Consider the following 48330-nt stretch of genomic DNA (forward strand, 5'->3'; position numbering starts at 1 on the left):
CCGAACGCGCCTTCCATGCAGATCAGAGCAGACTTGATATCGCAGCCTGAGCGCTGAACAAATCGCTCTCCGGTAAAACCGGGGCAGTTCACCCCGGTCTGCCCATGCGTGTCATGGTCAAGACTGACCTTGTGCTCAGACCCTATGGGGAGACAGAAGGATGACGAAGCTCAGGCTGGCGACGATCGAGGACGAAAAACCCGTACGGCTGACGGTGGACCTGCCCGCAGCCCTGTTTCGGGATCTGGTGGCTTATGCCGAAATCATGGCCCGCCAGGACAATCTGGCCGAGCCTTATCAGCCTGCACGACTGGTTGCTCCCATGCTGGCCCGGTTCATGCAGGCGGATCGGGGTTTCCGGCGTCTGCGGAACGGCCAGACGAGGGAGGGAGGCCGGTCCGGGACACCGTCTGCATGAACCGGACAAACCGGCCCAGCAGGGCATCCTCGGCGTCCGCGCGCCAGGCCAGGTGCATCTCGAATTCAGCCTGAATGTCTGCAATATTGCGGAAAGCGAGCCCCGGTGGCTGCAGGTCGCGAATGGCGGTGCTGCACAGGGCAAGTCCTGCGCCAGAGCGTACCTGTGACAGTAGGGTAAGCATGCCACCACGATGCATCGCAATATGCGCCTGTGGTCCGAGTAGCCCAAGCTGGAAACGGGCACAGCGGTCATCCTGCGTCGTGACCGGCACCAGCAGGCGTTCCGCTCTCAGATCCATCAGAAGCACCGTCTGGCGCTTCGTAAGGTGATGGCGCTCGGGCATGACGGCGACAATATTTTCACGGTACAATGCGAAGGAGGCGAGGCCGGCACTGAGTGCATCCGGGTGGAGGATCGCAGCATCGATACCCCGGTTCAGCAGCAGGGCCGTCATGCTTTCCTCCAGCGGTGCATATAACCCGATCCGTGTCCGGGGATGGGCTTCATTCCATAGCCGCAGCCACGTCTCGACCATCGGGTGCAGCGGCGGGCAGGCCAGACCAAGGCGGATTTCGCCTTCGAGGCTGTCTACGGTGCCGCTTCCGAGAGCAAGGAGATGATGGGCTTCGGCAATCATGCGGCGCGCATGTTGCAGGACGCGACGTCCCGGAGCGGTAATCATCGTGCCATTCACGCCGCGTTCGAACAGGGTCATCCCGAGCAGGTTTTCGATCCGGGTGAGGCGGCGGCTCAGCGCCGCGACGGAGGTGCCCAGTTCGGTCGCCGCCCGGCCAAGGCTGCGCGTCATGTCGAGCACCTGCAGGATGTGCAGGTCGCGTATGCTCAACGAATGGAGGCGTTCCATCGCGAAATCGTCCTGTCCATTAACCTCTATAGGGTAGAGACGCCTGACGACCGTCATTTCAGTAACGCAAAGAGATGTATTATTTGCGAATGGTTCTTAGTTGTGTTAGGGGAAAGTCTGTATCATGGCAATCAGGCGACCCGCAGGGTGGACAGAATACGAATCAGCCGGCTGTTTTCGAGCCATCAACGTGAACTGGCCGACTATGTCGGCAGGCAACTGAATGACCGCGACCTGGCCGCTGACTTCGTGCAGGAAACCTTTGTCCGGTTCATGGAACATGGCGACGCCCTTCCGGCTGAAGCCTGCCGTGCCTTTCTTTACAGCACGGTGCGTAATCTGGTGATCGACCATGTCCGGTCACTGCGCCGCCGTAAGACGTCCAGTGTTCCTGTCGAGGATCTCGCCCATATTGCCGATGATCGCCCCCGCGCGGAGGATGTGGCAGCCGCAAGGGAGAAAATCAGACAGATCGCGGCCCTTCTCGATGAACTGCCCCAGCTGACGCGGCGCATCTTTGTGCTCAATCGGGTAACGGGGCTGAGTTACCGCACCGTTGCCACCCGGCTGGACGTGTCGGAAAGCACGGTGCAGAAGCATCTTGCTACGGCCCTGCGTCATCTTCTGTTACGCCTGCCGCGCTGATCCGTATGTTTTTCTTTTACTGGTTTCGTGATGTCCGGACGTCTTATCTGTAGCCGCCCCGTGGCAGTCAGCAAGCAGGGCCAATGACAGATAGTACTGACGATCAGCAGGACAGGATTGATACGGAAGCTGCAGAGTGGGTCATCCGTCTGGGCGGCGGGAAACTGAATCCTGAAGAAAAGCAGGCTTTCGCTACGTGGCGATCGGCATCGCCCCTTCATGAAGCCGCGTTCCAGCGTGCGTCCAGCCTGTGGTCGGATCTGGATGTTGGTAGCCGGGAAAAGAAGGCCCGTCATCGTCGGACCGCGACGCATGTCACGACCGCTGGTATCGCGGGCCTGTTTGTCCTCGGGCTTGGCATTGGCACAGGCTGGGTTGAACCGGGCCGCTGGCTGGCTGATTACACGACACCTGTTGGCGAAATCCATACCGTCCATCTTGCCGATGGCAGCACCGCCGTCATGGACAGCCATACGGCCCTGAGTGTTCGCTATACTGCCAGTGAACGCCGGATCGTGCTGATCGATGGCGACGCCTGGTTCAGGGTCGCACCATTGGGCGCTACGGAGCATCGGCCTTTTGTCATCGAAGCGGTTCGTGGCACTTCGACCGCTCTTGGCACCCAGTTTATGGTCGAACGTGATCCTGATGGGGTGCGCACGACCGTGACCGAGCATAGCGTCAGGGTCGTAACGCGGCCCCCTGATGGCCTGACACATTCGGTCGTCGTCGCGGAGGGGCAGAGCGTCCGATATGGCCGTGATGGTTCACTGGACACGCCGCAGGCCGCTCCCATTGCCGCAATAACGGCCTGGCGCAGTGGACAGCTTGTATTCGACAATGAGCCGCTCTCGGAGGTGATCGCACGTCTGAACCGCTATCGGCAGGCGCGCATCATGCTGATGGGCGCGCGTCTCAGGGATCGCCGGGTGAGTGGCGTTTTCTCCTGTTCCGATATTGACGGTGCGGTGTCCTCGATCACCCGGCAGCTTGCCCTGCGATCGGTATCGGTCGCCGGTCTTGCGACGATCATTTATTGAGGGTCGGTTATCCTCACTGTTCGCCCGCGCAGAAATGCGCCGTCTAATGCATTGATCCAGAAGAAAAAATAAAAAAAGTCGTTTGGATTTCGCAGAATTCCTTACTGAGTTCTGAAGCCTCAGGCGTCTTACTCATTGACGCAAATGCAATGCATTCTCGTTTTGGGAGTGCCGTGGCGATGGATGAAATGAGGCGATGATGGAACGTGGGGATGCACCGCGCAGGACAAAAAATCGGACCAGATGTGGAGTATTGATTCGTCAGCTAATGGCGGGGAGCGCCTTGACCTGGTGCGCCGTTGAGCTTTGTCCATCTCCTGCCATGGCGCAGGGGACGGTGGTTCCGGCGGCAGCGCAGACCCTATCAGTGAATATCCCGGCCGGCGAACTCAACCACGCGCTGCTGACACTCAGTCAGACCGCTCATCTCCAGATTTTCTATGATATGGATAAAGTGAAGGGGCTGCATGCCAACGCCGTTTCGGGAACGATGACTGCAGATCAGGCTCTGTCTCGTATGTTGTCTGGCAGTGGCTACAGTTTTTCGAGAACTGGCAATAAAATCTCGCTCGTTAAGGCCTCAGCCAATATCACGCTTGGTCCGGTGCGCGTCGGTGGAACTGTTGCACATCAGGATCCGACAGGTCCGGGTATTGGATATGTTGCCACAACGACGATGGCCGGCACCAAAACAGACACTCCGATCACAGAAATACCGAACTCGATATACGTTGTTACGAAGCAGCTAATGCAAGATCAGCAACCGCAAAATGTGGTTGAGGCGCTCCGCTACACACCCGGGGTATATTCAGAAAGTTTAGGAAATTACTCTAATGGAAGTGGATTGGATGGAACCAACAGTGGAATAAAACAGAGAGGATTCAGCACAACATCGTTTATCGATGGTTTGGCTCTAAATAGTGGAAGCTCTGGAGAAACAGCTTTTATCGACCGGATCGAAGCGGTGAATGGCCCAGCGTCTGTCATGTATGGACAGACTAACCCCGGGGGGATGATTGGTATCACTCTCAAAAAACCCACGGATGTACCTTTACATCAGGTCTCCCTTGGTTTTGGCAGTTGGGGGCGTTATGAAGCAACAGCCGATGTTAGTGATAAAATCACAAAAAGTGGCAATATACGCTATCGTGTGGCAGCAATTGGCGTAACCTCCGGAACGCAGGTTGACCACATTGACTACCATCGTGTGGGAGTTCTGCCATCAATTACGTGGGATATTGATCCTAAGACTTCACTGACTTTACTCGGCATGTATATGTACACACCAGGAAATGGTACGAATTATTTACAGTACCCTACCTGTGGGACATTAATTCAAGATGCAAACTGTCGCCGCATTCCACGAAACACGTTTACTGGCTATAAGAGTTGGAATGAAGAAGGCTCAAAGGAAGCGATGTTTGAATATATGTTTAAACACGACTTCAATAAGTATATTTCCTTTTCACAAACTTTCCGATACGAAAACTCTTATAGTGAACAAAATGACGTTTATAGTCGAATTGGCATCACCAACTCCGAAGTTGGTGTTCGTCCATGGTCCATTAATTCACGATCAACAACGATAGGGCTAGATTCACGTCTTTATGGAAAATTTTCTACCGGCCCTTTGAAGCACACATGGATTGTTGGTTCTGACTTTAGGCAATTAGAATATATGCAAAATGCATTTTACGATTATACACAAACTTATACCCAAAATTTATATAATCCAACAACGAATACCCCTGTATGTGTAAATATTCATTCGGCCGCGTGTGAAGTCTATGGAAGCACGGGACCCTATAATTATTTTCAGGAGGGAGTTTATTTTCAGGATCAAATTAAGTGGAAAGGCTTGTCTGTTCTTCTTGGAGGACGTGAGGACTGGGTCAACTATAACAGCAACAGATATTCTGTTAATAACGACAATGCAGCTCACGCTATAACAAAATCCAGCCTTGGGGACGCACCTGAACCGCAACATGCGTTCACGTGGAGAGCTGGCTTGATATATAATACTAAATTTGGTTTGGCTCCTTATTTCAGTTATTCGACATCTTTTGTCCCTCAAGCTGGATCGACAGATTATCTAGGAAAACCGTTTTCACCATTAACGGGGAAGCAGATGGAGGCTGGACTAAAATATAAGGTACCAAATAATAATATTATTCTTACAGCATCTGCTTTTCGTATTGATGAAGATCACTATCTCATAAGTGATTTAGAGCATTCTGGATTTAGCTCGGACGTTGGGAAAGTGCGGTCTCAGGGGTTTGAAGTCTCTGCAAATGCAAATGTTACTAAAGATCTGCGGCTTGTCGCATCCTATACTTATACTGATATTCGTTTCGCGAAGACAAATCAGACAGCACAACGAGTAGACGTTTATGGAAATTCTTACGGTAATGCTGTTTCTGAAACAGGAAAGGTCGTACCGCAAATGCCTCGCAACATGTTTTCCGTCTTTGCTGACTACACCGTTCCTACCAGTTTTGCCAAAGGTCTTGGTATCAATTGGGGTATGAGATACGTAGGCTCTACTTATGTGGATAATGTGGAATCTTTTAAAACACCATCATACATACTATTCGATATTGGCGCTCACTACGATTTGGGACAGGCAATCCCAGCACTTAAGGGGCTTAAAGCACAGCTTGCGGTATCCAACTTAACAAACAAATACTATGTTACGAGTTGCGATGGATCGTTTTGTTATACTGGCCAAGGTCGCCGCCTTTATGGAAACTTGACGTATAACTGGTGAAATTTCCCCACCCCGAACTACGGCATCTTTTCCCTATTTGTTTCAGCACCTTGCCCCTCGTCTCCATGCCAAAGTCGAGGGGCAGCTTCACTGCAATTTCCGTGGGGCAACTCCCTGCAAGAAACGTGGGTTGCCCCCGGCAATATCCGTGGGGCGACCTATGTCAAACTCATGGGATGGTCTTGTGCAAGTTACGTGGGCTGTCACGGGAAAGCTATTCTCCTGCCAGTTCAGATGCGCATAAGTGGCATGTCGATTTTTTGAGTTTTTGTTACTGAAAATTCCTTCCCTGATCGTCTTAGTAAATAAGGGCACGCCTTCTGGCGGAAGAGCAGGACGCTGTGTCCTGCCGTTGCTGACAGAAAGCGGGTTTTCCAGGAAGGAGGTCATGTGGGCGTTTATCGTTTCATCAACTGCGACTTATTCTTACACGCATTTGTGAGCGTGCGGTTTTCATGACCACCCGAACACTCCGCCGCTGGTTCGTGGTCCATAAATGGACGAGCCTGGTCTGCACGCTGTTCCTGCTGATCGTGTGCGTGACCGGTCTGCCGCTGCTGTTCTCCGAGCAGATCTGGGACACGTTCGTCGGCGACGATGACCCGCCGTATGAAGTTCTCCCGCCCGATACGCCCAATGCCAATCTGGACGTCATCGTGGAAAAGGCGCGGGCACTCTATCCCGGCCAGATCGTCACCAATGTTGATCCTGACGATGATGAACCCGCCGTGCTGGTTTCGATGGCCCCAAGCTGGCAGGCCCTGAAGGATGACGACAAATACCCTGACCGGAATTCCAGCCACTGGATCAAGTTCGACGCCCGCACGACCAAGATGCTGGAACAGTCGCGACCCGAGACAGAACTCAAGCCGCCCGGCACATGGACCGGCCTGATCATGGGCATTTGCCGCCGCCTGCACGTCAGTCTGTTCGCGTATCTGCCCGGTCGCCTGTTTCTTGGTCTTATGGGCGGGGTGTTTGTGGCTTCGCTGGTGTCCGGCACGGTTCTGTATGGCCGGTTCATGAAACGGCTGCCGTTCGGCTCGGTCCGGCGTGACCGGGCCGCGCGCCTGACATGGCTGGACCTGCATAACCTGCTGGGGGCCGCCACACTGGTCTGGGCGACAGTGGTGGGCTTTACCGGACTGGTCAACGAACTCCAGACACCGCTGTTCGGCCTGTGGCGTGTGACGGACGTGCGCCAGATCCTGAAACCTTACGCCAACCTGCCGGTGCCGTCGCAGGACCATCTGTCGTCCGTGCAGGCCGCGTTCGACACGGCAGCCAGGGCAGCCCCCGGTAATGAGGTGACGGGCCTGTCCTTCCCTGGTGCCTCCTTCGGCAGCCCGGTGCATTACGTGCTCTGGACCCGAGGCGCGACCCCACTGCGCGCCCGGCTGTTCACCCCGGTGCTGGTCGATGCCCGCACGGGCGAGCTGACCGGAGCCTATCCGATGCCGTGGTATCTGCGCTTCCTCGAAATCTCCCGCCCGCTGCATTTCGGTGATTATGGCGGCATGCCGCTGCGCATCCTGTGGGCGCTGCTGGATGTGGTGGTGATCGGCGTGCTGGTCAGCGGTCTGGTGCTGTGGGCGGGCAAACGCAAGATGGCGACCGATGCCCGTCTGCGCGCGCTGGGATATGATCTGGATGATGCGGACGATGCAGCTGTTCCTGTCCTGACGGCGGAGGCGGTACGATGAACGCCGTCTCTCCCGAAATCCCCGTGCCATCCCGGCCTGTTTTGGAATCACGTCCGTCCGTGGCCGTCTGGCCGTGGCCGATCGCGCTAGGCGCGCTCACCGCCTTTGGCCTGCTGTCCGCCCTGCTGGGCCAGCACGGTATCTGGCTGGCTCTGTCCTGGGCTGCCCTGTCCATTCCCCTCATCGTCACGGTTGCCTGCCTGCTCCGGGCCTGGCGCCGTACGTCGTCTGTCAAAGGAGGTCAGTCATGACCCCGATCTCGTTCTCCCCCTGGGACATGTTTCTCAATGCCGGTCCCGTGGTCCGCTGCGTCATGATCCTGCTGGCCGCAGCTTCGCTGCTGACCTGGACCATCTTCGTCGCCAAGTCTGTCGAGCTGCTGCGCGTGCGCCTCAAGCTCCAGAAAGCCGAAAAGTCGCTGGAAGACGCCAATACGCTGGACCTTGGCGAGGAATGGACGCGCGGGAACTCGTCGATCGCCCACACGCTGGTCATGGCGGCCGAGACGGAACGCAAACGCTCTGCCGATATTCCCGATGACGGCGAGGGGCTGAAGGAACGCATCGTCCTGCATCTCGAACGGCTTGAGGCCGCCGAAGGCCGCAGGCTCCTGCGCGGCACCGGCGTGCTGGCGACCATTGGCGCGACATCGCCCTTCATCGGCCTGTTCGGCACGGTCTGGGGCATCATGACCTCGTTTACCGGCATCGCGGCGAGCAAGGCCACCAGCCTCGCTGTGGTGGCTCCCGGTATCGCCGAGGCCCTGCTGGCGACAGCCCTTGGTCTGGTAGCCGCCATCCCGGCCGTGGTGATCTACAACCACCTTGCCCGCCAGACAGCGTCCTGCCGCGCGCAGGTGGCGGACCTCACCGCGCTGGTGATGCGGCTGGTGTCACGTGATCTCGGTCGCATGCAGGCACTGACCGCCAGTGGACAGGTAGTGCGGCTAGGCGCATCGCGTGACGCCCGCACAGTCGCCGGGGAGTGATCCGTCATGATCCGCATGCGCCACACCGATGAAAGCCCGCACGAGGCGAGCGAGATCAACGTCACGCCGTTCATCGACGTGATGCTGGTGCTGCTGGTGATTTTCATGGTTACCGCCCCGCTGACCACGGTGAACGTGCCGGTGGACCTGCCGTCCTCGACCGAAAAGCCTACGCCACGTCCGGATGATCCCGTGTTTCTCACCGTCAAGGCCGATCATGGTCTGGCGCTGGGGGAAGATGATATCACGATGGACGGTCTGGCTGGGGCCCTGGAAACCGCGACGAAAGGCAACAAAGACGAACGCATCTTCCTCCGCGCCGACAAGACAGTCGATTACGGCACGCTGATGGGCGTGATGGATAAGCTGCGCACCGCCGGATACCTCAAGGTCGCGCTGGTCAACCTGCAGGGACAGGAAGAAGGCAGCGAAGCCGGGACGACGCCGGTTCCAGCGGGTGGTGGCGCGTCTTCTGCAACACCGACTGCTCCCGCTGCGGCTGCGTCCGGAGCGACACCGTGAGTGGCACGGCTGACGTGACGCAGGGGCAGGATGGCGCTGTGGAAAGCCCGGCCTTCTCCTTCGCCGACTGGCAGAGGGGGCAGGCCCGTCTCGCCCGGCGTGAAGACGTGCTGCGCTGGGGCCTGTCCTTCCTTGCCGTGCTGGCGGTCAGTGGCGGGGCGGTGTGGTGGATCATGCGCCTGCCGCCGCCAGTCATGGCCGTGCCCGAACCGCCGCCTGCCGCGATCGCCATCGACATGGCCCCGGAACCGGTCTCGACGCCGACCCCACCGACAGACGCACCGATCGGACCCAAACAGACCCAGTCCATCCCCGATCCGGCACCGGTCGAGCCGCCGAAAATCACCGCGCCGCCATCGCCCGCGCCCAATCCGCCGGTCCCGGTGCCAAAGCCCGAGAAACCGCGCAAGATCGTCAAAAAGAGCAAGCCGGTCCCGCAACTGAAAAAGCCCATCCCGGACAAGACGCCACCGGCCGAGGCCACGACCGCACCGCCGTCTTCAGAAGCGCCGCCCGCTCCAACCCAGGCAGCCCCGGCACCGGGTGCCTCGTCGTCAAAGGCGTCGCACGACCCGGTTACATGGCAGGGCGCGCTGCTGGCGCAGCTTGAAAAGTTCAAGCGCTACCCATCCGACGCCATGGCCGACCATCAGGAAGGCGTGCCCACCGTGACCTTCTCCATGGACCGCAAGGGCCATGTGCTTTCGGTCACACTCGCCAGCTCTTCCGGCCATCCGCTGCTGGATCAGGAAGCCATCGCCCTGCCCAGACGCGCCCAGCCCCTGCCCATTCCGCCGGACAGTGTCGCGGGAGATCCCATTACCCTGACGGTCCCCGTCGAATTCTACATCCATGCCGGTGGGAACTGAGGTTTTTTCCGTTCTGGCTCCCATTCCCTTTCTCTGATCGTGACAGGATCAAACCCATGCTCGCCTTCTCCGAACATCGCCGTTCTCCGCCTGCCCTGAACCAGATCCGCCCCGGCATGGGCGCCAGCCGCAGCGCCGTGCGCAGGCTGGAAGAACGGAGCGAGGAGGTGGGCATCAAGATGACCGATCTGCGGCGCATCCTGTTTCACGGTCTTCTGGAAGCCGGACCACGCGCGACGGCAGTGGAAATCTGGAAAACGCTGTGCCGGATCATGGAGCATGGGCACGCCCCGTCGCAGGGTTCGATCCAGCGTAACCTGAACCTGCTCGTCGCCCGCGACATCCTGCGCCGCGACGTCTCGCCCGACCGGCTGTGGCATTACAGCATCGCCCCCGAACGCAGGGGCAGGCTGGCCGTCACCTTTGTCGAGGCAGGCACGGGGCGGAAGATTCCCTGCCGGATGCCGGAAGTCGCCGCCCTCCTGCGCAGGGCCGCCGCCGAGCACGGACTGGCCGTGCAGGCCGCCGCCATCACCGTAACACCGGTCCCGGCCGCAGGCGACGCGGACATCCGCTGAACGCTGACGCATTTTTTTCATCCGGCCGCTGAAAAAACATGGCGGCCGATCGTCTTATAGAATGAGCCCTCCCGCAGGGACGGGACATCTTCCTTGACATTCATCGCCTGGTTCGTCCGTCGCCCGGTGGCGACCCTCCTGCTGCTGCTCTCCGCCGTGCTGTCGGGACTGATGGCGCTGCCCCATCTGCCGGTCTCCGACCTGCCCGATGTGGACCTGCCGGTGATCTCGGTCTCGGCGTCCAACGCAGGCGGCTCACCCGAGGTCATGGCCCGCACGGTGGCCGCCCCGCTGGAACGGCATCTGGGCAATATCGCAGGCGTCACGCAGATGCAGTCCACTTCCACGCGGGGGGAGACCTCCATCTCGCTGGGGTTTGAACTGGGCCGTGATCTCAATGGTGCCGCGCGTGACGTGGAAGCCGCCATAAGGGCAGCCCGGCGGGATTTGCCGACCACACCGGGATCAGACCCGCAATATCACCGCGCCAATCCCAATGCGACGCCGGTGCTGATCCTGGCGGTCACGCCGGGCATGCAGTCCATGGCAAAGCTGTATGATCTGGTGAACACCACCCTGCGGCCCATGCTGCTGCAGGTGCAGGGCGTGGGGGACGTTACCCTTATGGGGAGTTCGGCACCGGCCGTGCGGGTGGAAATGAACCCACTGCTGTTCTTCAAATACGGCATGGGGTTCGAGAACCTGCGCGCCGCCCTGGCTTCGGCCAATGCGCATACGCCAAAGGGCGTGATCGACATGGGCGGCCGACGCTGGCAGCTTGCCGTCAACGATCAGGCCGAACATGCCGCTGCATATCGGGATATGGTCATCGCCTACAAGAACGGACGCCCGGTCCGGCTGCGGGATGTGGCCACCGTGACCGACAGTATGCAGGACGTGAACGCCGCCGCCTTCTTTGACGGAAAGCCGGCGCTGACGCTGATGGTGCGCGCCCAGCCGGGGGCCAATCTGGTGGGCATTGTCGATGCCGTGAAGGCCCGTCTGCCGCAACTGCGGACACTGATGCCGCCGGGGGCTGATATTGCCGTGGCGCGGGATGGTTCGGCGGTGATCCGGTCCTCGCTGCACCATACGCTGGTCACGCTTCTGGCCGCCTGCGTGCTGGCGCTGGTCGTGGTCTGGGTGTTCCTGCGGTCATGGACGGCATCCATTGCAGCAGCGATCATCGTGCCATGCTGTCTGATCGCCAGTCTTGGACCGATGCATCTGGCGGGCTTCGGGCTCGACAATCTTTCGCTCATGGCGCTGACGGTGGTCACGGGGCTGGTAGTGGATGACGCCATTGTGGTGATCGAGAACATCATCCGCATGCGCGAGCGGGGGCTATCGGTCGATGAAGCCGCCATTGCCGGGGCCAGCGAGGTGGCGTTCACGCTGCTCTCCATCACCGTCTCGGTGCTGGCGGTGTTCCTGCCCATCGGGCTGGCCTCGGGCCTAACGGGACGGCTGTTCCGGGAGTTTGCCGGGACGGTGGGGATCGCTGTCACGGTGTCGCTGGTCCTGTCCTGTGTGGTCACACCGTGTCTGACGGCGCTGTGCATGCGCTTTGCCGAAAACAGAACCGCCGTGCATCCAGAAGTGGATGCGGCAGATTTTCTGGATCATGAAAAACACAGCGGCAGCCTGTATCGTCGCACGTTGGAAATCTGCCTGAGCCATCCCGGCAAAGCCGTGTTGCTGCTGCCGCTGACCCTGCTGGTGGGCGTAGTCCTGTTCACCCGTATGCCCAAGGTCGTGTTCCCGCGTCAGGATATCGGCATCGTCTCGGGCGGGTCGCGTGGCAGCGGCAGTTCTCTTGCCCAGACCAGGGCGCGGCTGGAGCGGTTCAGCAGGGTGCTGCTGGAAGACCCGGCCGTCAGCCATGTCATCGCCTATCTCGACACCGGCGAAGGCTCCAGCCACGGCATGGTGTTCGCCTCGCTGCGCGACCTGTCCACCGGGCGGGCCTCGGGAACGGAAGTGGCGGCCCGTGTGGTGGCCCGGATGGGAAAAGACATTCACGCCGAATATCACGCGCAGGCGCCCGGCAACATCATGATGCGGGTCGGCTCGAACAGCAGCGGAGTGAGTTACATCCTGCGCAGCGAGGATGACCGGCTGCTGGGGCCGGCGACACGGAAACTGGCGAAAGCCCTGCGCCACCACCCGGAGTTCACGGATGTGGACCCGGATGTCGATCCACCGGGACAGGGCATTACGCTGGCGATCGACCGCGATACCGCTGCCCGTGTCGGGGTCACGCCGCAGGTCATCGGCAACACCCTGTCCGATGCGCTGGGCCAGACCACGGCCTCGGTCGTCTACACGACACACGGGCAGTACAACGTGGTGCTGACCGTGCAACACCGCTTCCAGAGTGATCCGGAAATCCTCAAGCAGTTCTGGATCAGCCCCTCGGGAGGCTCTGCCTCGGGCAGTTCGGCGTCCAACACCATCCGGGTGGTGACATTGGCTGTGGCCAGTACCACGGCGTCAACCGGTGCGACGGCGTTTCGGAACCAGATCGCCAACTCGCTGGCGGGCGGGGCGAATGCTTCGACCGGATCAGCCGTGGCGACGGGAGCGGAGACGCTGGTGCCACTGTCCGTCGTGGCCCGGATCACCCCCAGCCTCGACCCGGTGGCGGTCACCCATATCGGTTACGCCAGTTCCGCCTCGCTGGCGCTGGAACTGGCTCCCGGCGTCAGCCTGTCACAGGCGCAGGCGATCATCGATCAGGAATGGCGGAACCTGCATCTGCCGGAGACCATCAACGGGGAACTGCAGAGTGATGAGGGGGACGTCGGCAAAAGCACGCATGACAGCGAGATCCTGATTATCGGTGCAGTGCTGGCCGTCTATCTGACATTGGGGATGCTCTATGAAAGCGTGTGGCATCCGCTCACCATTCTCTCCACCATTCCCTCGGCCGGGATCGGCGCGGTCATCGCGCTGGACCTGTTCGGGCTGCCATTCTCGGGCATGGCGGTGATCGCCATGCTGCTGCTCACCGGCATCTCGCTCAAGAACGCGATCCTGCTGGTGGATTTCGCCATCCATGCCGAGCGTGAGCGCGGCATGACGCCACGGGACGCCATCCGCGAGGCCTGTCTGCTACGGCTACGCCCCATCGTCATGACGACCTTCGCCGCCGCTCTTGGCGCGTTGCCGCTGGTGCTGATGGCCGGCTACGGCGTGGAGCTGCGCCAGCCATTGGGCATTGCGCTGGTCGGCGGGCTACTGGTCAGCCAGGCACAGACCATGTTCACTACGCCCGCGCTCTATCTGCTTGTCGCGCGATGCGCCTCTTTATTCAGGAAAACGGGAGCGCCACGAGATTTTTCGCTCATGTGATGAGGGTAGGGAACTGACGGATGGACTGCCTGTGGCACCTGAAATGGCGGAGCCATCCGGGAAACTGAAAAATATATTCCGATATATCTTTAAGTAAGATATATCGGGAGTTATATCGGTAATCATGAAGCACAGAAACAGACACGCAGGCGGTCGTAACCGCCAGACTTTCTCCCCCGAAGGCATGGCCGGTGGGGGGGAGCCCCGCCGCCATCATGGTCGCGGAGGACATCATGGTGGTGGCCGCCGGGGCGGGCGTCACCGGCTGTTCGATTATGGCGAGATGCGGCTTCTGGTCCTCTCCCTGATCGCGGAGAAGCCGACCTACGGCTACGAACTGATCCGTATGATCGAGGAAAAGTTCGGTGGCAGCTACGCCCCCAGCCCCGGCGTGATTTACCCCACGCTGACCTGGCTGGATGAAGCGGGTTACGCCCGGATTGTCGAAGCTGATGGCCGCAAGAACTACCACATTACGCCGGAAGGCGAGGCGTTCCTGAACGCCAGTCGCGCGGCCCTTGATGAAATCCTGTCCCGCGCCGCGACAGGTGCGGCAGAGGGCAGGGGCGGCAGGAAGAATGTTCCGATGCCGGTCATGCGGGGCATGGAAAACCTGCGCACGGCGCTGCGCCTGCGGCTGCGTAACGGTGGCCTTGATACGGATGCCGAGGAAAAGATCGCCGCCCTGCTGGATGACGCCGCCCGGGCGATCGGGCAGGTCTGAAACCCGGATTTCCCTGCCCGGTAGCCAGGGCAGGCCGCCCGGTCAGGGAATGACCCCATAATCCCGCCATGTATGGATCTGTTTTTTACGGAATATCATGGTGTGGTGTGCGCGTGCCTGAATAAAGGGCACTCGCGTTCCGGAATATTCATGTGATTGTCCGGAACATTCACCGGAGTAATTCCGCCCCGGACAGGATCATGATTTCTGTCCCGGATACTACCGATACTGTCTATTACATCATTCGACCTTATATTCCCGCTCATGCGACATGACGGATCAGGGGTCGAATTAAAGGATTTATCATGAAGCGTTCAATTCTGTTTGCCCTCGCTCTTGGCATCTCCCTTCCGCTGGCAGCGCAGGCCCAGTCCCCTGACCAGAACCAGGGCAGCGGGCAGGGCGAGCATCGTGGCCACGGCGGTCATGGCCATCACGGTGGCAAGCATGGCGGCCATGGCAGGACCAGTGGTCACAATGGCCAGGGCGGTGAAAACCGGAACGGCGGCCCCGGCGAAAACGGGGATCGCGGTGGCGAGGACCGTGGCGACCAGAACAACGGCCCCGGGGATCGTGGCGACGACACCCAGAACGGCAGTTGGGGCAAGCACGGCGGCGGTCGCAGTGGTGATCACAATGGCGGCTGGAACCAGAACAGCAACAGTTCCAACTGATTCCGTCCCTCCAGCGGAAGGCTCGGCATATTGCCGGGCCTTTTTGTTTCGGAAGATATTCCCTGTAACTATGACGATAAGCCGCTCCAGGTATAACGCGTCCCTCTGATCGCGATGATCGTTTCCGGGAGCAATGTATGAACGTCTCAGTGGCCCATGAATGGTTACGTCACCTGTTCCCATGTCAGGTCGGAGAACATAAGCAAAGCAACACATTTCTAATGTATATGTCTGGTTTGGATAAAGCTGACTTCTTTCCATGCGAACGGGAATACCATCCAACCGGCATGTTCCTTGCAGCCATTCCCAACGCTCTGAATACACCCGGGGCAGTTCAACCTGATAGAAAGCGTGCAGACCGGCAGAAACGGTGCATGCAACCTGCCGACTGCCATTTCCATTGCACGCAAAGCTATCGGGGAAGAACGTCATGTTCAGGCTGCAGGTCAGAGATAATCCAGATATTTCCATGCCGTCAGAACCGCTACCCACGGCGCCACCGCCTACGTCCATTCCGGACCTGATCCGGCTGATCCTTCCACAGATAACCCGATGGATCCCTTTGCGCCTGACGAGAAAGACAGGGAGACGGTTGAATACTGGCAAGCTGCAGATTTACATTTCGTGACGGGAACACGGCCGGACAGCAGGTTAAGATTCGGCTCCCAACATGTGAGATGCCACTGCTGTCCATGCCCGACCTTACTACAGGACGTGCCATCACGTTCTTTCTGCCTGTCCTCCTGGTGACCCTGTCAGGCTGTCACCAGGCGCCGGACCATACGGATAAATGCTGGCGTGCCCCACCGCCACGCAACGGCAGCCTTCATGGCAGCATATCCACCGGCTTTGGCGTCGGTAGCGGGCGCGGCGTGATGGGTGGGTTCCCCATGGGCGGCATGACAGGTGCAAACGGAATGCCCGGCCCGGTGCCAACGGGTATGGGACCCGGCATGGATGAGGGTGGTCCCTTCACGGAAGAGCAGACCAGCAAGCAAGGCCTGCCGAAAGACTGCACACCGCCGGACTTTCCCAGGCACGCACAAAGTTCATCCCGTCAGACAGCCGCACCATCAACCCTGCCTGCGGTCCAGCAGGTACCCGATACGGTAGACGTATCCGGCATCCGCATCGGTCCGTGAACCGATCCTTCTGTAATGCCCGGGATAAAACACCCCCATTTTCTGAATGGAAATGATCAGTTTTCATGTCATGAATGTAGTAAAGTTACAGAATAGAGACAGAGGGCTGCGCGAGAGTTCATGGCGGGATGAGAAGGGGGAGAGAGGCACGCCTGTACCCGTCAGGGAGTTCGTCATGACAATCCGGGAACCCGGATCGGGACACCATTTTTCAGACCGGTACCGGACAGGCTTCCGGGAAGGGGCTGTAGTCTGCGCAGACTGCCGCCTGCAAGTCTTTCTATCCGGTTTCCCTATGGCCTGCCTGATCGGTTGCAGCCGCACGACTTCCTGCCGTCTTAATCAGTTCCGTTCCGTAACCGCTACAGAGGCAGTCGGAAACACTTCTGGACGACCCGGAAACCGCCCGGCACCACCTCTCATACCAGGAGATCATGCAGATATCAGGAACAGCAAAAATATTGATCTGAACAGACAGGACATGGAGGACCTGAACATGGACGCAACGGAATATCGGCCTGACAGCAGACTTCTACGTCTGCGCGAAGTTACTGAAAGAACCGGACTGAGCCGGGCGACCATTTACCGGCATATCAGTAAAGGAACTTTCCCCAGACCACGCAAACTGTCCAGCGGCACGATCCGCTGGCATTCCGGCATTATCGAAGACTGGATCAATACCGCCGGAACATCAGACACCTGACCGGCGTCTGGTCGCAATCAGTTCCTCAAGGCTGGCCTGGCCGTCACTGACCAGGTCAGCCCAGACCTGTGCAAGTTCACGCCGCCGGTCCAGATAGATCGCCCGATTGTATGCTCCCTCTACTTTATCCTTGAGCGAATGGGCCAGCATCACATCGATGACCTGCCGGTCACTTCTGAAACGCTCATTCATGATGGTCGAAAACGATGCCCGAAAGCCGTGCGGCACGTGACAGTGATGAAAACCCGCACGGTTAAGCAGATAACCCAGTGCATTTTCACTCATGACCTGTCTGGGCCGGCGCGTATTGGGAAACAGATGCGGCCAACGACCGCTGAATGGCCGGAGCGCCTCAAGGGTCGCAACAGCCTGACGGGAAAGCGGCACCAGATGATCACGCTTCATCTTCATCCGCTCCGCCGGAATACTCCATAGGGGCGTTGATCCGTCGAGCCCCTCAAAGTCAGCCCACTGTGCAAACCGTAATTCGCCTGGCCTGACAGCCGTCAGATAGAGCAGTCGCAATGCCAGAAGGGTCACAGGATGCGCCTCTTCGGCCTCTGTCCTGTGAATGAGCCTGCGTACGCCGTCCAGATCCGTAATGGCAGGCTGCCGACCTCGTATGACGGGACGAAGCGCAGGGGCCACAACGGCAGCAGGGTCCGAAGAACCGCAACCGGACGCGATTGCATGCACGAAAACATCACTCATGCGCTGACGGATGCGATGGGCCGTCTCGATTGCCCCGCGGTCCTCGATCTGCCTCAGCACGGCAAGGACGAGGGGAGGGGTGATATCGCTGACAGGAAAATGACCGAGTTTGGGAAAAATATCCCGCTCCAGACTGCGGATCACGTCAAACGCATGACGCGTGGCCCACAGGACCTTGCGCTGTTCGTACCATTCGCGTGCGACAGCTTCAAAAGTCGTTGCCGTGTTCACACGCGCGGCAAGACGCACGATCTTCGCCTGCACCGAAGGGTCACGGCCTTCACGAAGAATACGCCGGGCTTCCTCCCGCTCGGCACGCGCTTCAGCCAGCGAGACAGCAGGATAATGTCCGAGCGTGAGCAGTTTCTCCCGCTTTTCGAATTTGTAGCGGAGCCGCCAGATCTTCTTTCCCGCCGGGGTAATATGCACGAACAGTCCGCCCGTGTCTGCCAGCCGCCAGGCCCTGTCGGCCGGCCTGGCCGAGCGGATTTTTGCGTCGGTAAGCATCGCAATCTCCATACCCGCTGTGCCTGTTTCCCATACCCGCTCCATACCCGCTTTCTGGCGGGACAGAATGAGACAAAACAGGAACTTCCGAGATGAAGAATGCGCCAGAACTGGCTAAAAACCAAGCTTTTTGACGCTATTTCATATTGTCTGAGAAGGAGAATTGGCGGAGGGGATGGGATTCGAACCCACGGTACACCTTGACAGTGTACAACGGTTTAGCAATTCCCCCTAAAGCACGGTTTTCCTGTATTCCTTGATTTGTTGTTATCGTTGTTGTTAGAATGTTAATTATAGGTCCAACAACAAGCCAAAAAGGAGACTTCAATGAAACAGATTCAGAAACGCGGGAAAGCAGGAGCCTGGAAATATACGGGGACGGTTCGCTTAAACGGTCATTCGGTCAGCCTAACTTTTCCTATCAGGTCACAGGCTAAAGAATGGTGTGACCGAGTGGAACGAGCCATTAAAGACGAGTTCGCAACAGGTAAGCCATTCGATAAATACGATTTCATCCCACGTAAGCCCGAAAAACCAAAACCCCTGAAGGTGCAACGAGAGGAAGAAAAATTAAGGAATAAAACACCGTCAACAGACTGGACATTATTCCGAGCAATTCAGGAATATAAAGAAACCGAACTGGAGAACCTGAAAGGCTTCAAACAAGCCCTATTAAGATTAAACTCATGGCAAAAATCGGAATTTGCACACCTTAAACTTAATGAAATAACGCCCCACATGCTTGCCCAGTGGATAAAAGAACGGTCACGGACAAAATCACCGTCAACCGTTAGAAATGACATTTATCGCATAAGCGCAATCTATGAACTTGCAGGGAAACCATTAACAAAACACGGCTGGGGCCTTGATATTTCAAACCCTGTTAAAGAGGTCGCACTTCCAACAGTTCACGGAAATAGACAAAGACGCCTTAATAAATATGAGGAGGAGGTTTTGATGCTTGCTATTTCCGAGGGCATGTATGCCGACCAGATGACCCCGTTCGTCATCTTCGCAATCGAAACAGGCATGAGGAAAAGCGAGATTTTGAGCATCACAAAGGACGAAATCAGCAGAACTAAAAGGGGCTGGTCAGTCACCAAAAAAGATACAAAAAACGGACACAGACGCACCATATACCTATCGTCACGAGCCGTTGAGGCAATCCAACCATTATATGATGCCATCAAAGATAAGCCCGACAACACGCCACTTTTTTCAATTTCTTCCCATACCGTTGAAAACTGGTTTGTCAGAGCACGAGACAAGGCAGGACTGAAAGACCTACGCCTTCACGATTTGCGCCACGAGGCTGTTAGCCGATTAGCTGATAAGGGTCTAAGTGTCGGCGCTATCGCCAGCCAGAGCGGACACAAAAGCATGCAAACCCTGTTGAGATATATCAACGCATCCGAAAAAGACATAAGGAAAAAATTAGAACAAGAAATATAAACACACATATGTCTTATATTGTGGATACCAAAAGGATTAAGTCATGAAATCTTACACCGAAGAAGATTTAAAAAAAGAATATCCCAAACTGTATTCGTTAATGACCTATACAGCTAATACGCAAGAAACGTTAATAATATCATCACTTTTTAGCATCATGCTGGAACGATTTAAAAAATATATTATCACAACAGTAGACCATTTTTTTTGTTCCGATTTCGAACAACGTAATGGAAAATTGACCCTATTGAGAGGCGATGATTTTAAAGAGTTAATAAAAAAATATGGAAAAATAAATAATGGAAAACATAACTGTAAGGACTTCCGAGCCTGCACTTATTTTTTCCTTGAATTAGGATATTTAGATAAAGAAGAAGTTGACACCGTTAATCGATACTATGATGAAAAAAATAATATATCGCATGAACTATATGAAATAATAACAGACGATAAAATAACGGGTGTATATATAGACGATATTTTGTATTTATATAATGTATATGTAAAAATTCAACGGCACTGGTTAAGAGACGTAGAGGCAACCACAGGCGCAATAGACATTAAAGATTATGACAATTATGACTTTGACAGCGCCCATACGTTTGAGACGATATTTTTATGGCGCATAATAGAAAATGCTTTAAAAGACCATCCAGTATGGAAATTATTAAAAGAGGCCATGAGTTCAAATAATGAATAAGTTTTAAATATATATAATAGAAAACAAAGGCGGGAATATATCTCGTCTTTTTTTATGCTTGTTACATTTTTCTTGGTTTTTTCTTTTCTATCTGTTTCAATAATAGAAAAGGCACCATCCTAAGATGATGCCCTTATATTTAAACCCGTGTTTTCCCGAAATCTTTGGACGGACGAAAGGAGCACAACAGGAGACCTTTAATTATGATAGTAAGCAATGAAACCGAAAACATCAAGAAAAAAATAAATAATAATGATAAAAAATTATCTTATATACCAAAATCAATGTGGCAGTTTGCCAAAGAAGAAAATACCACCATCCAGACACCAATAAAAAAGCCATCACATAAGCCTATGAGCATGTGGCAAATGGCTGAACAGGAAACGGTAAACGCATCACCAGCAGAAAAAATAAAACGTAATATCAAAGCACTAAAGGAAAAAAGGAACGGCAAACCATTCCCCCGTAATGATATCCAGTTAGACAAATTTACGGTAAAAAAAGTTATCCATGACGAACCAGAACAGATAACCGAACCATGTGAAATAATCGACGTTCCTGATGACGAACCTGTTGCCGATTTCTATGAGTTCGGCAATCACAAAAACCAGCGTTATCAACATCATCCATTATATATGATGGATGGCAATGACTGGAAAAAATACACGAGAACACTAAGAAACAAAGCCATATCACAGGGCATTATAGACTTCGCAAACATATATGGTTTTCAAAGTATCTTTTTCACCATTACATGCGACAAAAATAAAAAATCCATAGGAATGTCAAAGGTTGAGATTTCACAGAAGTTTCAAAACATACAAAAAAACCTGAAAAAACAGGGGATTGTTTCCTTCGGTATGAAATCAATAGAAACACATAAATCAGGATTATATCACAGTCATATAATCTTATTTGTTCCCTGTAAGGATATTAAAAAATCCTTGGATATCATAAAGATATATGTAAACCAGATTACAAATATTGACGGGAGAAATATCCAAAAAATATATAAGCATACCGAGATGAATGTAATCCGATACATTACCAAATATCATATAAATAATGATGATAAAAATAAATCATCTTCCATAACTTTACATTCTGATTTTTCATTTTTCGGATTACCAAAAGGTATTATTTCCGATTATGAGAAAATCTATAAAGCAGACGATAGCAACGAAATAAAAAATCATCTTATCAACAAGAGACATAAAAAGGTTTTGGAACTTTTAGGATGTTTCAAAAATATCAAAAAATCATTATCAGGTAACTATCAAAATAGACTTAAGGAAGTTGTCAAATTAATGAAAAATAGAAATTATTTATATTGTTGTCAATTCTTAAAAACCCAAGGAAACTGTAAGGCGGGCAACAAATGGATATATATAAATAAATATGTATCGGGTTACTTTGAGGTGAAAAATAGAGGTCCACCTATTCCGACGATTTACACTTTTTCACCATTTTGTCAACAATATAGGAGAACCAATATTATGCTATCAATTAAAAACACACATTACAAAACATATTATGGTTTCATATCAGGAATACCGCCACCTTATATGGCGTAAAATGTGCGCTTTCTTAGCGGGTCAACGGGTATGCAATACCCTTGCCATGGTGGAGCGGGTTCATCCCGTTCCATGCCTGGCTTTCAAAAAACCACAGGGAACGATAACAGCAACATGGACGGAGAGGGCATTTTAAGCGTCATACAGGGCTATCAGGATAAAACAGGGTTATGGCACCAAACAAAGACTTAAAGCCATTCCAGCATCCTTAAAAAACGGTTTTTCGATTTCCTTGATGGTTTGCATAATCAGGTGACAATAATGGAGCCAGGCATGGATAGGGGTAAACCCTATCCACCCGGCAAAGGGCTACGCCCTGTTGAACCCGAAGAAAGAAAGGAGGCCACAATGGCAACAACATACGCACAAAGATTTTTTATAAAATCGTCCCCCGAAGAAAAAGAAACATGGAAAGCCCACGCCAAAAAATTAGGACTTAATGGAATAGCGCCACTGATGCGCCAGTTAATGCGTGAGTCTGTTTCAACAGGAAAACGAGGGGACGAAATACGCGAACAATTAAAAAATATCCGTTTGGAACTTTCACAAATTGGCAACAACATCAACCAGATAGCCAAGCGGATAAATCAGGGAAATCCCGAACACATTACCAATATTGACAATGAATTAAACGAAATCACACGGACACGCAAACAACTGGTCAAACTGATTCACGGGATGAGGGAACGCCTTTGATTATAAAAGGAGGTCATATCCTTGCATCTGAAGGGCATAAGGATACAGCAGACCATATATTTGAAGGGCCAAAAAACGAGGCCATCACAGCATTACAAGGCAACCCATCAACCATGGAAGATATGGTTATGGATGCGCGAGCCAGTGGACTAAAATACGGCTTTCACCACTTCAAAATATCGCCAGAGCGTGAAATTTCACGAGAACAAGCCCGCCAAGATTTTCAAGCCATAGCATATGAATACGGGTTTGATTTGTCTGATGCCGTCATTGTTGAGCATCAAAAGCAGAGAACAAAAAAAGAAAACAGCGCCATCCATTGGCACATGATTGTCCCACATTATAACCAAAAAACGGGGCGGGCACTTGATTGCCGAAACAGCTACAAACGCAACGAGAAATTAAGCCGTTTGAGCGAAATACGCACGGGCCAGACAATAATACAGGGACGACATAACCGCGCTGTTTTCCATGCACTGAAAGCAGAAGGAAAAGAGCAGGAGGCACAAGCCATCCAGCACACTACAGAGGGAGACCTTCCAGGCGCTTCCTTTTCCACAAACCAGCAGAGAAAAGCCGAACGGAAGGGCATAAGCCTACCCGAAGAAAAGCAAGCCATTACAGACATTTGGAGCCAATCGGACGGCCTAAAAGCCTTTATTGCTGGACTGGATAACGCTGGTTACACATTCCAGAAAGGAGACAAAAAAGACACCTTCATAATCATGAAGGACAGCACCCTAATAGGGTCAGCAAACAGACTTTTAAAAATGAAAAAGGGCGATTTTGCCCGTCTATATAATCAATATCAGGAGGATTTAAAAAATGTTCAATTGGATAAAGAAAGAGAAAGACAACACGGAAACCAAGAAGGAAGAAACGCACAGGATGCCCATACAGGGCAAAAAGAGGGAAGGGGATACCAAAACCCTTCCGAAGTCACACAAGCCACCACACGCCCAGGAGAAGAGACCAGAACGACCGAAACCCCTACAGCAACAAGGGGAAAGCCCGACATTGATGAAGGTGAAAACGGACACGGGACAAATCCTGGACTTGCTAACAGACAACAAGCAAGACGGAGAACAGGTGGACCCGATTCAACAAATTCTGGATTTGCTGGAAACGATAGCAGAACAAAACAAACAGATAATCACTTATCAGAGTCATATATTAAAAATGCAGTCACAAGCGCAAAAATAAGAAAACGTGGCACATTCAAAAAGCGCGAAAAGTTTACAATCATCACGCCTGAATACTTGCAAAATATAAAAGATAAATTAGCAAAAGAAAAAACGGGAAATAAAGACTTTTATCGTGAACAATACAAAAATATAAAAGAACAAGAGTATCATATAGACACATATAACAAATCTATAGATACAAGTGTATCTTTGTTACTTGTGGATATGTTTCTAAGATTGTTTGGTTATTCTTTAAAAAAAGATAAGCCGACACCCGTCATTAAAAAACCAGATGTATCGCCACCCGTTTCAAAATCCGACTTTGATTTAATGACGGAACAAGAAAAGAAAACAGTCACATATAAGGCATACGGATTATATCGGTCATCTTATGAGACATATGCAAATCTTTGCAAAAAGCATGACGTGCCACACGACGACTTTCAGGGGTGGCTGAATGATTTAGGTGGCGACTACATGAGCGAACAAATCATAAATTTATATCCCGAAATATATATGCGTGAACTTGATAAATCAGCAAACGAATACGACCGCATGGCATCGGCTGAATTGCGTAAAATATGGAATAACGAAACATCCGAATATGAATCACAATTCGCAAACACGGACGGGATAAAAACACATATCACGCATTTGCACGGTGAGATACGTGAACAGATAAAATTAGAACACGAAAATAAATTATTGGATGCAGAAGTTGCAAAAGTTGCCGCAGAATATCACGGAACCGTGAACGCAAAAACGCAAAGCGATGCGACAACAGGACACGACAAAGGACACGACACGGGGGACGGCTTGCGAATCAAGTGACAACACCCGAATCGCATACGAATCCAGCAACAGCAGAGGACACCGATTCCTTCCATGTTGTTAGATTGTTGTTATTTTCAGGGTCGATTTTTTGGCTTGACAAGCGCGTAAAAAAATACAGGAAAACCGTCACGCTTTCCCGATTCCCGTAAAATTTTTTACAGTGTTGTCAATAGGATAGGCTTGTTGGCGGAGGGGATGGGATTCGAACCCACGATAGCACTTAACATGCTATAACGGTTTAGCAAACCGCCGCCTTCAGCCACTCGGCCACCCCTCCGCCGAAGAGCGCGCATTATAAGTAACACGGCGTTTGCAGGGCTGCTTTTAGCGTGTTGCCGCAACCCTGCAAAGCCCCAAAATGCACTAAACCCCGTTTTTACAGAACTTTTTTCAGGGCTTCGTTCACGATGGCCGGATTGGCCTTACCTGCCATGGCTTTCATCACCTGGCCCACGAAAAATCCGAACAGCCGGTCCTTGCCGCCGCGATATTCCTCGACCTTGTCCGCATTGCGCGCCAGCACGTCGGCCACGGCGGCGTCGATCGCACCGGTATCGGTTACCTGCTTCAGGCCCTTGCGTTCCACGATGTCGGCGGCACTGTCGCCAGTTTCCAGCATATCCTCGAAGACTTCCTTGGCAATCTTGCCATTGATGGTCTTGTCGGCCATCAGGTCCAGCATACCGCCCAGCGCCTGCGCTGAAATCGGACTGTCCTGAATGCTGCGGCCCGTGCGGTTCAGCGCACCGAACAGATCACCCGTGACCCAGTTGGCGGCCAGGCGGGAATCGCGGCCCTTGGCCACTTCCTCATAGTAATCGGCAATGGCCTGCTCGGCCACCAGCACGCTGGCGTCGTAGCGGGGAATGCCATACTGTTTGATGAAGCGGTCACGCTTGTCATCGGGCAGTTCGGGCAGGGCACGCTCCAGTTCGTCCACCCATGTCTGCTCCACCACCAGCGGCAGCAGGTCGGGGTCGGGGAAATAACGGTAATCGTGCGCATCTTCCTTGCTACGCAGGGAACGGGTCTCGTTGCGCGACGGATCGAACAGGCGGGTTTCCTGATCGACCTCGCCACCGTCCTCCCATACCTCGATCTGGCGCGTGGCCTCGACCTCGATGGCATGCATGACGTAACGGATGGAGTTGACGTTCTTGATCTCGCAGCGCGTGCGGAAGGGCTCACCCGCCTTGCGCACCGACACGTTCACGTCGGCACGCATGGACCCTTCCTCCATGTTCCCATCACATGTGCCAAGATAACGCAGGATCTGGCGCAGCTTGCGCAGGTAGGCGCCGGCTTCTTCCGGACTGCGGATGTCGGGTTCGCTCACGATCTCCATCAGCGCGACACCGGCGCGGTTCAGGTCGATGAAGGACCGCGTCGGGTCCTGATCGTGCATGGACTTGCCCGCATCCTGTTCCATATGCAGGCGCGTGATGCCGATATGGCGCACCGTACCGTCGCTCAGTTCGATCTCGACCGTACCTTCGCCCACGATGGGATGGGTGAACTGGCTGATCTGGTAGCCGGTCGGCAGATCGGCATAGAAGTAGTTCTTGCGGTCAAACCGGCTTTCCAGGTTGATGCGCGCGCGCAGCCCCAGCCCGGTGCGGATGGCCTGCGCCACGCATTCGTGGTTCAGGACCGGCAGCATGCCGGGAAAGCCCGCGTCAACAAGGCTGACATGGGTATTGGGTTCCCCACCATACGAAGCGGAGGCCCCGGAAAACAGTTTGGAATGGCTGATGACCTGTGCGTGGACTTCCAGACCCACCACGATTTCCCACGTGCCGGTCCTGCCTTCGAGTGTGTAGCTCATTTCGCGCCCTCCGCACGGATGACAGGCCGGTGGGTGAAGCCCGCCGCACTTTCCAGCGCGCTACCTGCGGCCAGCAGGGTTTCCTCGTCAAACGGGCGGCCGATCAGCTGCAGGCCAAGCGGCAGGCCGGTAGCCCCAAGCCCCACGGGCACGGACATGGCGGGCATGCCAGCCATGGATGCCGGCACGGTGAAAATATCATTCAGGTACATCTGGACCGGATCATCCGTCTTTTCCCCCTGCGCGAAGGCGGGTGTCGGCGCGGTGGGGGTCAGCAATACGTCAACCTTCTGGAAGCTTTCGGTGAAGTCGCGGCGGATCAGGCTGCGGACCTTCTGCGCCTTCAGGTAATAGGCATCGTAATAACCTGCCGAAAGCACATAGGTCCCCATCATGATACGGCGGCGCACTTCGGGGCCGAAACCCGCACGACGGGTGGCTTCGTACATCGCGTCCAGCGTATCGCCCGGAACCCGTTCCCCAAAGCGCAGGCCGTCATAGCGGGCCAGGTTGGATGAACATTCGGCGGGGGCCACGATATAATAGGTGGCAAGACCATATTTGGTGTGGGGCAGGGAGACATCGACAATCTCGCACCCTGCGGCCTTCAGCCACTCGATACCCCGCTGCCAGGCAGCCTCGATCTCGGCAGACAGGCCCTCGGCGCGGTATTCGGCGGGAATGCCCACCTTCAGCCCCTTCAGGCTGCGGCCAACGGCTGCGGAATAATCCGGTACGTCGCAGTTGACGCTGGTGCTGTCACGCACATCAAAGCCCGCCATGGACTGCAGCATGATCGCGCAGTCGCGCACGCTGCGCGCCATGGGACCAGCCTGATCCAGTGACGATGCATAGGCAATCGTGCCAAACCGGCTGCACCGGCCATAAGTCGGCTTCAGCCCGACAATGCCGCAATAGGCCGCGGGCTGGCGGATGGACCCGCCGGTATCGGTGCCCGTCGCCCCCATGGCAAGGCCAGCGGCCACGGCAGCGGCAGACCCACCCGATGACCCGCCGGGCACAAGTGCTGCATCATCACCATTGCGCTTCCACGGGTTTTCCACCGGCCCGAAGGCGGAGGTGATGTTGGCCGACCCCATGGCGAATTCGTCAAGATTGGTCTTGCCCACAAACACCGCGCCATCACGCAGCAGGTTGGCCGTCACCGTGCTTTCATACGGGGGGACAAAGTTTTTCAGGATATTGCTCGCCGCCGTGGTCCGCACACCACTGGTGCAGAACAGGTCCTTGATCCCCAGCGGGATGCCGGTCAGGGGCTTTGCCTCACCCTTGGCCAGTGCTTCATCCGCATGGGTGGCAGCCTGCAGCGCCGCATCCGACGTGGTGGTGATGTATGCGTTCAGGCGCGGGTTCAGCGCGGCAATGGCATCCGTATGCGCGCGCACCAGTTCCACGGCGCTGAATTTGCGCGCGCGCAGTCCCGCTGCCGCATCGGCAATCGTCAGTTCGGTCAGGCTCATCTTATTCAACAACCTTGGGCACGGTATAGAAGGGGCCAACGGCATCGGGCGCGTTGGACAGCACGGCGTCGCGGCAGTTGCCGTCGGTCACCACGTCGTCACGCGTGCGCAGGGCGGCGTGGCCCGTGCCGACCATGGGGGTGACCCCTTCGACATCGACCTCGTTCAGCTGCTCGACCCAGCCTAGGATCCCGTTAAGTTCCCCTTGCAGGGCAGGAAGATCAGACTCGTCAATACCAATCCGTGCCAGTCTGGCAATGCGGCGGACGGTCGCGGGATCAAGCGACATGAAGCAATAACTTTCCATCGTAACAGGGGAAGAATATCCTGCGGCGCAGGACCGAAAAGGAACATACCCCCGACCATGCCCCTGTTCAACATATCCGATCTGCGCGCAGCCCTGCAGCCCAACCAGCGCCTGCTTGGCCTTGACCCCGGAAAGAAGACGATTGGCATCGCCCTGTCGGATGTGGGACTTATGCTGGCATCCCCCCATACGGGGCTGAAACGCGGAAAACTGTCGGTCAATGCCGCTGAAATCAGCAAAATCGCCCGTATGCAGGATGTAGGCGGGCTGGTGGTCGGCCTGCCGCTGTCGCTGGATGGCAGCTTTGGCCCGGCAGCGCAGGCGGCACGGGACTGGACACTCAACCTGTCGGACATGACAGGACTGCCGGCCGCGATGTGGGATGAACGGCTGTCATCATCCGCCGTTAACCGCTTCCTGATTTCGGAAGCCGACATGACCCGCCAGCGGCGCGGCGAAGTGGTGGACCAGATGGCGGCCGCCTACATACTGCAGGCCGCCCTTGATGCCTCGATCCCGCACGAACAGGCATAAGGGCGATTTCAAATTCGTGATGGCATGACTGGATTGTGCCAAAACCGGACCCGACCGGTGCGGGGACTGCTATGGTGGTTCCTACCACCGGCGCGCACCGGGAGGTGATCCTTCCCCCTATGCCTTTTCCGCCGGAGCCATGTTGCATAAACAAGGATACCGGCCATGCGCCTGCCGCACCTGCATCTGCCCTACCTGCACGTCCATGTACATGACCGCCCGCTGGCAGGCGACCCGCACCCACACAACCCCTTCCACTGGAAGCTGTATTTCTGCGAGGCGATCGCCACCGCCATCCTCATGATCCTTGGCCTCAGCGCGGTCATCCTGCTGACCGCACCCGGCAGCCCGTTTTCATCACCGCTCATGCACCATCCCTATATCCAGACCGCGCTGTGCGGGCTGTGCTTCGGCCTGTCGGGCACGGCTGCGGCCATGACACCGTTTGGCAAGGTCAGCGGGGCGCATATCAATCCATCCGTCACCCTGGCGTTCTCGCTCGCCAAGCGGATCGGTGGGGTGGATGCACTGAATTACATGATTGCACAGGTCATCGGCGCCTTTCTTGGCACGGCTGTCGTGTATGAAGCGGGCAGGCTGATCGCATGGTGGGGCAACATGGCCGTCGCCGTACGGTATGGAGCGACCGTGCCGTATGGCCAGATTTCGATCTGGTGGGCGATGTGGTCAGAAATGTTCGTGACCGCCGCCCTGATCGCCATGCTGTACTGGCTGGCGGCCCATCCGAAATGGAAGTTCATCACTCCGTGGTCGGGCGGGCTGTTCTTCCTGATCATGAACCCGGTGACGGCATGGCTGTCGGGCAACAGCGTCAATTTCGCGCGCACACTGGCCCCGGCCCTGTTCGCAGGGCAGTGGACGGGGCTGTGGATCTATGTGGTGGGGCCGTTCGCGGGGGCGTCGCTTGCGGTCATGGCCATCCGCATGAACCTGCTGGGCAAGCTGCACCTGCTGGAGGCGCGGCTGGTCAATTTCGGCCACCATGGCCGCGTGCCTGGACTGGATGACCCGCACCGCAAGCTCAACCATCCCGACGATCCCGACCACATTCCCCCTGGCGCAGGCCCGGCCTGAAAGACCTGGCCATCGGGCTGGCCCGCATCTGGCGCAACCCACGAATGACATATTCCGTTGTTTTGTTTGGGCGGCATTAACGGTCATAGTCGCCAGCCGCCATGCCCGACATGGCCCGTCGAGGGAGAGATCATAATAATGAAGCGTTTTTTCAACACGCGCGACACCATTGTAACCGAGGCCCTGGACGGGTTCCTGAGATCAGCGGCGGGCAGTCACCTGTGCCGACTGGATGGCTACCCCGACACGTGCGTCATCATGCAGCGCGAACCGGATCGCGCGCAGGTATCGGTCATTTCGGGTGGCGGATCGGGCCATGAACCCGCCCATGCGGGCTTTGTCGGGCGCGGGATGCTGACGGCGGCGGTATGCGGCGCGCTGTTTGCATCCCCCTGTGTGGACGCGATCGTGGCCGCCATTCTGGCCACCACGGGGGATGCAGGCTGCCTGCTGGTGGTCAAGAACTATACGGGCGACCGGCTGAACTTTGGTCTGGCGGCGGAACGTGCGCGCGCATTGGGCAAACAGGTGGAAATGGTGATTGTGGGCGATGATATCGCCCTGCCGGATTCCACAACTCCGCGTGGGGTGGCGGGCACGGTGCTGGCGCACAAGCTGGCGGGGTATGGGGTGACACAGAACTGGCCGCTGTCACGGGTGGCGGAATTCGTGCGCGACGGGGTGAAGCGCATGCGCACCATCGGCCTGGCGCTGGAGGACTGCAATCCTTATGAATCCGGTCGCACCAGCCGTCTTTCAGCCGATCAGGCCGAACTGGGTCTTGGCATCCATGGCGAACCCGGGGCACAGCGCATTGCCATGGCCAGTGCGCGCGATCTTGTGCACACCGCCGCCGATACGCTGGAAGCCTGCCTGCCCACCACTGTCCGCAACACCCGTTTCGCGCTGGTGCTGAACAACCTTGGCACGGTGCCGGAAGTGGAGATGGCGCTGCTGCTGGAAGCCTTCAGCCAGACGCCGCTGGCCCGCCGGGTATCGCATGTCATTGGCCCGGCACCGCTTATGACCGCGCTGGACATGAACGGTTTTTCATTCACGCTGATCGAACTGGACGGTGCGATCACCACGGCGCTGCAGGCCCCGGCACAGCCACGCGCATGGCCCGGCATTGTTCCGCTGGGCAGCCCCGCAGTCGTGCCCATGCCCCATATGCCCGATGCTTTTCCGTATCCTGCAACACCCAACCCCGCGCTACGGCAGGTGCTGGAACGCGGAGCGGAGGTCCTGATCGCCAATGAAGTGCCGCTGAACGAACTGGATGGCCGGATCGGTGATGGGGACGCAGGATCCACCTTCGCCGGTGCGGCGCGTGAGATCACGGCGGCACTCGACCGCCTGCCGCTGTCTGACCCGCATCATCTCATGACCACCATAAGCAACATCCTGACCCAGCATGCAGGCGGATCGAGTGGCGTGCTGTTCGCCATCATGTTCTCGGCAGCCGGACGCAGCCCCGAACCCTGGCGGCAGGCATTGCGCGACGGACTGGAGCACATGATGGAATGCGGTGGCGCAAAACCGGGTGACCGCACCATGATCGACGCGCTGTATCCCGCGCTGGAAGTGCTGGCGACCGGCGGCAGCCTGCCGGATGTGGCGCTGGCGGCACGACAGGGCGCAGAATCCACCACCACGATGGAAAGCGCCCGCGCCGGCCGCGCCGCCTATGTGCCAAGCGCGCAGGTGCGCGACGTGCCAGACCCGGGTGCCGAAACCGTGGCACGCCTGCTGGAAGGGCTGGCGGCTGGCTGAACGGACAGGGCAGGGGACAGGCGATCATTCACCTGTCCCTGAATTTTTTTTGAAAAAAGATTCACTAAAAAACCTTTAACGGTCTTTCAGGCCTTTTTCACGAATTCCGATTTCAGGTTGATCGCACCCACACCACTGATCCTGCAGGCAATATTGTGCCCGTCCGTCGCATCGACCAGCCGGATACCCCGGACCTTCGTTCCGCTCTTGATGACCGAGGACGCTCCCTTGATCTTCAGGTCCTTGATAACGGTCACGCTATCCCCATCGGCCAGTATGTTACCGTTGGTGTCGCGTATTTCAGCCATGTTTCCGGCTGTCATGCCGTCGCTATCCTGCGGATTCCATTCATACCCACATTCGGGGCAGTTCCACAGGCTGCCATCGGGATAGACGTGTTCGCACCCACACTGGGGGCATGTCATGTCAGCTTCCATCATCATCCTCACTATCCGGGACCGCGCTCATACAGCACGGACCCACATGCAGGAAAGACATGGATCATGCGACCGCACGCTTTCGCGCCCGATCCGCCATGATTCAGCCGACAGGCCGCCCGGGCAGATATCCCGATACGGCCTGACGTTATGATGTTTACTGCTGCGGCGCCGTACCCCCATGGGTGCTGACACCGGGGCCACCACCATCATCCGATCCACCACCGGCGGGCTTTGGCTTGTCACACCCGGCAAGACAGCCAAGGACAGCCACCGCCATCATCATCCGCGCAAGGTTTTGCATTGGTTTTCTCCTCTCCAGCTATTCTGGCCTTCAAGGGGAGATAACCGTCGTACCGCGCCACGGTTGCGTGCCAAAACAGGGCAACGCCTGACAAGCAGCGCCACGCAGGCCATTTCACGCATACGCACGCAGCAGCGATGGCGGTACTGGAAGGAAGGATATTCCATCCGGTGCGATCCGTATTTCGGGGCTGTCCCTAACGGACAGCCTGCTTTCGGAAAAAACGTTCGACAGCCAGCATGCCCAGTAATAACGCGACGCCAAAGCCTTCGCGCGCATGATCGATGAGGTAACGCATGACAGCCTCCTCCTCTGACTTGTTAGCAAGATAGTGACGTATCCACCCCGAAATCGGAAGCAAAAACGCACATTGCGTGCTTCACAATTACCTTGCGTCCCCGCACGGCCATTCTCTGGAGGGGAGGCCAATAAACCACCACCCGGCGTTCATTCAGCACCTGTCTTCCGACCCCATCCCAATAAAGGTTTTACGATCACTATATGAATGTCCGGTATGGGCGGTAATCAGACCCGATGATGCGATCATGGCCGGGCTATGGCCATGTAATTTTCTCCAGTCAAAAAACATCCCCGACACCTTCAATGCCGAGGAAGGGTCTTTAACATCATTGTAATATCGGACATTACGGCCCTGCCTGTGACCAGGCCAGTCCATCAATACGCAGGCAGGCCACAGATCAGCCGAATTTACGCACCATCCAGTCAAAGAACGTCGCGTGCCACAGGGTCGGTGCGCCAAGCTGGCAATGTTCCGCGCCGCCTGACTGGACATCGAACATGACCGTTTCCACCGACCGTGCATGGGTGCAGGCATGGGCAAAATCCTCGGCCTGCGAGGCCGGGATGAAATGGTCCCGTTCACCCACAAGCGTCAGTACATCCGCCGTGATCTTTTCCGCAACACCCGCCAGCGTATAGGATTTCAGCGCCTCCAGAACCTGTTCCAGCGAGCTGACACCCAGCGTCCACAGCGCATTGTCCAGCGCCCATGCGATATCGGGGTTTTTCACGGCATCGGGATCCCGCGCCGCGGCGGCATAACGCTGCGCAACACTGCCCATGTCAAAAAAGACATCATAAGCCACCACGCCATCAATCCGGCCATCAAACGCCGCGACACGCGGCGCAAGGTAGCCCCCCATGCTCATGCCCACCAACACCGTGCGACGGGGTGTGAACCATGTAGCCTGAAAATGATCCAGCACCGCCGCCGTGGGCTTTTCCCATTGCGGGGTGAAGGGCAGGCCATATTGACGCAAGGCAGCACCCTGTCCCGGCCCTTCGTAGGTCAGGACACCATAACCGCGGTCATGCGCTGCCCTGACCAGAACGAAATACAGTTCCTCCAGCGTGGAATCATATCCGCCACCCAACACGATCAGCGGTCGCGCCTGCCATCCTGCCGGGCCGGGATAGACGATGCCCCGCAACTGCCCGTTTTCGTACGGCACGGTAAAACGTTCATGCGCAATGGCCGAAAAACGCATGCCATTGTCAAAAGCCGCCACCTGTCGCGCCCACGCCATCTGGCGGCGCGGGTCATGGGGAGAAAGCAGGAATTCCGCCGTACGCCAGTAATTATGGGCGCGCAGCCATGCATGGCCGCAGCTTAGCGGATCGGCGCAATGAGGGATGCGGTCCTCGGTCCTGGTAGCGAGGGCGGAAAACTGCGCGTACCAGTCATTGCTGTCGCCATCCGCAATCTGGCTGATCGCCATCAGCACTTCATTCAGGTCTGCCCCACCGGCCGCAATGTGGTTCAGTGTGCGCAGGGTCTGGAAATGGAAGGTCTGGTTACGGAAAAACCGTGACAGCCCACGATCGGGCAGGGGAGCGACGGGTTGCGACATCGGGTACCTCGGTTACGGATCAAAAACCGGAACATGATACCGGCCACCCATGAGCGTATTTGACATATTGCGCCATTGACCTGACAATTTACGCCATAATGGGGACTGGCATGGTTACGACAGTCGAGGCCGTACTGGCGGCCGCACTCCAGGCCGGATACCTTAACATGGGTGAAGTCCGGCGCATTATGACGCGAACAGGAACCGTGCCGGATGGCCCGGGCCGTCTGGCGCGCCTGCGTGCAGCGATATGGAATGAACTGCTCTCCCCGCATGATGTCGACCACGGGTTGGGGATCACGCTGGCGCTGAATGCGGGAGCGCATGATTTTGGCGTAATGGGCGAACTGGTCAGCCATTGCGATAGCCTGCTGGATGCCTACCGCGTAATCGGTCGCTACAGCCGCCTGCTGCACCCCGATATCGATATTCGGGCCACAAGACAGGCGGGACGCATTGAAATACATTATACCCTGCTGCGCGCGGACCAGCGTATTGCATCGGAAATACTGGCGGCAGGGCAGTTGTGGGCGCTGACCCTGCTGGCACGACTGCCCCGCACGACGCTGGGGCTGGATGTTACCCCCCTGCGCATGGACATGGCCTGTCCGCCACCCCGACCGGGACCATGGCAGAAGGCGGAACATGTCCTTGGCTGCCCGATCCGTTTCGGACAGAAGCACTACCGGCTGGTATTCGACCGTGCGCCGCTGGAACGCCGCCAGCACCTTGAAACCCGGCCCGCGCGCTTTTTTCTGGAGGAACTGGCCCGCCGTATGCTGGCCGAAATGCCCGCACAATCTGACATGCCGACCCGGGTTGCTGAAAGCCTGCGCGCACGCCTGCCATCGGGACGGGTATCTGTTACCGACGTGGCAGGCGATCTGGGCGTATCATCCCGCACATTGCAGCGCAGGCTGGCGGCAGACAAAAGCTGTTTCCGCGATATTCTGGACCGCGTCAGGCGACGCGAGGCCAGACACCTGCTACAGACGGGACAATATACAAAAAACGAAATCTCGTTCCTGCTGGGCTACGCCGAACAGTCGGTATTCGCCCATGCGCTACGCCGGTGGGCAAAATCTGCCTGCATGGATTAAAAAAATCATAAAGAATTTTTTGGGTAAAGATTGTTTTTAACTTCATGAAATTCGGTCTTTTTTAACAAAAGCGGCACCCCAGAACTTTTATATTATTGTCCATACTGCGGTCCGTTCTGGCCGATCCGCTGTCAGCTTGCCAACAGACGGCAGGCGGGACTAGTACAGTCGGCATGTTGCTATACGTGCCTGACCCTGGTCACCGCCTGTCCGCTCCCCTATGTGAAGGGCGCATGCATTGACACGGATTTTCATTGATGCCGATGCCTGTCCCGTGCGGGATGAGACCTATCGCGTGGCGCTACGCTACAGGCTGCAGACCTATGTGGTATCAAACCGCATGATCGCGGTGCCCGATACGCCCCTGATTGAACGGGTGGTGGTGACACAGGGCATGGATGTGGCGGATGACTGGATTGCCGAACATGCCACAGCCCACGACATTGTCATTTCCGCCGATATCCCGCTGGCCGCGCGCTGTGTCGCGAACGGGGCCTGCGTGCTGGAACCGCGCGGACGGATACTGGATCAGGATGCGATTGGCATGGCGCTGGCCATGCGCAACCTGATGACGGACCTGCGCGATACCGGTGCGGTCATGCAGGGTAGCCGTGGCTTTACCCGCGCCGACCGTTCTACATTCCTGTCCGCGCTGGACACGGCAGTAGTCAGGGCACGCAGGCAGGCCACAGGCCATGGGCGCACGCTGCCGGTCATCCCTAAAAAAAATGCCGCCTGCCCATAACGGACGCGCGGCACCAGCCCATGCCCCGATAACGGGACATGGGGACGGCTTGCAAATCAGCCAGCCTTTTTGGCAGCCTTGGCGAACAGGGCGGAAATCGCATCCTGTGCCTCGGTCTGGATGGCCTTGAGGTGCGCCTCGCTCTTGAAGCTTTCGGCATAGATCTTATAGACGTTTTCCGTGCCTGACGGACGGGCGGCAAACCAGCCGTCCTTTGCCGAAACCTTCAGCCCGCCAATGGCCGCCCCGTTGCCAGGGGCGTTGGTCAGGGTGGTTACGATCGGCTCACCCGCCAGTTCGGTCATGCCGATCTGCTCGGGCGAGAGGTTCTTCAGGATGGCCTTCTGTTCCGGGTCGGCGGGGGCGTCGATACGCGCATAGTACGGCGTGCCGAGACGCCTGGTCATGTCCTCATACGCAGCACCCGGAGAGCGCTTGGTGCGGGCCGTGATCTCGGCGGCCAGCAGGCCAAGGATAATGCCGTCCTTGTCCGTGCTCCACACCGTACCGGCACGGCGCAGGAAGGACGCACCCGCGCTTTCTTCCCCGCCAAAGCCCAGCGTGCCATGGTACAGACCATCGACAAACCACTTGAACCCGACCGGCACTTCCACCAGCTTGCGACCGATTTCCTTGGCCACACGGTCGATCATGCTGCTGCTGACCACAGTCTTGCCCACACCCGCGCTGGCGTTCCAGTTTTCACGGTTGTTGAACAGGTATTCAATCGCAACGGCCAGATAGTGGTTGGGGTTCATAAGCCCGTACCTGCCCGACACGATACCATGACGGTCGGCATCGGTATCATTGGCGAAAGCGATGTCGAACCTGTCCTTCATCCCCACCAGACGCGCCATGGCGTAGGGGGATGAACAGTCCATGCGGATCTGCCCGTCCCAGTCGGCAGTCATGAAGCGGAAGGTCGGATCCACTTCCTTGCTGACGATCGTGGCGTTGATGCCGTATTTGTCGATGATCGGCTGCCAGTAATCCACCGCGGCCCCACCCAGCGGATCAATGCCGATGGACACGCCGGATTCACGGATCGCGTCCATGTCCACCACGGCGGCCAGATCGTCCACATACGGTGTGATGTAATCATGACGTTTTGTGGTGGGGGCCTTCAGCGCATCATCGAGACTGACGCGCTTCACGCCTTCCATCTTTTTGGCCATGTAGTCATTGGCCGCACCTTCCACCACCTTCGTGATGTCGGTATCCGCCGGGCCACCATGGGGGGGATTGTACTTGTAGCCACCATCTTCCGGCGGGTTATGCGACGGGGTAATCACCACGCCATCGGCAAGGTCCGTGCTGCGGTCACGGTTATAGGTCAGGATCGCGTGCGAGATGACCGGGGTCGGGGTGTAGCCGTCCTGCGCATCGATGCGGACTTCCACACCATTGGCCGCGAACACTTCCAGCGCGGATTTCAGTGCGGGACGGGAGAGCGCATGGGTGTCAATGCCGATGAACAGCGGCCCGGTAATGCCCGCGCCCTTGCGGTAATCGGCAATCGCCTGGCTGATCGACAGGATGTGGTTTTCATTGAAGCTGGTGGTCAGCGAGGAACCACGGTGCCCCGACGTACCAAACGCCACGCGCTGCGTTGCAACGGCGGGGTCGGGCTTGCGGGCATAATAGGCATCAAGCAGGGCGTCGATATTGACAAGACGGTCCGGATCGACCGGCTTGCCGGCAAATGGGCTTATGCTGGGCATTGACTGCTCCCGAAATACGATATGAAAAAGCGCATATTCTACAAATTCCCTTACAGCCCGATACAGGCAGCGTCCACCCGCAAACCGTCCCCGCGCATGGGGGACAGCACGGCCGGATAACGGTGCACGGGATGAAAAAGGACATGCATCATGCCCGGACACTGGCGCGTGAATTATGATGCCAGCATTGAACTATATCAAAATCCGGACCTTTTCCGCTGTCCTGTCCATCCATCACGTTCCTGCGCACGGGTTGCGGGGCAGGGGGGATGACCCCATCATATGTTTATGAACAATGCCATCCCGCCCGACGGCCAAGCGCCGGTAGAAATGGACCCTGAACAGTTGCGCCGTCAGCGGCTGGAACGGCTGCTGCGCCGCCTGCCCGCGCGGGGAGAACAGGCCATGCGCTGGCTTTTGCAGCCGGGACGGGGATGGCTGCGGGCCATTCTGGGCGGCATGCTGATCGTGGGCGGCCTGCTGAGCTTCCTGCCTGTGCTGGGGGTATGGATGCTGCCGCTGGGCCTTATCCTGCTGGCGGAGGAGGTACCCCCGCTACGCAAGCTGACCGCGCGCATGCTGGAATGGATCGAACGCCGCCACCCCAGATGGATGGCGCCGGCCCCCTGACCACCAAGGGATGGTATCAGGCGGGGTGAGAAATGCAGGTCAGTCGCGCGTGCGCGTCTTCGCTTTCCTGCGGCCGACAACGGACAGGCGGGTCGTGACGAGGTCATAGCCCATCTGGCGTACGATTCCCTCAAGCAGGGAATCCAGTTCGGTATTCTCGAATTCAATGACCTTGCCGGTATCGGCATCGATCAGATGATAGTGATCGCCATGGTCGCCATCCGCCACTTCGTACCGCGCACGGCCACCGCCAAAGTCACGGCGCTGCAGGATGCCGTTTTCTTCAAACAGGCGTACGGTACGGTACACCGTCGCAATTGAAATGCGCGGGTCCACTTCCACCGCACGGCGGTACAGTTCCTCCACATCCGGATGGTCATCACTGTCAGACAGGACGAAGGCAATCGTCCGACGTTGGCCTGTCAGTTTCAGGCCGCGCTGGCGGCACAGGTCCGCCAGGGGGGAATCGGGGGAATTCGGCTCTTTCATCGTTCTGTAACGTAATCCAGACAGGCCGCCGCGGTCCAGTAGGGATAAGACGTTATGCACGTCGATTTTAATTGCAAATGATAATCTTTCTCATTATCACCATTTTACAGACATAACAGGGAGCGGGCTTCGCCAAGGCCCGAGCGGATGATGACCAACACGACAGTTTTCATGAATGATCTTTCGTGCAGCGAACGCCTGCTGGTCTGGTGCGTGCGCCGTCTTAGTGGCGCGGGTGAGGGGACAGGCCATATGCCCGGCCTGGCCCTGCCATGCTTCCGGTCGGACTTCGCCGCCGTGGCCGATGCCTTCCGCATGGCGCTGGGGCGGCTGCGCGCCTACCAGAATGGCCCGATGGATGTGGCGATCTGCAGTGCAACACACCTGACAGGTACGGAAAACCGCTTCCTCATCGCTGCCGCGGCAGCACAGGAAGGGCGCGAGGCCGAAGTACGCCGCACGCTGCGGCCGGTCTTCACTCACCATCATGTCCTGTCCCCCTTTGCCGCCGCCATCACCCAGCTTGGGGCCTGCATGGCGGGCGCTGGCTACTGGCTTCCGCGCCGGGGCCATAACGGCGGGGGCAGCAGCCCGCCCGCGCACAGCCTGCGCTGGACCCGGCCACAGATCGCCGAGGGGGCAGGCGTCCATGGCGTGGCCTCCGCCATGCCCGCAGCCGCACCGCAACCCGTGGGTGCAGGCTGCCTTGCAGCCATGCGCTGGCATAGTGCCGACATGGGCACGGCCCACGTCATGTGGCCCAGCAACGCCACCGTCGCACAGACCGGCGGTCTGTAGGAGACATATCACGGGGAGCGCGCGACCCGGACGGTCGCGCATCACCGCATGATGACAGGATAACCCGCCATGCCATCACCCCGGCTATCCATGCGCCACGCCTGCATGTTCATGGAAAACGCGTTTCTTGAACTGCTGGACATCCTTGCGTGGCAGGAAGGGATGGCGCCACCGCCATCCGCCTGTCCCCGTGGGCTGGCGGGACCGTGTGGCGCCGGTCGGGAAATGGTCAGTCCTGATCGGGGGCAGGGGCGGAGTTGAGCTGGATATACTTCTCGATCCCCACCTGACGGATCAGGTCGAACTGACGGTCGAGGAAGTCCTCGTGCTCTTCCTCGTTGACCAGGATCTTGAGGAACAGGTCGCGGGAGACGAAATCGCGCACGCTTTCGCAATAGGCGATGCCTTCGCGCAGGTCGCCAATGGCCTTTTCTTCAAGCTTCAGGTCGCATTTGAGGATTTCCTCCACATCCTGGCCCACCAGGATCTGGTTGTAGCGCTGCACGTTGGGCAGGCCACCCAGATACAGGATGCGCTCGATCAGCCAGTCGGCGTGGCGCATTTCCTCGATCGATTCTTCATATTCCTTCTTGCCCAGCAGGGTAACGCCCCAGTGGCGCAGTGTGCGGGCGTGCAGGTAATACTGATTGATGGCCGTCAGCTCGTTCGTAAGCTGGGTGTTCAGGTGTTCGATCACCTTGGGATCCCTGACGGGCATGTGCGCGTTCCTCGTCCTGTTAATGTTTATCCATTCGGGTTACTGCGGTGCCTGCCCGTGCGCAATTATAAAAAAGCGTTGCATCACCGCCGACTGCGCGCAACCCTGCCACGCCCGAAACCTCCGCAGCACGCGGCGCATGGCATGAGGAGAGCCGCATGACCCAGACCCCCTACCACACGCTGGACGCGAACGGCATATGTGACCTGATCGCGGGCCTGCCGGACGTGGCCACGCGCCTTGGTGGTGCACCCGCGCAGTGGCAGGTGCGTGAGGTCAGTGATGGCAACCTCAACAACGTCTTCCTGATTGCCGGGCCTGCAGGGGAAGTCTGCCTGAAGCAGTCCCTGCCGCATGTGCGCGTGGACCCGGCATGGAAAATGCCGCTGGACCGGACGTTTTTCGAAGCCGCATGGCTGCGCACGGTACTGCCGCTGGTGGGCGGGCTTACGACGGAATGCCTGTTTTTCGACCGGGACCTGTATGTCCTGATTGTCGAAAGCCTGTCGGGACATACCGTGCTGCGCACGGCACTGATGCAGGGCGTGGACTGGCCCGGGGTGGCGCCGCGCATAGGCACCTTCATCGCTCATGCCACGTTTGGCACATCGCTTCTGGCCCGCCCGTTCGAGGAGGTGTTCACCACGCGGCGCACCTTTGCCGCCAACCTGGCCCTGACGCGCATCACGCTGGACCTGGTGCTGGATGACCCATACCGCGACCACCCGCGCAACCACTGGCACGACCCGATCCTGACACCCATCGTGCTGGATATCCGTTCCAGTGCCGCGACACTGCTGGCGGTTGAAAACCTGCGCCGACGTTTCCTGTCACAGCCACAGGCGCTGCTGCATGGCGACCTGCATACCGGATCGATCATGAGCACGGCGGACGATACCCGCGTGATTGACGGGGAATTCGCAATATACGGCCCCATCGGGTTTGACTGCGGCATGTTCGTGGGCAATCTGGTGCTGCATTATTTCGCAACACCTGACCGGACGGCGCGCAAGGCCACGCTACGTGACATCGCGGCCTTCTGGGGCAGCTTCCATGACCAGTTCATGGGGTTATGGAAAGGAAACGAGGCCGCGCCGCCGGGCACGCTGCACCCGCTGGCTTATGGCCCGGCGGCACACGTGGCCCAGCAGGCGTTCATGGATGAAGTCATGGGCGACACCATCGGTTTTGCGGGGATAGAGATCATCCGCCGCATCATCGGTTACGCCCACACGGCGGATTTCGACATGATAGCCGATCCGGAACAGCGCGCGACATGCCGGGCCGGGGCACTGTCCTTCGCCTATCACGTGTTGGATCACCTGAACGAGTTCCATACAATCAATGATTTCCTGTACTACCTTGATGAACAGGGACAGGTCGGCCTGTAGCCCGGCAATTCCATTACGTGGGGAAAAACAAGGCCACCATCGATCCCCATGATCCGTGCTGATCTGTTTGGACATGATCTGTCGATAAAAGTGTTTGGTGAAGCTTTCTTGAAAAAAAGCTTCACCAAAGGCCACTCATGGTTCTCCGTTGCCCCCGCCAGGCATGAGCGCCACAAGCCGCGCCATGGACTGGCACAGATCCCTCTCGATTTCCGCCAGCGGACGCGACGGGACGTCATGGCTGAAATACCGCGCGAAGGAAATGGCGCAGCCAGTGCCGGTGCGGGCCGTATCCAGTCGGGCAGCAGGATCATAAGGCTGGATCATCTGGCTGAACCATGCCTGCGGGTCATGTTCCATCCCCACGCGGAAGGTCGTGCGTGCGGGTACGCCATCACGCGCGGGCCGCGTCACCGTCAGGCTGCGGTACAGGAATTCCCGTCCCGGCAGGATACGCGAAAACGCCATCCGATGCATATCCACCGTCCCGTCCGGCGTGGGGGCGTCGTGCGCCAGCACCTGCCATGGTACCGATGCGGCATCCGCTCCATCACGCTGGATGATATCCATTGCCGTATCGACCATGCAGGCCTGTACGACAGCAGCAATCTGGGACTGCGTCATCTCGCGCCGTTTTTCCCCACTGCCGGAGGTGGCGCGTTGCCACAGGCCCGTGGCATCAACCAGCCGGATCATACCCCGCCGCGCAGCGGGCCTGTTGTTGTCCAGTATCCAGATATAGGTCGCGATACCGGTATTGACGAACATGTCCGTGGGCAGGGCAATGATCGTGTCAATCAGGCCACGTTCCACCAGATACCGGCGGATAGCGGATTCACCGGACTCCGCCCCACCACCGGACAGCGCCGCCCCATGCGTCACCACGCCAATGCGCGCGCCCCCCGCACGGCGGGCGCGCATATGTGCAACCAGATGCAGCATGAACAGCATGGACCCGTCCGACACACGGGGCAGGCCGGGGGCAAAACGCCCGACAGCCCCTTTGGCATGTTCAGCCTGTATCGTGTCCCGGATATGCCGCCAGTCCAGCCCGAAGGGCGGATTGGAAAGCATGCGGGCAAAACGGCGACCCGCATGCCCGTCCCTGGCCAGTGTATCACCACAGGCGATATGCTCCGGCACATGTCCACGCAACAGCATGTCCGCACGACACAGGGCGCAGGCACGGGAACTGATTTCCTGACCGAACAGATCAGCTGTCACCCCGCGCGCCAGCAGACGGTCCGCGGCCCGGCCCAGCAGCGCGCCCGTGCCCGCCGCCGGGTCATACAGCGCGTGGTGCGTGCCGGGACCATCAGGGGCGAACACAAGGTCTACCATAAGGTCCGTGACCTCCGGCGGGGTGAAATGCGCGCCCGTGTGCTGACTGGTGGTGAAGTAATGGACCAGTTCCTCAAACAGGCGTGCCATCGCCTCGGTGCCATACCGGGCGGGGGACAGGTCAAGGGCCGCAAAATGCGCCGCCATCATCCCCAGCATGCCTGCGCGCGTCAGGCGGCGGGCAAGGGACGGGACCTCCAGTTGCAATACAATTTCTCGCACGCTGGCAGGCAGGCGGACAATCAGGCGGTCAAGGCAGTCCTGCGGCTCAGACGCGCGCGCCACCGCATCCAGCCAGCGCACGGGGCGGACGCGCGCCAGTTCCAGCCGTCGCAGCATGGTGAACGCCAGTATGACCGGCCCGTATTCCACTGGTTCCATGCCACCGCGCAGCAGGTCGGCCACACGCCAGATGGCAGCAGCCGAAAGCAGCGGACGGGCAGTGTCAGCCACGTTTCCTTAACGCGCCTGTTCTTCCGCCGCCGCCGTGCGCCATAGCGACAGGGCGACCGCGATGACCGTCGGTCCCATGAACAGTCCCAGCAGCCCGAACATATGCAGTCCCCCCAGAATGGCCGTCAGAACCGCAAGAAAGGGGATGCTGGTGCTGCCACTGATCAGCTTGGGCCGGACAAAATGATCCCCCGCTCCATAGGCGATGGTACCAATGACTGCCACGATGATCGCCTGTGTAACGCCATTGGCCGCAAAGGTCATGAGCGTGGTGATGCAGAGCAGGATCGGCCCGCAGAAGGGGATAATGCTGACTACCGCCGTCAGCAGAGTCAGCAATGCGGGATGGGGCGTGCCTGCAATGAAATAGCCGACTCCCACCAGAACGCCCTGACCCAGGCCCACCAGCACCAGACCCGCGACCGTGCCGCGCACGGCACCCACGGTGTTGCGCATGACATCGCGCGTCCGGTCACCAAGGAAACGGCGGCCGACAGCGCGGATATCGGTCACCAGCGTGTGTGACGCGGCAAGGTAGAAATAGACCGACAGCGTGGCGATGACGAAGGTTTCCGTCATTTCCATCACCCGATGCGGCAGTTCGCGCCCATCGCCCGTGGCGAACATGCGCGAGGCTACACTGGTCCAGTGCCGCAGTTCATCGGGGTCAGACAGATAACGCTGCCACAGGGCCGACAGGCGCGGACCGATGCGCGGGATTTCCCCCACCTGTGGCGAGACGGGAATGCCATCATGCAGCGCCCCGCGCCCCCATGCCATGAGCGAGGGCAGTTCCATCCCCGCCCGTACCGCCATGGCGATCATGGGCACCGCCAGCAGCGCGAAAATGCCTGCCGCGATCAGCCCTGCCGCAACCCGGTTGCCCATGCCACGCCCGACCAGCCGGTGATACAGTGGATAGGTCGTGATGCCAAGAATACCGCCCCAGACAAAGGCAAACAGGAACGACTGTTCGATCCACGCGGAAAACAGCAGGACCGCGCATACAAATATAAAGGTCCCGATATACTGGGTCCGGCTCCGGTTTTCATCCATATGGCGTAATCTGTTCCTGCTGTTTCCGATGATGCGGCGTAAATTTCAGGCACCGTAGCACACCCCGCGTGGCACGTGAGTGCGTGTTTTCCCGTTCCGCGCATTTTCATGATGGTCACACCGCACTGCACGCTAGCCCGGCTGCCTTAACAACTCCTGAATATTTCAGCGTCCATCCGGCGCCGACAGCAGCCTGCGCATGAAATAACGTGGAAAGAAAGGCGGTGGCCCATCAAGCTGCCCAAAGACCTCAAACCCCACCTTTTCATAAAAGGCGCGCGCCTGAAATGCATAGGTATCAAGCCACATATGGGCGCAGCCCCGCCTGCGTGCCTCCCGTTCGGCCATATCAATCAACCTGCGCCCCATGCCGCGCCCGCGCAGATGGGGGGAGACCGCCAACATGTCGATATGCATCTCCCCCCAGCGTGACTGCGCCACCAGTCCGCCGCGGATCGTGCCCGTGACCCGGTCCCGGATCACGATGACAAGGTCATGGTTGTCGATATAGCCCACCATGCCACGTGTGAAATCACGCAGGATGGCCAGCACCGCGTCCTCATCCGCCCGGGTGGGGCGGGGCAGGATGGTGATGTCCACATCCACGTCCATGTCGGCTGCCGCCGGTACGCGGGCACTGCATTCGCCTGTTGTATTCATTTCGATCTTCCCCGTCGCGCCGTGCGATCAGCCACACTTACGCTCCATGCCCGTTGACGCAGGCCAGCCGCAGGGCAGGGCGATATTCACGCAGCACGGCACGTAGCTGACCGCGGGCATACGCCTGCCGCGCCTGCCGGTCCAGCACGTCCCATACCTTTTGCGCCACCGCGCGCTGCCGTTCCAACGGGGGCAGGCATAACTCAAGTGAGGCAAGGGTCACGGTGTCCACTTCGGGAAACACGCTGCCCCCCGCGCGCCGCCGCAGTTCCGGGGCTGCCACGCGCAGCAGCAGGGCGGCATAGCGCAGGTCCACATCCTGTCCGCGCGGCACAAGGGCCTTGCATCCCTGGCTTACGGCAGCAGGTACCGTTGTCATGCCAACACGCCCCACCGGCGCGCGGGTGGAAACAACCAGCGCGCCCGCATCCACCCGCGTGGCCCGACATGCCGCAAGACCTGCGATGGACAGGCTGCGCGCGCCATGCCCCACCCATGCAGGCGGCCCGACGGGCAGGTCTGCCGGGGTCAGCCACGCCACGTCATCCCCCCAACAGGCCGCGTTGCCCGTGGCGGGTGTGCCGCCGCCTACAATGTCAAACACGCTGCCCACGGGCCGCATTGCCCCACGGGCGGGCACCGGCCCGGGCCACGGCGCGCCATCGGGCAGGACCGCGTGATGAATGATTGCCTGCGCGTATTCATCCGCGGCCGTCGCCTGTGCATCCAGTTCACGCAACTGCCGGTCAATACGGTCCATGTGATGGTCAGTCAGCCGGGCGATCACGTGCTGGCGCCGCAACGGCGGGCAGGGTACGGGCAGGCTGTTCATGCGCATGCGGGTCAGCTTGGGGCGGGTCGCGCCCTCCACATACGCACCAAAGGACACGGTATTGAGTGCATGCGCCATGAAACGGCCATCCATACCCATGCGTGGCCGCAGTACATGCACATGGTTGCCTGCCCATAACGGACCATTATGGAAAAACGCGACATCACGCATGGGATCAAAAAAGGGAGCGCTGTCTTCCCCCAGCAGGACAAGCGGACCGTCAAACAGCGCCCCGTCAACATATCCCGCAACCCCACTGGCCCCATGATAGGGAACACGTCCGGGCCTGCGGGCGCGCTGCGCGCGATTAAGCGGCACGCGACGGGCGTCAAGACAGTCCACCAGCACTCCAAGTGGGACCATGGGCCAGCATGGTGCCTGCGTCACGACCACCATCCCCTGAAATCAGCCATTTTGCGCTACCAGCCCGCACCCCATGTGGCACGGGTGGCGTGAAAAGTGGCGCGTGTCAATCAGGGCCGACATATGCTGGCGACATGTAAAGGAATGATATAAAAAGCCCCGACAGATACCATACGGCAGACATGGCCATGCCCGACCATGGCTGACAGCAGGGTTGCATGACGCGTCCAACACAAGCCTTCGGGGTGGAATTCCGCTCCATTCTTGCCATTGCGGGGCCGATGGGCCTGTCACAGTTTGTGCAGATGCTGATGGGTGCGACAGATGACGTGCTTCTGGGCGGGCTTGGGGCGTCGGCGCTGGCGGTCGGGGGGCTTGCGACCGGCACGTTCTTCACGCTCAACGCCATCCTTGCCGCCATGATCGAAGCAGGCGGCATCCTGCTGGCGCAGGCCCGGGGGCGGCAGGACCATGCCAGCCTGGGCACCATCATGACCTCCATGCTGGCGGTGGCGCTGGCGCTGTGCGTGCCCGAACTGTTCTGTCTGTGGCATGTGGACCGGCTGCTGGCATGGATGCATGAACCCGATAGCCTGCGCGCGCCCGTCATCCATTTCGTGCGTATGCTGATGTGGGCCGTGCCACCCGCACTGCTGGGACAGGGTATCCTGACCACGGCGCTGCCGGTCATGGGGGCGCAGGGAATCCTCATGCGCGTCATGCCCTGCATCACGGTGGTCAACGGGATGCTGAACGCGACACTCATCCATGGGTGGTTCGGCCTGCCCGCGCTGGGCCTGTACGGATCGGCCACCGCCACGGTCATTACATTATGGTGCATGCCGTTCATCATGCTGGCGTTTGTGATCCGCCGGCCCGAACTGCGCGCGGCACTGCGTCCGCGCGGGCATGAATGGGGACCGACACTCGCCCTGCTGCGCACGGGCCTGCCCATGATGGCAGCCGCCATGGCGGAGGTCACGCTGTTTCAGGCCAACAGCCTGGAGGCCGCCCGGATGGGCAACAGCGCGCTGGCGGCGTTCCAGATCATGCTGGGCATGGGGGTACAGTGTTTCGTGGTGTACATGGCGCTGGGACAGGCATGCAACATCCGCGTAGGATACTGGACCGGGCGGGCCGACCCCGTGATGATGCGACGCACCGCATGGGCAAGCATGGCGCTGGGTATTGCCGTCGCATGCGTCATGACATTGATACTGACGCTGGGACGGCATGCCATCATCAGCCTCTACCTGGATGTCACCCTGCCGGAAAACGCACAGGCGGTCAGCCTTGCGATGGGACTGCTGCTGGTGGGGGCTGCGTTCCAGATCCCCGATGCGGCACAGGTCATCGCCACCGGTATCCTGCGCGGGCAGGGCGACACCGCGGTCCCCATGGTGCTGGCCGTTCTCGGTTACTGGGGCATCGGGTTTCCCTGTGGGGTTTATCTGGCCTTCCACCACGGCATGGGGCCATCGGGGCTGTGGTGCGGTAACGGAATCGGGCTGGTGGCGGTGTTCGCACTGCTGGGCGCGCGCATCCTGTGGCGGATGCGTCCGCATGGCGCGATATCAAACTGAGAAAAAGTCATAAAAGTTTTTTGGGTGCCGCCTTTTTTCAGGGCCTGTTGGGAATTATCTTGAATTGATGATTGCGCCAACGAGATAGATCATGCTTCGAATGATCTGTCTGTTTTTTCGCTGCGCATGGCGATGCGCTTGAACTCCTTGAGCTTGCAGAAGAAGTTCTC

Annotated in this window: 45 protein-coding genes and 1 tRNA gene; 30 read left to right on the plus strand and 16 right to left on the minus strand. The window is 57.8% G+C overall.

All coding sequences use genetic code 11. From position 1 onward, the window contains the following. Window positions 1-160: 160 nt before the first annotated feature. Window positions 161-418: a DUF2274 domain-containing protein gene (locus MSKU9_RS04095; RefSeq protein ID WP_141260067.1), complete on the plus strand. Its 258-nt coding sequence runs from the start codon at window positions 161-163 to the stop codon at window positions 416-418. Here the strand turns inward: MSKU9_RS04095 and MSKU9_RS04100 are convergent. After that, window positions 336-1286, minus strand: coding sequence for a LysR family transcriptional regulator (locus MSKU9_RS04100; protein WP_162515722.1), 951 nt, complete (start codon window positions 1284-1286; stop codon window positions 336-338). The two genes, MSKU9_RS04095 and MSKU9_RS04100, sit on opposite strands and share 83 nt — an antisense overlap. Before the next feature lie 102 nt (window positions 1287-1388). Here MSKU9_RS04100 and MSKU9_RS04105 point away from each other — a divergent pair, with 102 nt between their 5' ends. From MSKU9_RS04105 to MSKU9_RS04170, 14 genes are all read left to right on the plus strand, one after another. Continuing rightward, a complete protein-coding gene (locus MSKU9_RS04105) occupies window positions 1389-1931 on the plus strand; it encodes an RNA polymerase sigma factor (RefSeq protein ID WP_052279945.1) in 543 nt (180 codons plus the stop codon). A gap of 83 nt (window positions 1932-2014) precedes the next feature. Then, on the plus strand, window positions 2015-2971 hold the full coding sequence (locus tag MSKU9_RS04110) for a FecR family protein (RefSeq protein ID WP_141260069.1): 957 nt from the start codon (window positions 2015-2017) through the stop codon (window positions 2969-2971). A 196-nt stretch (window positions 2972-3167) separates the two neighbouring features. Continuing rightward, window positions 3168-5738 carry a TonB-dependent siderophore receptor gene (locus MSKU9_RS04115; protein WP_141260070.1) on the plus strand — a complete coding sequence of 857 codons (2571 nt, stop codon included), beginning with the start codon at window positions 3168-3170 and terminating at the stop codon, window positions 5736-5738. Between the two features lie 455 nt (window positions 5739-6193). Beyond that, window positions 6194-7441 (plus strand): PepSY-associated TM helix domain-containing protein, encoded by a 1248-nt coding sequence (locus MSKU9_RS04120; RefSeq protein ID WP_141260071.1) that lies wholly within the window; start codon window positions 6194-6196, stop codon window positions 7439-7441. Then, on the plus strand, window positions 7438-7692 hold the full coding sequence (locus MSKU9_RS04125) for a hypothetical protein (RefSeq protein WP_141260072.1): 255 nt from the start codon (window positions 7438-7440) through the stop codon (window positions 7690-7692). Before MSKU9_RS04120 ends, MSKU9_RS04125 begins: the two co-directional genes overlap by 4 nt. After that, a complete protein-coding gene (gene exbB, locus MSKU9_RS04130) occupies window positions 7689-8429 on the plus strand; it encodes a tonB-system energizer ExbB (protein WP_141260073.1) in 741 nt (246 codons plus the stop codon). The genes MSKU9_RS04125 and exbB overlap by 4 nt, the downstream gene beginning before the upstream one ends. Window positions 8430-8435: 6 nt before the next feature. Further along, window positions 8436-8951 carry a TonB system transport protein ExbD gene (gene exbD, locus MSKU9_RS04135; RefSeq protein ID WP_141260074.1) on the plus strand — a complete coding sequence of 172 codons (516 nt, stop codon included), beginning with the start codon at window positions 8436-8438 and terminating at the stop codon, window positions 8949-8951. Continuing rightward, a complete protein-coding gene (locus tag MSKU9_RS04140) occupies window positions 8948-9820 on the plus strand; it encodes an energy transducer TonB family protein (protein WP_141260075.1) in 873 nt (290 codons plus the stop codon). Before exbD ends, MSKU9_RS04140 begins: the two co-directional genes overlap by 4 nt. Before the next feature lie 56 nt (window positions 9821-9876). Next, a complete protein-coding gene (locus MSKU9_RS04145) occupies window positions 9877-10398 on the plus strand; it encodes a Fur family transcriptional regulator (protein WP_141260076.1) in 522 nt (173 codons plus the stop codon). 93 nt (window positions 10399-10491) lie between these two features. Further along, entirely contained in the window at window positions 10492-13752 is a 3261-nt protein-coding gene (locus MSKU9_RS04150; protein WP_141260077.1) for an efflux RND transporter permease subunit, read from the plus strand. A gap of 124 nt (window positions 13753-13876) precedes the next feature. Further along, window positions 13877-14476 carry a PadR family transcriptional regulator gene (locus MSKU9_RS04155; protein ID WP_193557630.1) on the plus strand — a complete coding sequence of 200 codons (600 nt, stop codon included), beginning with the start codon at window positions 13877-13879 and terminating at the stop codon, window positions 14474-14476. Between the two features lie 305 nt (window positions 14477-14781). Further along, window positions 14782-15150 carry a hypothetical protein gene (locus MSKU9_RS17885; protein WP_154670669.1) on the plus strand — a complete coding sequence of 123 codons (369 nt, stop codon included), beginning with the start codon at window positions 14782-14784 and terminating at the stop codon, window positions 15148-15150. Between the two features lie 677 nt (window positions 15151-15827). Next, window positions 15828-16292, plus strand: coding sequence for a hypothetical protein (locus tag MSKU9_RS04165; protein WP_141260078.1), 465 nt, complete (start codon window positions 15828-15830; stop codon window positions 16290-16292). Between the two features lie 496 nt (window positions 16293-16788). Next, window positions 16789-16995: a helix-turn-helix transcriptional regulator gene (locus tag MSKU9_RS04170; RefSeq protein ID WP_048883615.1), complete on the plus strand. Its 207-nt coding sequence runs from the start codon at window positions 16789-16791 to the stop codon at window positions 16993-16995. Here the strand turns inward: MSKU9_RS04170 and MSKU9_RS04175 are convergent. After that, the gene (locus MSKU9_RS04175) at window positions 16984-18213 is read right to left on the minus strand and encodes a tyrosine-type recombinase/integrase (protein WP_141260079.1); all 1230 of its coding nucleotides are present in this window, start codon (window positions 18211-18213) and stop codon (window positions 16984-16986) included. The two genes, MSKU9_RS04170 and MSKU9_RS04175, sit on opposite strands and share 12 nt — an antisense overlap. Window positions 18214-18540: 327 nt before the next feature. Between MSKU9_RS04175 and MSKU9_RS04180 the strand changes: the two genes are divergently transcribed. The 5 genes from MSKU9_RS04180 (at window position 18541) to MSKU9_RS04200 (ending at window position 24650) form a co-directional block, all read left to right on the plus strand. Further along, on the plus strand, window positions 18541-19665 hold the full coding sequence (locus MSKU9_RS04180) for a tyrosine-type recombinase/integrase (RefSeq protein ID WP_141260080.1): 1125 nt from the start codon (window positions 18541-18543) through the stop codon (window positions 19663-19665). 43 nt (window positions 19666-19708) lie between these two features. Continuing rightward, on the plus strand, window positions 19709-20365 hold the full coding sequence (locus MSKU9_RS04185) for a hypothetical protein (protein WP_141260081.1): 657 nt from the start codon (window positions 19709-19711) through the stop codon (window positions 20363-20365). Between the two features lie 203 nt (window positions 20366-20568). Continuing rightward, window positions 20569-21939: a replication endonuclease gene (locus tag MSKU9_RS04190; protein WP_141260082.1), complete on the plus strand. Its 1371-nt coding sequence runs from the start codon at window positions 20569-20571 to the stop codon at window positions 21937-21939. 273 nt (window positions 21940-22212) lie between these two features. Further along, window positions 22213-22635: a plasmid mobilization relaxosome protein MobC gene (mobC, locus tag MSKU9_RS04195; RefSeq protein ID WP_162515723.1), complete on the plus strand. Its 423-nt coding sequence runs from the start codon at window positions 22213-22215 to the stop codon at window positions 22633-22635. Then, entirely contained in the window at window positions 22632-24650 is a 2019-nt protein-coding gene (locus tag MSKU9_RS04200) for a relaxase/mobilization nuclease domain-containing protein (protein WP_141260084.1), read from the plus strand. Before mobC ends, MSKU9_RS04200 begins: the two co-directional genes overlap by 4 nt. Window positions 24651-24837: 187 nt before the next feature. On the opposite strand, the gene MSKU9_RS04205 is transcribed toward MSKU9_RS04200, so the two are convergent. From MSKU9_RS04205 to gatC, 4 genes are all read right to left on the minus strand, one after another. Further along, window positions 24838-24930: transfer RNA gene (locus MSKU9_RS04205), tRNA-Ser, on the minus strand. 99 nt (window positions 24931-25029) lie between these two features. Continuing rightward, complete coding sequence (gene gatB / locus MSKU9_RS04210; protein WP_141260085.1) at window positions 25030-26478, minus strand: Asp-tRNA(Asn)/Glu-tRNA(Gln) amidotransferase subunit GatB; 1449 nt, start codon at window positions 26476-26478, stop codon at window positions 25030-25032. Beyond that, window positions 26475-27959 (minus strand): Asp-tRNA(Asn)/Glu-tRNA(Gln) amidotransferase subunit GatA, encoded by a 1485-nt coding sequence (gene gatA, locus MSKU9_RS04215; protein WP_141260086.1) that lies wholly within the window; start codon window positions 27957-27959, stop codon window positions 26475-26477. The genes gatB and gatA overlap by 4 nt, the downstream gene beginning before the upstream one ends. Window position 27960: 1 nt before the next feature. Next, entirely contained in the window at window positions 27961-28248 is a 288-nt protein-coding gene (gatC, locus tag MSKU9_RS04220; protein ID WP_010511548.1) for an Asp-tRNA(Asn)/Glu-tRNA(Gln) amidotransferase subunit GatC, read from the minus strand. Window positions 28249-28323: 75 nt separating this feature from the next. Between gatC and ruvX the strand changes: the two genes are divergently transcribed. The 3 genes from ruvX (at window position 28324) to MSKU9_RS04235 (ending at window position 31668) form a co-directional block, all read left to right on the plus strand. Next, window positions 28324-28800 carry a Holliday junction resolvase RuvX gene (ruvX, locus tag MSKU9_RS04225; RefSeq protein WP_141260087.1) on the plus strand — a complete coding sequence of 159 codons (477 nt, stop codon included), beginning with the start codon at window positions 28324-28326 and terminating at the stop codon, window positions 28798-28800. A 165-nt stretch (window positions 28801-28965) separates the two neighbouring features. Then, window positions 28966-29895, plus strand: a complete 930-nt coding sequence (locus MSKU9_RS04230; RefSeq protein ID WP_141260088.1) for an MIP/aquaporin family protein — start codon at window positions 28966-28968, stop codon at window positions 29893-29895. A gap of 138 nt (window positions 29896-30033) precedes the next feature. Then, window positions 30034-31668: a dihydroxyacetone kinase subunit DhaK gene (locus MSKU9_RS04235; RefSeq protein WP_141260089.1), complete on the plus strand. Its 1635-nt coding sequence runs from the start codon at window positions 30034-30036 to the stop codon at window positions 31666-31668. An 86-nt stretch (window positions 31669-31754) separates the two neighbouring features. Here the strand turns inward: MSKU9_RS04235 and MSKU9_RS04240 are convergent, their stop codons facing one another. From MSKU9_RS04240 to MSKU9_RS04245, 3 genes are all read right to left on the minus strand, one after another. Further along, window positions 31755-32105: a zinc ribbon domain-containing protein YjdM gene (locus tag MSKU9_RS04240; RefSeq protein WP_193557631.1), complete on the minus strand. Its 351-nt coding sequence runs from the start codon at window positions 32103-32105 to the stop codon at window positions 31755-31757. Between the two features lie 157 nt (window positions 32106-32262). Then, window positions 32263-32409 (minus strand): hypothetical protein, encoded by a 147-nt coding sequence (locus MSKU9_RS18205; protein ID WP_162851920.1) that lies wholly within the window; start codon window positions 32407-32409, stop codon window positions 32263-32265. Window positions 32410-33107: 698 nt separating this feature from the next. Further along, entirely contained in the window at window positions 33108-34280 is a 1173-nt protein-coding gene (locus MSKU9_RS04245) for an alpha/beta hydrolase family protein (RefSeq protein WP_141260091.1), read from the minus strand. A 110-nt stretch (window positions 34281-34390) separates the two neighbouring features. On the opposite strand from MSKU9_RS04245, the gene MSKU9_RS04250 reads away from it, so the two are divergent. Both MSKU9_RS04250 and MSKU9_RS04255 read left to right on the plus strand, forming a co-directional pair. Continuing rightward, entirely contained in the window at window positions 34391-35380 is a 990-nt protein-coding gene (locus MSKU9_RS04250; protein ID WP_227002373.1) for a helix-turn-helix domain-containing protein, read from the plus strand. A gap of 238 nt (window positions 35381-35618) precedes the next feature. Next, window positions 35619-36125 (plus strand): YaiI/YqxD family protein, encoded by a 507-nt coding sequence (locus tag MSKU9_RS04255; RefSeq protein ID WP_141260092.1) that lies wholly within the window; start codon window positions 35619-35621, stop codon window positions 36123-36125. Window positions 36126-36181: 56 nt separating this feature from the next. On the opposite strand, the gene pgm is transcribed toward MSKU9_RS04255, so the two are convergent. Beyond that, window positions 36182-37846, minus strand: a complete 1665-nt coding sequence (gene pgm / locus MSKU9_RS04260; protein WP_141260093.1) for a phosphoglucomutase (alpha-D-glucose-1,6-bisphosphate-dependent) — start codon at window positions 37844-37846, stop codon at window positions 36182-36184. A gap of 282 nt (window positions 37847-38128) precedes the next feature. Here pgm and MSKU9_RS04265 point away from each other — a divergent pair, with 282 nt between their 5' ends. Beyond that, window positions 38129-38476, plus strand: a complete 348-nt coding sequence (locus tag MSKU9_RS04265) for a hypothetical protein (protein WP_141260094.1) — start codon at window positions 38129-38131, stop codon at window positions 38474-38476. Between the two features lie 39 nt (window positions 38477-38515). Here the strand turns inward: MSKU9_RS04265 and MSKU9_RS04270 are convergent, their stop codons facing one another. Beyond that, complete coding sequence (locus tag MSKU9_RS04270; protein ID WP_141260095.1) at window positions 38516-38965, minus strand: Fur family transcriptional regulator; 450 nt, start codon at window positions 38963-38965, stop codon at window positions 38516-38518. A 150-nt stretch (window positions 38966-39115) separates the two neighbouring features. On the opposite strand from MSKU9_RS04270, the gene MSKU9_RS04275 reads away from it, so the two are divergent. Together MSKU9_RS04275 and MSKU9_RS04280 are read left to right on the plus strand one after the other, a co-directional pair. Next, window positions 39116-39763, plus strand: coding sequence for a hypothetical protein (locus MSKU9_RS04275; protein ID WP_227002374.1), 648 nt, complete (start codon window positions 39116-39118; stop codon window positions 39761-39763). 69 nt (window positions 39764-39832) lie between these two features. Further along, the gene (locus MSKU9_RS04280) at window positions 39833-40024 is read left to right on the plus strand and encodes a hypothetical protein (RefSeq protein ID WP_141260097.1); all 192 of its coding nucleotides are present in this window, start codon (window positions 39833-39835) and stop codon (window positions 40022-40024) included. Here the strand turns inward: MSKU9_RS04280 and bfr are convergent. Beyond that, entirely contained in the window at window positions 39993-40481 is a 489-nt protein-coding gene (bfr, locus tag MSKU9_RS04285; RefSeq protein ID WP_141260098.1) for a bacterioferritin, read from the minus strand. The genes MSKU9_RS04280 and bfr overlap by 32 nt on opposite strands. 158 nt (window positions 40482-40639) lie before the next feature. On the opposite strand from bfr, the gene mtnK reads away from it, so the two are divergent. Beyond that, window positions 40640-41872, plus strand: coding sequence for an S-methyl-5-thioribose kinase (mtnK, locus tag MSKU9_RS04290; RefSeq protein ID WP_141260099.1), 1233 nt, complete (start codon window positions 40640-40642; stop codon window positions 41870-41872). Between the two features lie 135 nt (window positions 41873-42007). On the opposite strand, the gene MSKU9_RS04295 is transcribed toward mtnK, so the two are convergent. The 4 genes from MSKU9_RS04295 to MSKU9_RS04310 all read right to left on the minus strand — a co-directional run bounded on the left by MSKU9_RS04295 (window position 42008) and on the right by MSKU9_RS04310 (window position 46577). Beyond that, entirely contained in the window at window positions 42008-43666 is a 1659-nt protein-coding gene (locus MSKU9_RS04295) for a class I SAM-dependent DNA methyltransferase (RefSeq protein ID WP_141260100.1), read from the minus strand. A 6-nt stretch (window positions 43667-43672) separates the two neighbouring features. Beyond that, window positions 43673-44722, minus strand: coding sequence for an AI-2E family transporter (locus MSKU9_RS04300; RefSeq protein WP_141260101.1), 1050 nt, complete (start codon window positions 44720-44722; stop codon window positions 43673-43675). 165 nt (window positions 44723-44887) lie between these two features. After that, a complete protein-coding gene (locus tag MSKU9_RS04305) occupies window positions 44888-45382 on the minus strand; it encodes a GNAT family N-acetyltransferase (protein WP_141260102.1) in 495 nt (164 codons plus the stop codon). A gap of 37 nt (window positions 45383-45419) precedes the next feature. After that, window positions 45420-46577 (minus strand): restriction endonuclease subunit S, encoded by a 1158-nt coding sequence (locus MSKU9_RS04310; RefSeq protein ID WP_227002375.1) that lies wholly within the window; start codon window positions 46575-46577, stop codon window positions 45420-45422. Between the two features lie 218 nt (window positions 46578-46795). Between MSKU9_RS04310 and MSKU9_RS04315 the strand changes: the two genes are divergently transcribed. Beyond that, a complete protein-coding gene (locus MSKU9_RS04315; protein ID WP_141260104.1) occupies window positions 46796-48160 on the plus strand; it encodes an MATE family efflux transporter in 1365 nt (454 codons plus the stop codon). Window positions 48161-48330 lie beyond the last annotated feature (170 nt).

This window comes from Komagataeibacter diospyri (genome assembly GCF_006538165.1).
GTDB lineage: Bacteria > Pseudomonadota > Alphaproteobacteria > Acetobacterales > Acetobacteraceae > Komagataeibacter > Komagataeibacter diospyri.

Excerpts from the sequence above, each read along its gene's own strand:
- MSKU9_RS04095 (WP_141260067.1), top strand. The coding sequence starts at position 161 with ATGACGAAGCTCAGGCTGGCGACGATCGAGGACGAAAAACCCGTACGG.
- MSKU9_RS04100 (WP_162515722.1), bottom strand. The coding sequence starts at position 1,286 with ATGGAACGCCTCCATTCGTTGAGCATACGCGACCTGCACATCCTGCAG.
- MSKU9_RS04110 (WP_141260069.1), top strand. The coding sequence starts at position 2,015 with ATGACAGATAGTACTGACGATCAGCAGGACAGGATTGATACGGAAGCT.
- MSKU9_RS04115 (WP_141260070.1), top strand. The coding sequence starts at position 3,168 with ATGATGGAACGTGGGGATGCACCGCGCAGGACAAAAAATCGGACCAGA.
- MSKU9_RS04120 (WP_141260071.1), top strand. The coding sequence starts at position 6,194 with ATGACCACCCGAACACTCCGCCGCTGGTTCGTGGTCCATAAATGGACG.
- MSKU9_RS04125 (WP_141260072.1), top strand. The coding sequence starts at position 7,438 with ATGAACGCCGTCTCTCCCGAAATCCCCGTGCCATCCCGGCCTGTTTTG.
- exbB (WP_141260073.1), top strand. The coding sequence starts at position 7,689 with ATGACCCCGATCTCGTTCTCCCCCTGGGACATGTTTCTCAATGCCGGT.
- exbD (WP_141260074.1), top strand. The coding sequence starts at position 8,436 with ATGATCCGCATGCGCCACACCGATGAAAGCCCGCACGAGGCGAGCGAG.
- MSKU9_RS04145 (WP_141260076.1), top strand. The coding sequence starts at position 9,877 with ATGCTCGCCTTCTCCGAACATCGCCGTTCTCCGCCTGCCCTGAACCAG.
- MSKU9_RS04155 (WP_193557630.1), top strand. The coding sequence starts at position 13,877 with ATGAAGCACAGAAACAGACACGCAGGCGGTCGTAACCGCCAGACTTTC.
- MSKU9_RS17885 (WP_154670669.1), top strand. The coding sequence starts at position 14,782 with ATGAAGCGTTCAATTCTGTTTGCCCTCGCTCTTGGCATCTCCCTTCCG.
- MSKU9_RS04165 (WP_141260078.1), top strand. The coding sequence starts at position 15,828 with ATGCCACTGCTGTCCATGCCCGACCTTACTACAGGACGTGCCATCACG.
- MSKU9_RS04170 (WP_048883615.1), top strand. The coding sequence starts at position 16,789 with ATGGACGCAACGGAATATCGGCCTGACAGCAGACTTCTACGTCTGCGC.
- MSKU9_RS04175 (WP_141260079.1), bottom strand. The coding sequence starts at position 18,213 with ATGCTTACCGACGCAAAAATCCGCTCGGCCAGGCCGGCCGACAGGGCC.
- MSKU9_RS04180 (WP_141260080.1), top strand. The coding sequence starts at position 18,541 with ATGAAACAGATTCAGAAACGCGGGAAAGCAGGAGCCTGGAAATATACG.
- MSKU9_RS04185 (WP_141260081.1), top strand. The coding sequence starts at position 19,709 with ATGAAATCTTACACCGAAGAAGATTTAAAAAAAGAATATCCCAAACTG.
- MSKU9_RS04190 (WP_141260082.1), top strand. The coding sequence starts at position 20,569 with ATGATAGTAAGCAATGAAACCGAAAACATCAAGAAAAAAATAAATAAT.
- mobC (WP_162515723.1), top strand. The coding sequence starts at position 22,213 with ATGGATAGGGGTAAACCCTATCCACCCGGCAAAGGGCTACGCCCTGTT.
- gatB (WP_141260085.1), bottom strand. The coding sequence starts at position 26,478 with ATGAGCTACACACTCGAAGGCAGGACCGGCACGTGGGAAATCGTGGTG.
- gatA (WP_141260086.1), bottom strand. The coding sequence starts at position 27,959 with ATGAGCCTGACCGAACTGACGATTGCCGATGCGGCAGCGGGACTGCGC.
- gatC (WP_010511548.1), bottom strand. The coding sequence starts at position 28,248 with ATGTCGCTTGATCCCGCGACCGTCCGCCGCATTGCCAGACTGGCACGG.
- ruvX (WP_141260087.1), top strand. The coding sequence starts at position 28,324 with ATGCCCCTGTTCAACATATCCGATCTGCGCGCAGCCCTGCAGCCCAAC.
- MSKU9_RS04230 (WP_141260088.1), top strand. The coding sequence starts at position 28,966 with ATGCGCCTGCCGCACCTGCATCTGCCCTACCTGCACGTCCATGTACAT.
- MSKU9_RS04235 (WP_141260089.1), top strand. The coding sequence starts at position 30,034 with ATGAAGCGTTTTTTCAACACGCGCGACACCATTGTAACCGAGGCCCTG.
- MSKU9_RS04240 (WP_193557631.1), bottom strand. The coding sequence starts at position 32,105 with ATGGAAGCTGACATGACATGCCCCCAGTGTGGGTGCGAACACGTCTAT.
- MSKU9_RS18205 (WP_162851920.1), bottom strand. The coding sequence starts at position 32,409 with ATGCAAAACCTTGCGCGGATGATGATGGCGGTGGCTGTCCTTGGCTGT.
- MSKU9_RS04245 (WP_141260091.1), bottom strand. The coding sequence starts at position 34,280 with ATGTCGCAACCCGTCGCTCCCCTGCCCGATCGTGGGCTGTCACGGTTT.
- MSKU9_RS04250 (WP_227002373.1), top strand. The coding sequence starts at position 34,391 with ATGGTTACGACAGTCGAGGCCGTACTGGCGGCCGCACTCCAGGCCGGA.
- pgm (WP_141260093.1), bottom strand. The coding sequence starts at position 37,846 with ATGCCCAGCATAAGCCCATTTGCCGGCAAGCCGGTCGATCCGGACCGT.
- MSKU9_RS04265 (WP_141260094.1), top strand. The coding sequence starts at position 38,129 with ATGTTTATGAACAATGCCATCCCGCCCGACGGCCAAGCGCCGGTAGAA.
- MSKU9_RS04270 (WP_141260095.1), bottom strand. The coding sequence starts at position 38,965 with ATGAAAGAGCCGAATTCCCCCGATTCCCCCCTGGCGGACCTGTGCCGC.
- MSKU9_RS04275 (WP_227002374.1), top strand. The coding sequence starts at position 39,116 with ATGACCAACACGACAGTTTTCATGAATGATCTTTCGTGCAGCGAACGC.
- MSKU9_RS04280 (WP_141260097.1), top strand. The coding sequence starts at position 39,833 with ATGCCATCACCCCGGCTATCCATGCGCCACGCCTGCATGTTCATGGAA.
- bfr (WP_141260098.1), bottom strand. The coding sequence starts at position 40,481 with ATGCCCGTCAGGGATCCCAAGGTGATCGAACACCTGAACACCCAGCTT.
- mtnK (WP_141260099.1), top strand. The coding sequence starts at position 40,640 with ATGACCCAGACCCCCTACCACACGCTGGACGCGAACGGCATATGTGAC.
- MSKU9_RS04300 (WP_141260101.1), bottom strand. The coding sequence starts at position 44,722 with ATGGATGAAAACCGGAGCCGGACCCAGTATATCGGGACCTTTATATTT.
- MSKU9_RS04305 (WP_141260102.1), bottom strand. The coding sequence starts at position 45,382 with ATGAATACAACAGGCGAATGCAGTGCCCGCGTACCGGCGGCAGCCGAC.
- MSKU9_RS04310 (WP_227002375.1), bottom strand. The coding sequence starts at position 46,577 with ATGGTCCCACTTGGAGTGCTGGTGGACTGTCTTGACGCCCGTCGCGTG.
- MSKU9_RS04315 (WP_141260104.1), top strand. The coding sequence starts at position 46,796 with ATGACGCGTCCAACACAAGCCTTCGGGGTGGAATTCCGCTCCATTCTT.